A 57,671-nucleotide genomic window follows, 5' to 3' on the forward strand; every position below is an offset into this window, starting at 1 on the left:
GCGAGCCTGCGCCGAGCGCCTGCAAGCGCCGCGAGACCTCGGCCATCGTCGGCCGCTCGGCCGAGCTGCGCAGCGTGCAGTCGCCGACGATCGCCGCGAGCTCCTCGGGCACTTCGTAGGCCCACGCGTGCAGGCGCGGGACCTCGAGCTGGCCCTCGCGCTGCGCCACGATGAACGCGTCTCGATCGGCAAACTGCGCGAACGGGTTGCGCCGCGTGATCATCTCGAACAGCAGGACCCCAAATCCAAACACGTCCATGCTTGGCTCGGCGGGCGCCTTCGCGGCCTGCTCGGGGCCCATGTAGCCCAGCGTGCCGGGCGTGTCGTGGACGCCCGTGAGCCGACCCTGCGCCCCCGCGACCAGCTTGGGCCCGTCGAGCTCGCCCGCGTGGCTGAAGTCGAACAGCTTGACCGCGCCGCCCTCGAGCACGAACACGTTGCTGGGCGTGGCGTCGCGGTGCACGACGCCACGCTCGTGGCAGGCCGCCAGCCCGCTCGCGACCTGCGCGGCGATGTCGATGACACGGGCGGCCTCAATCTTTGTCCGGGCCAGCAACAAGTCCAGCGCCTCGCCCCGCAATAGCTCGGTCGACAGCCAGGGCCAGTCGTGCCCGTTGGGCCCAGTCGGCCCGGCCAGCCCGCGCAGTCGACCCCAGTCGCACAGCTCGACGATGTTCGGGTGGCCTTGCAACGTCGACAGGTACATCGCCTCGTTGATGAGCCGCTGCTCCCGCTCGGGCCGCCCGAGGTAGCGAGGTAACAGCAGCTTGAGCGCCAGCTCGCGGCCGAGCTGATGATCGCGAGCATGGAACACGCAGCTCATCCCGCCCTCGCCGAGCTTGCCCAGCAGCTCGAAGCGCCCGTCGCCGATCGCAGCGCCGATCTCGGGCAGCGCGGCGGACTGGGTGATCACTTGGCCGATCCCTTCTCGCGCAGGACGACGCGCACGCTGGTGGTCCCGACCTGGACCTCGTAATACGCGTCCACTTTTGGCTCCGCGAGCTTCATGACCCCGGCCTCGCGCCATGGCTTGTCGTCGGACTCGCGCCAGCGGACCGGGTAGGCGCCGGGGCGCAGCTCGGTCACCGCCACTCGATTGTAGGCGAGGGAGCGCGAGCCGATCTGGAGTGTCGCGGTTGCGACCCCGGTGATCACGAAGGTGACCGCGACCTTGCGAGCCTGCTTCTTGACCGGCTTGGGCTTGGGCTCGGGCTCGACATCGGCCTCCGGCTCCGGCTCCGGCTCCGGCTCCGGCGCGACATCTGGCTCTGGCTCTGGCTCCGGCGCGACATCTGGCTCCGGCGCTGGCTCTGGCTCTGGCGTGGCCGCCCGTTCGGGCGTGGGCGCGGGCTCGGACGCGGCGGCGGCTCCGGGCGTTGCTACGACCCGCTCCGGCGACCCGGTGTCGCCCGCCTGAGCGCGTGGCTCGACACCGGCGACCTGCACCGTCGCGGGGTTCTCAATGGCTTCGGCGCCCTCACGGGTCGACGCCGCGAGCACGCCCACCGCCGCGCCAAGGAACAGCAGCATGGCCGCGAACAGCCCACCGATCACCCACGGCATCGCCCGACCGCCAGCTTCAGTCGGCTGCTCCGCGGGCGCTCCGATGCTGGCGGCGCCCGGGATCGCCTCCGGCAGCGAGCTAGCGAGCACCTCGGTCGCGGTGATCGGCGCCTCGAACGAAGGCGACCCCGTGCGCGTGTCCGGGCGGCTATGCCCCGAGACCGGCGGCCTGTGACCGGGCGTGGGCGTGGGCGCCCGCTCCCCGCACAGCCGACGATAGGCAGCCGGCACGTCGTCGGTGTCGAGCAACTCGGTCAGCCCCGAGCGCCGCTCGCCGATCGCCCGCCGATACAGATCGCGCAGCTGCTGGCTAGCGAGGTGATAGTGCGCGGTCTTGTGCAAGATCAGCGAGAGCGCGTCGCAGGCCCGCGGTCGATCGCCAGGCTCGTTCGCCAACATCCGACGACGCAGCTGCTCGACCCACCCCGGCGTGTGCGGCCGGTCCAGCTCGGGCACGTATCCGTCCAACACCAGCGTCTGAAATTGCTGCCGATCGCAACCTTCGAGGTATCGCGCCCCCGCCAACAGCTCGTGCAGCACGACCCCGAGGCTGTAGATGTCTGTCTCTCTTCGGGCGCGCCCGCTCAGCTGCTCGGCCGACATGTAGCGCGGCGTGCCGACCGAGCGCGACAGCGTGCCCTCGGCCGTGGCGCTGAAGCGGGCGATGCCGAAGTCGGTCAGCTTCACCTCGCCGCTGGACGAGATCAGGATGTTGCCCGGCGTCACGTCGTAGTGGATCACGCCAGCGTCCGCGCCGGCCACGGTGCGCTCGTGGGCGTAGTCGAGGGCGGAGAGGATCTCGCCGACGATGTACAGGCACACGTCGAGCTCGAGCCGGACCCCGGCCTTGTCAATGAATTCACGGAGGTTGACCCCGTCGACCCACTCCATGACCAGACACGGGGAGCCTTGCACCTCACTGGTGTCGGTGACCTTGACGATGCGACCGTGATCCAGCTGCGCGGCGATGCGGGCTTCGTTGAAGAAGCGCTGCCGCTCGTCCTCGGTCTGCGCGAGCGCGGGGTGCAGAACCTTGATCGCGCAGGGCATGACCATGTCTTCGCGCCCGAGCCGAACCCCGCCCCAAACCTGCCCCATGCCGCCGCGGCCCAGCATGTACATCAAGCGATAGTTCCCGGTTCGGTCTCGCATCTCGCATCTCGCATCTCGCGTGTCGGTGTCTTTGGGTCAGGCTGTGCCCGACGCTATCATGTACGAGCACCCGCGCGTCGGATAGCGCTGATCTTCGCTGCGTCTTCCTAACATTTGTCGGCCCGGTTGGCAGCCGACCGATGATCGGTCAGTTCGGCTCACGACCTCCGAGCACCCGCGCAATCGCTGCCTGACGGACGCCTGCGCTCGACTCGACACCGCGCGACCGATCACCGGTCAGCTCAACTCATGGCGCCGCGCCGTCGACCTGCGTCATGTTGCGATTCGGATCGAAGCACTCGCGGCGCTGTTGCAACGTGGGGTCGAGGCGGGCGAATGGTTCGTGCGCACGCCTTCGGTCCGATTGCTCTACATCCAGACCAACGCCGTGCTGCGCCTCGCCGCGCTGCGGCACCTCACGGCGACCGAGCTGCTCGAGTTCAGCCTCTACCCATTCGTCGTGCTCGAGGATCCGACCGAGCGCTGGGCCTCGAGACCTGCACATTGTCTCGATGTTGCCTCACCGCGCTCGACACCCGCGCCCGCGAGGCGATGGCGGCTGACCTCGCGCGCGGGGAGGAGGGCGACGCGGTCGATTCATACGAGTCTCACCACATTGAAGCGCTCGGTGAGGCGCTCAACCAACACTCTGGCGTTAGCGCGCTCGCCAAGCTCGTCAACGCGGTCTTCATCTCGGCGACGCTGGTGTGCGACTACACCGTCGGCGCGGAGCTCACCCAGTATTCGATCGCGGTCAGCTTCAGCGGCGAGGTTGAGGTCGTGGCGATCTCGATGGAGAGCTGAAGCTCGCGGGCCGTCGGGACCGTGCCTGCGTCGGCGCGCGTTCGATCCAGGCCGCGCGCGGCCACGCGCGTCGCCACCCGCCGCGACCCTGCGTCCGCCCGCATGTCCGCTCTGCGGCGCGGCCGCGCTCTCGCACCCGCGCGCAGTCGTTTGGTTGCCCGCGCCCCTCCGCAGCGCTCTGCAGCCATCGAGCTCGGCTCACCGCGCCGCGATAGCCAGCCCGACTTCGTCGACGAAGACCCAGCGCGACGATCTTCCAGCGTCGCGCTCGATGCTCGAGTCTCGCGTGCCTCGAGACTGGGGCTCGTCGGCATCCCTCGATCTTCGCCCGCGTCACCACTGGTGCTCGTCGTCATTGGAACGAGCGCACGCGGGCGCATAAAACCGGCCGCCCGCGGCTACAAAACTTGCCAGCCCGCAGCAAACGCGCACCGTCGGCGAGCGTGTGTGGAGACGGGGCGCTGTCAAAGAGCGTGCCGGCAGGCGATGCGAGTCTGCTCGCGCGCTCGACAGGCTCGCCGGCAGCGATGCCTGGTCGGTGGGGTGAAAATTGCGAGGTGAAGCCATCCCCGAGAAGTCCGCCCGCATACAATCCACGCCTGGGCGCGGGCCCAGCTTCTGCTCGCGCCAACACTTCACTCGTGACGGCAACCTCTGGCCCGCGTCCACGTCACTGCGCGGCCTGGCCGTAGCCGCGAACCGCCGGGCGGCCCCACCTGCACTCCCGACGGGAGTCCAACTCGACACTATTGGCGATGTCGTGAGCGAGAATGTGGGGCAAATGGACCCAGTTGCACGAGGTGCCTCGGCTGCTACCCCGAGAACGTGAAAAACCTCCATCTCCTCAATCTCAACGCGATGCTCAATCTCACCGGCCAATGGCTCAACGACGAGGAGTTCATCAACGCGCTCGGGGTGTCCAATCTCGGCACCGCCATGCTCGAAGAGCTGAAGAAGGGCCACGAGCCGCTGGCCGAGCTCAAGAACAAGCGCGCCAAGGCCCACGCCAAGCTGCGCAACCTGATCGACGCCGCGGGTGAGCTCGATATCCTTCACGACCGCAAGGCCCGATCTGTCTACTACCACTTGCACGCGCTGGGTGAGGGGGCCAACGACGACGCCAAAGCCGACGAATACCGAGAGCTACAAGGCGTGTTGTTTCCCGATGGATTGAACGTGGTGAAGCTGCCCTTCCTCGAAGAGGGCGGGGCCGCGCTCGCGCTCGAGCGCACGGTGAGCCCAGACATGCGGGCCAAGCTCGCGGCGATCGTCGTTGGTGAGCACACCCTCGACGATCTATTTGGGGCTTGGATCGCGGCAGGCGTCGCGCTTGGCAAGGTCGTTGACCAGCGGGCGGAGCTCAAGGCGTCCCTGACTCGAACAGGCTCAGCGGTCGGCGAGATCGACCTGAGGGGCGGGCGCAGCCGGTGGGTCAAGGCGGTGAACGGGCTGCTGTGGGCGATCGAGATGGACGAGAAGCTCGGGCCCCTCGCCGAGCGGGTCCGCGCGGCCCTCGACGAGGCGATCGCTGCGAAGCTGCGTGCACGAGACTCGGGCGACGATGTGGGTGCGAGCGCGGACCCGCAGGAGGAGGTCAGCGTTGCCGAGGATCCGGAAGGCGATGACGGGGAGAGCGATGGCGAAGTCGATCAGGTCGATCAGATCGATCAGATCGATGGGGATGACGTCTCCGAGGTCGCCGAGTAGCGACCGAGGGACCTGTGCAGCTCGGGCGCGTGCGCGGCCAGGCTTCGGTCTGGGCGCATGCTTCGGATCAATCTGTCGCTGTGGGGCTCCTGCTTCCACGCGGGCTGGAGCGACTGAAGGTTGGTCAGAGGGATAGCGGGGCCATGTTCATGGGCGCGAGCCCGACCGCGAGCGGCGACTCGGGCAGCTCCGCCACGGGGCTCTGGCTCAGATCAAACACCCGCAAGCCCGACGCGCCGATCGTCGTGTCCGCGAACCACGCTTGATCCCCAACGATCTCGAGCGCCCCCGTCACGCTCTCGAGCCCCTCGACTTCGGTCACGAGCGCGGGCGCAGGCCCGCTCAGATCCACGCGCAGCAACGCAAAACTGGCGAAGTCCGGTGTCGCAGCGCTGATCCACGCGCGCCCCGTGCTGTCGAAGTCAAAGCCCGACAGCTGCAGCCGATCGTAGCCAAGCTCCGCGAAGACCTGCTCGGGCACGACCCACTCGCTGGTCCCGCCAGCGAGGTCGATCCGCTCGAGCCCCGAGTTGAGCAGCACGATCACGGTGCCGCTCGCGTCGCCAGGATCGAGCCGCCACGGTCCAACGCCTACGCCCAGCAACCGGATCCCATCGGGCCCTGGGCGCTCGGCGTCAAACTCGAACAGCGCCGGCGCGGCGCCTGGCCGGAACGGGATCAGCAGGGTCTGCGCCGCCGGGATCCACTGCTCACGATCAATGCGCTCGGCCGAGACGAACAGGTGCTCGCCGCAGCCGATCACGCGGCTGAGCTCGGGCACGCCGTCGTCGTCGGAGAAGCTCGACAGATCCGCGGCCAGCTCGGCGTGGACTCGCGCACCATGCAGCGTTGGGAATGCGAAGCGCTGCAGCTCGGGGGCGCCGTGCAGAGTGACCCACGCATGCCCCGCGAGATCGAGCGCGAGCGCATGTGGGTTGGCGGGCGCGTCTTGGTTCGCGGGGGTCGCCGCCTGGATCGGCCACTCGTGGATCAGCGCGAGCTGATCGTCAGGGTCGAGCTCGTCGATGTAGTCGAAGCCGAACCGGTTGATCACGAACACTCGCCCGGCATCGACGATCGGCACCGCGTCCGAGGACGCCAGCGCGAGATCGGGGCTCACGCTGTGCGCCTGCACATCCACGAGCCCGACCGCGCCCGTGTTGAAGTCGGTGCTGGTCACGACCAGGTGGCTCGGCTCGCTGATCGGCGCGCGGCAGGGCCCGTCGAGGATCGGGTAGCCGGCCTCGATCGTGGCGTCGACCAAGGGCGGCGGCGCGGGCTCGGGCTCGGGCTCGGGCGCGCACGCGAGCAGCAGCAGCAGCAACGGCGACGCACCTCGGTGCAGCAACTGTGTGGCGGTCTCAATCACGCGATCCGGATCCCGGCATCAGCTCGACGCGGACGCTACCCCACACGCTCAGCCCCGGCAGCGGAAACCCGATGAAATCGCTGATCGCGGCGGGGTAGGCGGTCGGCGGCCCAAACGCTGGATCGATCACGGCGCGCAGACGGTTGCTGAGGTTGCGACCCTCGATCGCAAGCTCGACGCGCTCGGCGATGCGCAGCGAGATCCCGGCGGCGTGCAGCGATCGCGCGGGCAGCTCCACGCGGCCCGAGAGATCCAGGAAGCTCCCCGCGATCCACTCGAGCTCGTAGAAGATCCGCGGCTCGAGGCCGATCCCGCGCCGGCCAAGGTCGAAGCGGTGACCGACGGCCGGCCGAACCAGCACGCTATGCCGGGGCCGACCGGGCAGCGGCTTGAACTGCTGCTCGGCCTCGGGCGTGTCGTTACGGCTGTCGAGCAGCGTGTAGGTCAGATCCAGGGCGAGATCGCGGCCGAACGCGCGCAGGCCCAAGCCCGACTCGAGCCCACGGACGCGCGCGCCCGCGACGTTGATCGGCTGCACGACCGGGCCGCTGCGGACCCACTGGATCAGATCTTCGCTCCACGTCGCAAAGCCAACGACCTGCGCGAAGATGCCGAGCTCGCGCCCGCCGATCTGCTCGAGATCCAGGACCAAGCCGCCGTCGACCTTGGTCCCGCGCTCGGGCAGCAAGCCCTCGTTGCCGACCACGTAGCCGCGATCGCCAAACAGCTCGCCGAGGTTTGGAAACCGTAGGTAGCGGCCCACGCTGCCGCGCAGATCGAGGCCGTCGGTCAGCACCAACTTGGTCCCCACCCGCGGCGAGACCCCAAACGCGACCTGATCCGCGCCCTGATCGTCGACCTCGCCCGCGCCAGCTGGGACCGCGAACCGGCTGTCGGCCAGGTCGATGCGCGCGCCCGCGGAGATCGACCAGCGCCGCTCGAACAGCCACTGCTCGAGCTCGGCCCCGGCCGCGGCCGAGAAGCGCGAGCGGGTCGCGTCGCCCGACGCGAGCGGATCGCCAGGGTTGTCGCTGTCGTCGCCGAAGCGCTCGTCGATGTCGATCCACTCGCCGCGCAGCTCGCCAACGAGCTCCAGCCAGGCCATTGGCCACAGCGGCACGCGCAGGCGCGGCGACAGCCACAGGTCGAAGCTGAGGGCGTGCTCGTCGTCGGCCGCGAGCCCGACTTGGCCGCCGAGATCCCGAAACACCCGGTCCTCCATGGCCACGCTGGCGATCCACTCGACGTGGCCCGGCACCCCCGCGCGCGAGCCCAGCTGCATGCGCGCGCGGGTGATGTTGCGCAGCGCGACCACCCGCTGCGAGGCGTCGGCGCTCGGGGCCGACGCGGTGCCGGGGATCCCCTGCAGCTTCCACCAGCCGATCAGCTGCGACGACACCCGCAGCGGTCCACGCCGGTGATCGAGCCGGACCTGGCCAAACAGCCGGTCGTACTCGTTGTTGACGCGCCGCCGGATCGCGTCGTCGGTGGCCAGCAGGGGCGTGCCGCCGTCGTCGAAGTAGCGAAAGTCACCGCGGCTGCCGGCGTAGCCGATCCGGGCGGCGAGCGAGAGCCGCTTGGTCAGCGCGCCCGCGTAGGCGAGCCGGGCCTCGCGGGCGAGGTAGCTGCCGAACCCGGCCGCGGCGCTCAGCTTGGGTGGCCCGCGGTGGACGGCGCCGACCAGATCCATGGCGCCACCGATCGCCGCCGCGCCGTAGCGGATCGGCACGTAGCCACGGTACAGCTCGATCCGGGCGAGCGCGTCGAGGGGCTGGGTCGAGAGGTCGACCAGGCCCGAGAGGCTGCCGGTCAGCGGCGCGCCGTCGAGGAACACTGGCACTTGCTGGCTGGTGCTGCCGCGGATCGTGATCGAGCTGAACTGGCCCAGGCCGCCGAGGGATCGAACGGTCACGCCGGGGGCCCGGCTGACGACGCCCGCGAGATCGTCGGCCGGGCGCTGGCCGGGCTCGGCGTCGAGATCGATCGCGGTCACGAACCCCACGTTGCGCCGGCTGATCGCCCGCTGGGCCGCGAGGCCGTCACCCTCGTCCCGCTCGCGGCCGACCACGACCTCGGTTCGGTAGGGCTCTGGCGGGGGCTCGGGCACTGGGTCGGGGGCCGGGCCCTCGGGCGGCCCAAGCGACAGCGCGAGCCAGATGGCGAGAGTCCCCCACACCGCGCCCGAGAGTCCGCTTTTGAGCCGCCGGAGTCACGCCGGCCCGGGATCGCGGTCTGAGGTCTGGAACGATCGGCCGAGCATGCAACGCGGCGTCCGCCTGAGCTCGCTCGAGGGGTGCGCGGCGCTGCCCATGACCACGGCCCGATGCCGATGGACTAACTAAATGGCGTCGGCGTCGGCGTCGGGCTCGTCGCTCTGATCGGGCTCGTCGGCCTGGCGGGCGGCCCGAGCTGCGATCGTGCCAAGCTCCCGCGTCACCTCGAAGTGCTCCCCGTCCCAGGTGATCGTGATCCGCTCGAAGCTGACGGCGCGCGCTGGCACCTCGCCGCGATGCCGGACGACAAGATCGCCAAGTCCGCCGGTCTGGATCGCCCACAGCCCAGTGTCGCCGGCCAGGCGACCGTCGCTGATCCGCAGCGCGGCCTTCTTCGCGGCTTCGATCGTTGCCTTGTCCGCGTTCGCGGGCAGCGGCTCGACGCCGAGGGTCAGATCATGCTCGAGGTCGCGCCAGCTGATCAGCGTCCAGGTCGTTGGCGTGTCGAACAGCTGCAGCCGGTCGAGCTCGCGCTCGAGCTTGGCCGTGGGCAGCTGATCGTCCGTCGCAAGCAGCTCGCCGATCAACAGCGCAGCGTGGAGCCGCGCGAAGCGGCGCGGATCATCGGCGCCCGGCCGACCCTCGCCGCCGATCACCTTGCGAAGCAGGCGCAGACCCTCGTCGACCCGCCCCGCCCCGGCCGCGGCCCGAGCCATGCGGATCACGTCGGTCGGCGCGGCGCTGAGCGAGACCAGATCTTGGTACTGGCGATACGCCTCTTGGTACCAGCCATGGCGAAGGAAGATGTCGCCGAGCAAGCGCCGGGTCGACTCGCCGCTTGGGTCGTACTCCACGATCTCCGAGAACACGCGCTTGGCCTCTTCGTCCTGCCCGGCCTCGACGAGCAGCTCGCCAAGACGCTGGGCCAGCAGCGGGGTGATCAGCCCGCGCTCACGCAGCTTGCGGGCGGCGAGGATCGCCTCGTTGACGCGATCGAGCTCGAACAGCAGATCGATGCGGAGCAGGTCCAAGGGCAGCCGCTCGTCTTCGCTGGCGTCGGCGTGCTTGGTCAGCGCCAGGCTGACGATCTCGAGCGCCGCGCCTGCGCTGGTTGCCCGCGCGGCCTCGTCGGCGACGGCGCGCCAGTCGAGGGTGCCGCCGTACATGCTGCGCTCGACCGCGCCGATCAGCCCAGGCTCGACCAGGCGCCGCAGCAGCGCGCGGGCGAGGAACGCCTGGGACTCTTGCTCGCCGTTGAAGTGGGCGAGCAGCAGCTCGATCTCGGCCTCGGTCGCGGCTTGGGCCTGCAGCAGCTGCAAGAACACGCGCTGCTGCTTCCAGTTCTCGAGCTCGCAGCTGGCGGCCGCGTTCTCGTAGGCGCGCAGCCGGGCGATCATGTCGGGGGTGCGCTCGAGCCGTTGCTCCCACAAGACCTTGCGCTGGGCCAGCGAGCGGGCCGAGGCGTCGCTGCACGGGCGCTTTTCATTGCGGGCGACCGGCGAGACCACCTGCGAGCGCCGGAGCTGTTGCCGCGGCAACTTGGACGCGGGCTTGGGCTTGGGCTCGCTCGAGCGCTCATCCTGGCCTTGGCCGAGGAAGTCGCTGTCGTCGAAGTCTTCGACCTCGCTGTCGCTCCCAAACGCGCCGTCCTTCTCGGCGACGAGGTCGTCCGCGAAGTTCGCGGACTTCTTCGCTTTTGCGGCGTAGCCATCGCTGGGCGGCTCGCGCCTCGCGGGGGCGCCACCCGGCGGGAACGGGCTGTCGCCCGCGCTGGGATCGTTGGCGGCACCGCCACCAGCCCGACCGGGGCCGCCCTTGCCTCCCTCTGCAGCCGTCCCCGTAGCAGCGGGCGCCGAGGCGGGCGGAGCCGAAGGCGCCTCCTCGTACATCGCGTCGCTCTCCTCTTCGGGCTTCTCGGCCGCCATCGCGGGCTCGGACGCGGGCGCGGGCTCGGCCGCGGCCACCTCGTCCTTGCTGTCCGCGTCCGGGCGCGCGCTGGAGTTGCCCATTCGCCCCTCGTCGCGCCTGGCCTTCTGGGCCGAGGCCACAGATGCGTCCTCGTGATTGGCTTTGTTGGGCGCCTCGGCCTTCGAGCAGCCGATCGGCGCCATCAGAGCCCCGAGCAGCAGCTCGCCGGGGTCGGGCGAGTCGCTGAAGTCCGGCCGATTCGGCTCGACCTCCCACTGGTTGGGCAGCACCGCGCCAAGCAGCTGAAAGTCCCACGGACGATCGCGGCGCTCGACACCTTGCCGGGCATAGGCCCGCTCGCTCTCGAGCGCCAAGAACGAAGTGAAGGGCGTCATCAGGCCGTACTCGAGCCCGAGCGAGAGCACCTTGCCGCGGACCGCCTCGGGCCCGCGACCGTCACCGAGCAGGCGCTCGATCCGAGCGGCCGCCCACAGCTTCGGGACCACGAACTCGAGCGCGTCCTTGCGGCGGACCAGCGGGTAGTCGCGCTCGAAGCTCTCGCCGCCAAGCCGACCGCGGATCGTGACCGAGGCCGGCAGCTCGTTGTGGGTCCGCGCGAGCACGACCAGCTCTTGCCCGCGGGCGAGCTTGCCGGTTGCGTTGTCAAAGCGATCGTCCAAGCCCTCGCCAAGCTCGAGCTCGAGATCGGTGATCGTGGGGGTCTTGAGCGCGGCCGACAGCTCGAGCGCGCGCACGACAGCCTGGTCCGAGGTCTCGACGCGAAGGCTGTCACCGCCGCCCACGCGGGCGAGCCGGGCGAGCAGACGCTCTTCGACCGAGGATCCCACGCCAACGGTGAACAGCCGCGCGCGCGAGCCCGCCAGGGCCCGGCGCAGGCGCTCGGTCAGCTGATCGGCGCCACGCTCACCGCTGGTCGCGAGGCCGTCGCCCACATACACAATCGCGGGCTGCTCGGCGTCGTGGACCCGGGTCAGCGCGCGCTCGAAGATCGCGCCCAGATCCGTGGCGCCGCCCTGGCGATGACTGGTCAGGACTTCCAGCGCTTCTTTGATTGCTTCGGGGGTTGCGGGGCTGAGGCCCTTGGCCGGGAACAGCACCTCGGCGGTCAGATCCGCGGCCATCAGCGCGAAGTGATCCTCGCTGGACAGGCTGCGCAGCAGCGCCTCGGCGACGGCCAGGCGGCTCTGGTGCTCGGCGTCGTCGCCAAACGCAGAGGTGTCCACGACCACGACCACGTCCGCGCGCGGGTTGACCTTGGCGAACTCGAGATCCGGCAGCCAGCGCAGCATCACGAAGCGGGCCTGATCGCGGCCCGACTCGTACTGGCTCAGGCGCAGGGGCGGGGCCGGCTCTTCGTCGGGCTTGCGGGTGAGCTCGAGCTCGAAGTCGGCGCGCGGCGTGAACCCGCTGCGGCGCATGGTGATCAGGCCGTCGTTGTTGGAGACCGTGGCCTCGTCGAGGGTCGAGATCGTGTACTGGTTGGCGAGCTCGCCCCGCAGCTCGACGGCGAGCGCGAACTCTTCGATCGTCGGCGCCTCGCGGCCAGCCCCGCCGCCCGCGAGCGGGTAGCTGTAGCGCAGCTTGCCGCGGTTCTCGCTGAGCAGCTGTTGGTAGCGCACGACCACCCGGCGCTCGCCCATGGACGGCACCGGGTACACGCGGGCGCGGACGGTCCGCTCGTCGATCCACTCGAGCAGCGCGGGGTTGTCGTTGCTGGCGACGGCGCGCTCGTAGGTGGCCGCGGCTTGCTTCTTCTCGACGATCTCCCCGTCGACGAGCTCGCCGTTGGTCTCGAGCGCGAACCCGACCAAGGTCGCGCCGTTGGGGATCGTGAACCAGTACCAGCCCTCGACGTCGCGGTCCGAGGGGTTGAAGAAGCGCTGATCCACGCGGGTCTCGGCCAGGCCCTGATCGATCGCAATGTCAACGCTCTGGCTGGAGATCTGCAGCGGCAGCGACGGGGTGCCCGGGGCGGCGTAGCGATCGACCGCGTAGAGCGAGCCCGAGCCGCCACCGATCGCACCGCCCGCGCGGCGATCGGCCATGCCCCCGGTCCAGTCGTCCCAGTAGGGGACAGAGGTGACCTGCGGCGCGTCGCCGCCGTCGATCGTTGCCTGTTCACCGGAGCGGACTTCTTTGCGGCCACCCGCGCTGGTGACGGTTGCGACGCCTTCGGCGACGTAGATGATCGCGCCCGAGTCGGTCACCGTCAGGCTCGCGCCGCCGTCGGACACCGCCAAGGTCGCCGACGCAACCCGGTGCACCAGCGGCTCGCGCTCTTGCTCGAGGGGCGGGGTCTCGAGCCACAGCTCACCGGCCAGCACGCTCACGCCCGTGTCTTCGCCGAGCTCGATCGAGGTCGCCTCGTTGAGGAAGATCCGGCTGCCGTCGGACAGGCGGATCAGCGCGCGCGCCCCGGTGCCCGTGCGCAGCTTGGCGCCGAGCGGCAGCGGGGTGCCCGAGAGCAGCCGATCTTCGGACGCGCTGCCGTCGTCGGACAGCAGCACGACCTCGCCCGCCGCGAGCTCGAGCTTGGCGCCGATGCTGGCCGCGGGCTCGAGCTGGGCCTGCTTGGTGTAGCTCTGATAGGCAAACACCGCGCCGATCGAGAGCAGCGCGACCGCCACGAAGCCAAGCACGCCAAGAAACTTGGAGGGGCGGTCGTCGCTCGCGCTGGCGTTGGCGTGGGGTGGCGCCGCCTCGGCCGCGACCTTGGCGGCCTGCTCTTTCTCGGCCGCGAGCATGGCAGTGCGCGCCTCGATCGCGTCGAGATCGATCTCGGTGTCGTCTTGGGTGGACCGAACTTGGTCGTCGCTCATGGGGAGTCCTGGGAGCGCGCGCCCGGCGGAGGCCGGCGCGTCGCGCACGCATGGTACCGCACCGACGCGGTCCCACGCAGCCCAGGTGAAAGACTATTCCACGCCGCTCTAGCGACTATTCGTCGTCGCGCCGGCGGCGGATCGTTCCGAGCAGCGCGAGCCCCAGCAGACCAAACAGCGCACCCGCCCCGCGGCTGTCCGTTGAGCAGTTGCAGCCCTCGTCGCCGACCTCGTCGCCGCCGCCGAAGGTGTTGACGCCCGTGCCCGTGCTGGTGCCCCCGCCGGTCTCGTCGTCGCCGCCTTCATTGCCGCCGGTCGTGTCGCCGTCGCCGTCGCCGTCGCCGTCGCCGGGATCGCCATCGCCGTCCCCGGTGTCGCCATCGCCGTCGCCGTCCCCGGTGTCGCCGTCGCCGTCGCCGTCGCCGTCCCCGTCGCCGTCGCCCGTATCGCCGTCCCCATCGCCGGGGTTGGGATCGGGGATGCACGAGTTCGAGCCGAGCAGGCAGACCTCACCGTCGGCGCAGTCTTCATCCGTGATGCAACAACCCATCTGCCAGTTGAACTCGCAGCCGATCATGGGATCGCACGCGGCGACCGTGCACAGGTTGTTGTCCATGCACACGATGTCGTCGCCGTTGCACGAGCCGCCACCGCAGGCGTCGTTCTCTGTGCAGGCGTCCATGTCGTCGCAGGGGTTGTTGTTGTTGGGGTGAGCGCACGCGCCGTCTTGGCACATGTCGTTGGTGCACTCGTTGCCGTCGTCGGGGCACTCGCCGTCGGGGTTGTTGGGGTGCACGCACAGGCCGTCTTGGCACTCGTCGAAGGTGCAGCTCTCACCGTCGTCGGGGCACACGCCGTTGTCGTCGGGGGTGTGGACGCACGCGCCCTGGACACACTGCGGCGGGGCCGTGCACGGGTTGTTGTCGTCCATGCAGTCGTTGGCGTTCACGCACGGGGTGCCGACCGCCCACTGCCACGAGTCCGAGATGATCGTCGAGCCGCCGATGTTGTAGGTGCCGCCGCCCCACAGATCGTCGTTGCCATAGGCGACCATGCCAACCGGCACGCCGTTGGTGTCGATCCCGATGAACGCCGCGTCGTTGGCCGGCACCCACTTGACCTGGCCGAGCATGTTGCCGTTCGTGTCCCACGCCGTGAGGTACTGGGTCCCGTTGCGGCTCGCGACCAGGCCGACCTGCGTGATCGCCTGGTCGAAGGTCACGACCCCGGCATGATAGGCGAACGTGCCGTTGGCCACGCCGCCGCCCGCGATTGGACCGGGAAAGTAGGCGCCGTTGGTCTGGTAGCTGGGGATCGTCCCCGAGCCGGGCGTTTCACAGCCCGGCAGGATCGCCGTCAGCTGGCCGCTGCGCCAGGTCATGCCCTGGCCCGCATAAACGTTGGCGGGCACGCCCCCGGCGTTGCCTTCGTTGAAGTCGCCGGTACCAACGACCCCCTGCATTTGGTTGGTGTTGTTGATCACCGACACGGCCCCCTGTGCGCTCAGCGTTCCAGCGTAGGCAAGGCCGACGCAGGCGAAGTAGGCGAGGCAGGAGGCAGAACCGAGGGTGAGGACGCGAAGCGGAAAGTTCATGGCAGATCTCGATGAGGAAGCGGGGATGCAGCAGAAGTACCAGGGTGGCCGAAGCCATGCACTGAGAAAGTGGGCAGCGGACTGTCGCCCGCTCGCGAGCGGCTCAGCGGACTGCAGCAGGGTCTGCAGCCAGCTTGACGCCGTGGTCGACGTGAATGGACTCGAGCGCGACCGGGTGACTGTCGCCGCGCCAGTCGACCCGTTGGATCGCCTGAATGCCAGCCAGCTCCGCCGCGGGGATCGTCAGGGGCGCGGTGAGCATGACGGTCTCGTTGTCGCTCAGGCGCGAGACCGCGGAGTAGAGAGCCGCGACGATCTCCCCGTCGCGCGCGAGGGCGATCCGCTGCTCGCTGCCCAGCTGGTCGCTACTGGGTGCCGGGCCCATCATGACCAACCAATCCTCGCTGCCGTCGGCGAACAAGGTGCCGACCAGCAGCGGGACCTTTGGGCTGGTGCCGGCACTGCTCCCACCTTGGGGCGCGCCCGCATAGTCCCACGAGGTCAGGGTCTGGATCCGCTTGTAGGTCTTGTTCCAGGTCCAGTCCGAGACCCACGCGTTGCCGCAGTAGGTCATGTAGTCGTGGGCGGCCGTCGGCGTGTAGAGCTTGAAGCTGCGGATCCCAAACCCGTACACGCCGATCGTGCCGCCGTCGTGCGGGTAGCTTGGATCGGGGCCGGCGGCCGTGGTCGCGGCGCCCGGGCAAAACACGTGCGACAGACCTTGGTTGTGGCCAACTTCGTGGACGATCGTGCCCGAGCTGCCCGCTGGCGGCACGTCTGGGTTTTGCTTGAACCACACCGTGGCGGCCACCCGCGACGAGGCCGAGTCCTTCGAGTCACCGGTCAGCTGCGCGATGCCAGCGACCATGTTGACCGCGGGCCCGCGGACGTCGACCAGCGCGTGATAGTAGACGTTGGGATCTTCGGTCTCGTTGTTGCGCAGGGCCGACATCGGGCCCAGCAGCGAGCCCAGGTTGGTCAGGTGGTTGGTGTACTCGTAGGGCTCGTGGAGCAGCAGCGTGACCGTTTGCAGCGGGTTGGTCTGCAGCAGATCGTCGTGGACCAGCTGCAGGTCGGCCTCGGTTGGCTCGACCAGCGTGGGCGGATCAACCCACGTGTAGTGGATTGGCACGACCATGACCTTCATCTCGAGCGGGGTCTGCTCGTAGCCAACCAGCCGGTAGTCGTCGGGCGTGACGTTGACGCCCTCGCTCAGCGCCTGTACGGCCGGGTCGAGCGCGCCGTCGACCTCGAGCAGCTCGACCCAGTACGACAGCCCGGGCTGGGCCTCGTCGGCGAGGATGCTGAAGTAAAATTCCGAGTCGAGCTTCTTGGGATCTGACGGACCCTGGACCACCAGCGAACGCTTGCGGGTCGCCAGCTCTTCGCCGCTGACCTCGTCGCGGATGTGGAGGACGCCAACGATCTCGCGGGGGATCCAGCCCTCGTCCACGGTGTGCTGCAGCCGCACCAGCGTGTCGCGGTCGCGGATCATGAACGCGTTGCGGTCACCCGGCCCGACCCACTCGCCGTCCTTGCCGATCAGGATCGCCGTGCCCTGGTTGGCCTCGACCTCCGTGATGTGGATGCCACGGGCGGGCGCGCCCTCCCTGGTCTCGCCAGTGTCGCCGTCGCCGTCGCCAGTGTCGCTTGCCGCTGTCTCGTCGCCGACGTCGTCGAGCTCGTCCGTGGCACATCCGACACTGAGTGCCGCGCAGATCGCCAGCGCGAAGGTTGTTAGTCCAAGCGAAGCGTTCTTGGGGGGGCAAATATCACGCATCACAAGTCCCACATTTCCACGGTTGGCCGCGAGACTCAAGCTAGAAGTGGGATTTGGCTTGGGTTCTGGGCCGCCGCTGGAGCCGGGACATGTTCAGAGTCAATTGTAAGCGTCGAGAATGGAAAGCTGCATCACTGCCTAAATGGCACATGAACCACGCAAGTTCGGCGCCGGGATCTGGAATCGGGACCGAGTAAGGTACACGCATGAGTGAAGCTCTCGAAGGTCGGGTGGTCGTCGTGACGGGTGGAACCGGTGCGCTGGGAGCCGCCGTGACCGCGGCGCTGGTCGAGCGCGGGGCGAAGGTCCAGATTCCGGTGCTCGAGACCGAGGGCGACGGCGCGTTCGACCTTGGCACGCACGAGCACGTCGAGCTGCGCTACGGGGTCGATCTCACCGACGAGCGCGCCGCGTGCAACTACTTCAATGAGATCCCCCGACCCTGGGCGACGCTCAATGTCGCTGGCGGGTTCTCGATGGCGCCGCTGGTCGAGACCTCGTTCACCGAGTTCGAGCACATGTGGCGAATGAACGTGGTCTCGTGCTTCTTGGCGTGCCGCGAGTCGGTTCGGCGCATGCGTGAGTCCGACGCGGGCGGGCGCATCGTCAACGTCAGCGCGCGCCCGGCCCTGGTCCCAACCGCTGGGATGATCGCCTACGCGGCGGCCAAGAGCGCCGTCGCGGCGATGACCCAGGCCCTCGCCGAAGAGCTCGCCAGCGAGAAGATTTGGGTCAACGCGGTCGCCCCGTCGATCATCGACACCCCAGCCAACCGCGCCGCGATGCCCAACGCCCCCCACGATCGCTGGCCCAGCCCGGCAGCGATCGCCGCGACGATCCTGACCCTGGCGAGCCCCGAGAACCACTGTGCACGAGGTGCTGTCGTCCCCGTGTTTGGTCAGTCTTGAGGCCACTGTGGCCACGGCCTTCGCGCACGATCACTGCCGCGGTGCGTTGTTTAGGTTGGCCGCTCGCGATTCCCGTATACTCGGGGCCACGCGCATGAAGGACGGACGCAAGGAGGTGCTGGTGGTGGATGACGATCCGGACGTGCTCCGCTCGTTCATGCGTCTGCTCGAGGATCACGCCGACGTGAAGGTCGCGCTTGGGGCCGAGACGGCGCTCGAGGTACTGCAGTCGAAGCACTTCGACACGGTGGTGTGCGACTTCAACATGAAGGGGCCGAACGGGAGCTGGCTGCTGCGGCAGGTGCGGGACAAGTACCCGCACATGGAGCGGGTGCTGTTGTCGGGTAGCTCTTACTCGGAGTTGTCTCGGTACTTGGATCCGGGGTTGGTGGATCGGTTCTTGGAGAAGCCGCTCGAGGGGGATGAGTTGATCGAGGCTGTTAGCGACGAGTGAGTTGGTTGCGGAGGTTGGTGAGGTCGTTTGCGGAGGTTGGTGTGCCGATGGGGCACCGCGCACGGGCTGCAGATGGTCCCAACCCGGCTACGGTCTACTCCAGTCTCGTGGCCCCGCTTCCTTTGGATTCTTCTGATTGGCCCGACGGGGCTTCTCTTCGTTAATCTCCACGTGCGTAGATACGCCGGGTTGGGACCATCTGCGGCCTTGTGTGCGCTCCACGTTGTTGGACGATTGCTCCGATCCGGGCGGCGGGGGGGAGCGTGGCTCCGGTTGTTCTGGCGGAGGTTGGTGAGGGTGTTTGCGGAGGTTGGTGTGCCGATGGGGCACCGCGCACGGGCTGCAGACGGTCCCAACCCGGCTACGGTCTACTCCAGTCTCGGGGCCCCGCTTCCTTTCGTTTCTTGTCATTGGCCCGACGGGGCTTCTCTTCGTTAATCTCCACGTGCGTAGATACGCCGGGTTGGGACCGTCTGCGGCCTTGTGTGCGCTCCACGTTGTTGGACGATTGCTCCGATTCAGGCGACGGAGGGGTGGTGGTTGTGCGTGGCTCCGGATATTGGTGTGGGGTGGTGGTTGTGCGTGGCTCCGGCTTTTGGCGGGGGGTGGTGGTTGTGCGTGGCTCCGGGTTTTGGTGGGGGGTGGTGGTTGTGCGTGGCTCCGGCTTTTGGCGGGGGGGTGGTGGTTGTGCGTGGCTCCGGATTTTGGCGGGGGGTGGTGGTTGTGCGTGGATCCGGTTTTGGTGGGGGGTGGTGGTTGTGCGTGGCTCCGGCTTTTATTTGGCGGAGGTTGGATGAGTTGATCGAGGCTGTTTGGGACGGGGGAGCGGTCGCTGGCCACTTGCAGTCATTGCCGGGTGACGTCGTGGGGCCTGGTGCTAGGGTCGTGGTCATGACCGTCGGTCCGATCCGTTCGAGTCTCAGGTGCGTTTGGTGCAAGTACGCTCGCTCATCCCTCGCCGTGCCAGAGTCGCTAAATGGAGGTAGATTCTGGGGCCGAGGCCGGGGGCCTTGGGGGTGGTCTGGGTTAGGGATCGTTGGGCTGCTCTTGGTGGGGTGTGGTGACGCTGAGCCAGAGCTGACTTTGCGCAAGGCGCCTGTGGTGCTGCCCGATACGACCCTGCCGGATGACGACGACTCGTGGAAGCAAAGCCCGAAGTCGAAGCCCGGCACAGGCAAGGCGTTTCGCGATGGGGTCGTCACGACCACAGAGCCGCTCGCTGCCGAGGTTGGGGCGTTGGTGTTGGCCGGTGGCGGCAACGCGATCGATGCCGCCGCCGCGGTCATGTTCATGCTCAACGTGGTTGAACCCCAATCGTCAGGGCTTGGCGGGGGTGGATTCATGATGGTGCATCTGGCCGAGACCAACGAGACCCGGGTCATCAACTGTCGTGAAACGGCGCCGCAGTCCGCGTTCCCAAACATGTTCCAGAGTCAGCCGGACTTCGCGCTGCGCTCGTCGAGCGGGTACGCCGTCGGCGTGCCTGGAGCGCTGCTGTGCGCGAGCACTGGACTGGACGCGTGGGGCACGATTTCGCTGTCCGAGGCGCTGCAGCCTGCGAACGCGGCGGCGACGAACGGGGTGGTGGTCAGTCCTCGGCTCGCGGCGGACATCTTGCTGCCCAGACTCGACAACGAGCTTGGCCCCCCAGACAACCCCGTCAAACCGGCTTATGACGTCGCGCGCGCGGTGTTTCGACCAAATGGCGTCCCGCTCGAAGCCGGTGACTTGCTGGTCCAGCCCGATCTCGCGCACACCTTCGACCTCATCGCTGAAGCGGGGCCAGACGCGTTCTATCAATGTGGGCACGAGGCAGGAATCGCGCAGGCGATCGTGGCCACTCAGCAGATCACGCGAGTCGCCAACCCCGCTGGCGTGGGGGGCATGGACTGCGAGGACATTGGATCATACGAGGTCGACGACCTCGCGCCGATCTCACGATCGTATCGCGGGTATGAAGTGGTGACGATGCCGCCGCCGTCCTCGGGAGGCGTCGCGCTGCTGCAGATCCTCGCCATGCTCGAGCGATTTCCGATCGGCGACGCTCTAGCGGACTTTGGGTTCGGCCAGCTCAGCACCGCCAACGTCATGCTCGAGGCGATGCGCTTGGCGTTCGCCGATCGGGCGGTGTGGGTTGGCGACCGGGACTGCGCCGGCTGTCCTAACTTGCCGATCACAGGCCTGCTGTCCAACGCCTACCTCACTGGACGCGCAGACCTGATCGAAGTTGGGCAGCGGCAGCTGGGCGTCACCGCTGGCGACCCGCGGCCCTTTGACCTCAATTTCGCAGATCCAAGCGTCATGAGCACGACGCTCCCGTTGCTCTTGGATGAAGATGGCGACACCACGCACTTCGTCATCATCGACAAGTGGGGCAACATCGTCACGTTCACGACCAGCATCGAGGCCACATGGGGCACCGGCCTGATGGTCCCAAACTACGGCTTCTTGCTCAACAATCAGCTCACCGACTTCAACGCCGTCCCGACCGCCAACAACGATCCCGGCGCGTTCAACCCCGGCGCCAACGATGCAGCCGCGGGCAAGCGTCCGCGCAGCAGCATGGCCCCCACCATGCTGTTTCTCGACGGCGACCCCATCGCCGCCTACGGTTCCCCGGGCGGGGCCACCATCATCAACACCGTGCTGGCCGTCACCCTAAACTTGGTCGACCACCGCCAATCACTAAAACAATCGGTCATCGCACCGAGATTCTCACTGACAAGCCCCGCCAACGACGCAGCGATCCAGCTAGAACCCAACCTCCCACCCAACGTCCTCGTCGGCTTGCAAGCCCTCGGCTACCAGTTCACTGCAACCGCAGCGATCGGCGCCATCCAAGCCATCATCACGATCCCAACCAGCCACAAACAGTACGGAGCCGCCGACGCTCGCAGAATAGGCGGCGTGTCCGCAGCCGACAAAATCAAGCCATAGCCCAGCCCGGTCAGTTGAGGTCCATGGTTGCCCCACCCGAATCGGCACCCCCAACCCAAGCAACTCTGGGGTTCCGTTCCTCACCCAAAGAGACCTCTCCAATTCCCCGGATCGGAGCAATCCCCCGAGCAGGGTAGAGCGCACACAAGGCCGCAGACGGCACAAACAGTACGGAGCCGCCGACGCCCGCAGAATAGGCGGCGTGTCCGCAGCCGACAAAATCAAGCCATAGCCCAGCCCGGTCAGTTGAGGTCCATGGTTGCCCCACCCGAATCGGCACCCCCAACCCAAGCAACTCTGGGGTTCCGTTCCTCACCCAAAGAGACCTCTCCAATTCCCCGGATCGGAGCAATCCCCCGAGCAGGGTAGAGCGCACACAAGGCCGCAGACGGCCCGAACCCGGCGTATCTACGCACGTGGAGATTAACGAAGAGAAGCCCGGTCGGGCCAATCAGAAGAATCGAGAGGAAGCGGGGTCACGAGACTGGAGTAGACCGTAGCCGGGTTCGGGTCGTCTGCAGCCCGTGCGCGGTGCCCCATCGGCACAGCACCCCGCAAACACAACCAAAAAACAGGTCTCCCCCCTACCAGGAGTCGATGTCCATTCGCTCGACAGGGTTCGGCAACAGCGTCTCCCCAACCGAGTCAAACTGCATCAACTTCGGCGGGATCCCAGGCGCCGGCTGCGGCTGCGGATCACAGCTCCCCGAGTCATCCAAGAAGCCCAGCGCCGCCGCGAGCATCCCTTCCTTGGGATCGCCAAGCTGATGAAACAGATCATCTTCCGCGTAGCAATCTGCCGCGAGCCCATCAAAGTAATCAGTGTCGCCGACGGCGTTGGTCAGCCGAAAGGTGATCGGAAACAGCAGCTTCTCGCAGAACTCGAAGCTCTTCGACCCCACCGGCTTCCCGCCAGTTGGCCCGCCGACGAGGGTGACGTTGGCGTAGGGGAACATCGCGTTGATGACCAGCTCCGAGGCCGACAGCGTGCGGGAGGAGGTCAGCACGACGATGTTGTCGGCGCCGATCGAATTGCTGCGCTTGCCGATCTTGGTCGACTGATTCTCTTCGGTATAGTTATTGTTGTACTTGAAGGTATACGCGACGTCGCCGTTGTGGTCGGCGCCGAGCGTGAGGTTGAGCTGGCGCTCGGCCACGCTGATCAGGCCGCCGCCGTTGTAGCGCATGTCAATGACGACGGTGCTGATGCCGTTGTCCTTGAACATTGAATAGGCGCTCTCGAGCTCGTCTTTGGTGGTCTCGACGAACTTGTCCATGATGTAGTAGCCGACCTTCGCGCCGTCGGGGCTGGTGACGATCGACGCGACCGGGATGCTGACGATGTCGATCCAGGCCTTGGTGATCGTGACGGTCTCGATCTCGCCGGTTGCGAGGTGCTCGACGTCCAGGGTCACGTCGATCCCGGGGTCGTTGGGGCCGTAGACGGACGACCAGCTGTTGTCGGCGTCGAGCTCTTCGGCGGTGTAGCCGTTGACCCCGCGGATTACGTCACCGCGCATGATGTTGACCGCCGAGGCCGGCGAGTTGTCGCTGACGAACGAGATCCGGACTTCGTCGTCTTCGCCGCGCTGGGTCTTGTAGCCAAGCCCCACGAACTTGCCCTGCATGAACAGCGCGTCCGAGGTTGACTTGTCGCTGACCCGCGTCCAGCGATCGACGCCCTGACGCAGATCGCTGACCATTGACTCTGGCGACTCGTAGGCGCTGATGTCGATGTCAGCGGGCAGGTCCTCGTTCCACAGGTAGAACTCGTGCATGACGTCGAGCACGAACTGGTTTTGGCTGGCGACGTCGCACTCTGCCGGCGGGTCGATCTTGAACGGGTCGTTGAGGTTGCAGGCGGTGAGCCCGAGGGCTGCGGTCACCAGAGTCGTTGCCAGGGTCAGTTGTCGCTGCATGGGTCGCCTTGCGAGGATGATTGAAGCACGTACGGGTGGCGGCGGGCGACAGTTGGAGCACGCTGGCCTGCAAGGGCCCGTAGTTGCCGCTGTGTGGGGATTGATCGGGCGGACAGGGGGACCGGCGCTGGGCGTGCCGAACGAGAACATGGTCACAATCACAGCGCGACGCCGGTGGGGCAGGTGACCCCGGCCCCCCCGAGGCCGCAGTAGCCGTTGGGGTTCTTGGCCAGGTACTGCTGGTGGTAGTCCTCGGCGTAGTAGAAGGGCGGCGCGTCGCGTTGCTCGGTGGTGATCTCGCCGTAGCCGGCCTCGAGCAGCGCGGCTTGAAACCCGGCGCGCGAGGCCGCGGCGATCTTGGCTTGCTCGGGCGTGTGGGTGTAGAGCGCCGAGCGGTACTGGGTTCCGGCGTCGTTGCCCTGGCGCATGCCCTGGGTGGGATCGTGGCTCTCCCAGAACACCTGCAGCAGCTGGGCAAACTCGACCTGCGCGGGATCGTAGATGACCCGCACGACCTCGGTGTGGCCGGTCTGGCCGCTGCAGACCTCGCGGTAGGTTGGGTTGGGGGTGTGGCCGCCCGCGTAGCCGACCGCGGTCGAGTAGACCCCGGGCACGACCCAGAACTTGCGCTCGGCGCCCCAAAAGCAGCCCATCGCGACGTCGACGATCCGCAGGTGGTCTGGGAACGGCGGCACGATCCGGTTGCCGTTGACGAAGTGGACAGTGGGGACCTGGATCGGCGTGTCCCGACCAGGGAGCGCCTGGTCGGGGCCGACGATCTCGAATTTGCGCGAGTCGGCGAAGCGGAACATCGCCCCAGGATACCCCCGTCACGGGCGCGGGCCAGGCCAACGTGGCGCTAAAACCGATACAGCAGCAGCACGCGCAGGCTCGACCGGCGATCCGTCCCATCGGGGATCGAGGTGCTCGGCGGCCGCTCGACCCAGCGGTCGGCCCAGACGATCTGAGCCATGAACACGTTGCGCCACAAGTAAATGTGCGCCGCGAACCGGTACTGCAGCTCCTTGAGCTGGCGCCGCAGATCCGAGCCCAGCTCGTCCGGCGGGTTCTCGAACGGCGACGCCAAGTACTGGCCAAAGTCGCCCGTCAACAGCAGCCGCCGCTTGATCGCCAGCACACCAACCTGCACGTTGAACGCCAGCTGCCAGTTCTTGAAGTTGAGCTCGCGCTTGCCGTAGACCTCGCCGAGCATGATCAGCCGCTTGTAGCGGAACGTGGCCTGAACGTTGGCGGCCGGGTAGCGCTCTTGGGCGCGCTGGTCGTACTTGGCGCCGACCACGAACGCGAACGCGGTCGAGGCGGGCGTGTACAAGAACGGCGAGTCGAAGCGGTTGTAGTAGCCGACCAGGTTCATGTGAACCTGGGCGCCGGCCGACCAGGTGTAGTTGCGGTTGCCGTCGGGGAAGAAGGTCCCGCCAACGTTGCCGGCGAAGCGCCCGCTGCCGCCCGCGACGAAGGTTCGGTAGAGAAACTTGCCGCGCTTGTCGAGCGGACCACCAAACTCGAGCGCGGCGCCGTTGCCCTGCTCGAACGCGTTGTAGACGTAGTAGGCCGGGTCAACCATCATCCGCTTGTGGACCGAGCGGACCAGCTCGAGGCTGAGCCCGCCGCCGCCGCTGTTGACGTTGACGTAGTGGCCGTTCTTGATCGGGATCTGGAAGGTGGCGAAGGTCAGCCGCGGGGTCTTCTCGGCCCGGATCGAGAGCAGGAAGAAGCTGTTTTGGATGAAGGGCATCTGGCCCAACACCCGCATCTGCAAGCTCTCGAATTCGGTGTTGAAGGGGCTGCGGTTCTCTTCGGCGCGGGGGTCGATGTCGGCGGAGCCGTCGGCGTTGCCGGGCTGCCTGATCAGCGCCTTGTCGCCGAATTCGGGGCCGGCAAAGTTGAAGTCTTGACCGATCCGCGCCACGACCGAGAACCGAATGTCGCCAGCGGCCTGGCAGACGGTGACCTCGGTGCCCAGCTTGCAGCCGATGTCGTCGCAGTCGGTGAAGCCGTCGCCGTCGTTGTCGAACCCGTCCGAGCAAGAGTAGTTGCTGCGCTCGCCGTCCTTGTCGCCGCCGCGGCCCTGCAGATCTTCTTCGACCTCGCCCGCGGCCAGCTCGGGGGCGATGCCTGCACCGTGCTTGCCATCGGCCATCTTGACCCCGGAGCCGGTGTCTTCGACCACCGACTGCCCGCTGACCTCGCGGTCCCACGAGCCCATGCACACCTCGGTGCCGTTGCAGTCGATGTCCTCGCAGTCGAGGTAGCCGTCGTTGTCGTTGTCGACCCAGTCGCTGCAGCGCGCGTCGCTGCTCTCGGCCCGGCCGTCGGGCTGACAGACCTTGGCGTCGTGACAGTCGTGATCGCCACAATCGAACACCGTGTCGCCGTCGTCGTCGATGCCGTTGGAGCAGTCGGTCTCGGTGGTTGGCGGCGCGGCCAAGGCCGGTCGGGGGAGCGAGAACGCGAGCAGCGCGAGCGCGGCGGCGCGCAGAAATTTGAGGCCGTTCATGAGGTGGTCGTGGGGCGCGGGAGAGGAGTCGGGGAAGTCGGGAGAGAGGGGGCTCAGAGGTCGCACAGCCCAGGGCCGTCGCAGATCGTCACGAGCGGGTCGTAGCTGCAATCCCAGTCGTCACAGTCGACGAAGCCGTCTTTGTCGTTGTCTTTGCCGTCCGAGCAGCGCTCGTTGGGGGTGTCGTCCAACCCCGAGAGGCTCTCTTGGCAGACCTGGCGGGTCGCGAGGTCGTCAGACTGGGCGCACGAGAAGTCCGCGCAGTCGATGTGGCCGTTGCCGTCGTCGTCGATGCCGTTGCTGCACTTTTCGGGGCTGTTCTCGAGCTGATCAGCGCAGACCTCGATCACGGCGGGGTCCTCGGACTGGCTGCACGAGAAGTCCTGGCAGTCGATGTGGCCGTTGCCGTCGTTGTCGACGCCGTCGGAGCAGTCGGCCGCGGTGTCCTCGGACAGACACACGATCTCGGGGTCTTCGGACTGACTGCACGAGAAGTCCTCGCAGTCTGTGAAGCCGTTGTTGTCGTTGTCGAGCCCGTCGGAGCAGGTCTCGGGCGTGTCTTCTGCGGGCGGCGGCGGCAGGTTGGCGCAGTACTCGATCGCCTCTGGCGAGCCGAACATCGAGCACGCGAAGTCTTCACAGTCTGTGAAGCCGTTTTGGTCGTTGTCGATCCCGTCCATGCACGCGGCCAGCGTGTCTTCGGGCTCGCTGGGCTCCACGCACGCGTTGGTGCCGTCGCAGTCGTCGTCGTCGCAGTCGACCAGGCCGTCGCCGTCGTTGTCGAACTCGTCGTCACAGCTTTGGTTGGTGTTCTCGCTGCACACCGTCACGAATTTGCCGCCGCGGCAGCCAAAGTCCGCACAGTCCGCGAAGCCGTTGGCGTCGTTGTCGATCCCGTCGGAGCAGGTCGCGTTGGAGGTCTCGCGCAGGCAGCAGGTCTCGGGGATGTCGCGGCACTCTGGATCGCCGCAGTCAAACTGCCCGTCGTTGTCGTTGTCGATCTTGTCCGTGCACTTGAGCAGCGTGTTCTCCGGCTCGTCGACCGGGTGGTCGGGCACGTCCTCGCCGCACAGGTGCGAGAGGACCAAGCAGTCGGGATCGTAGCAATCGACCAGGCCGTCGCCGTCATTGTCAACGTAGTCGCGGCAGCTGATGTCGTCTTGCTCGTAGCCGTAGATGGGGTGCAGCGGCATCTCGTAGCAGGCCGCGCCAGCCACACCACAGATCACAGCCAGGGCGCCAGCGCCAAGCAGCAGGCCACGGGCCTTCACTTGAGGCACTCCGCCTTGCCGCCGCCAAACCGGCGATCGAAGGGCACATGCAGCATGCACGCGCCCTCTGTCCGCTTCTGGGCGCCGAACTTGCCCGCGTCGGCCCACGCGGTCAGCAGATCGTCGAGCGAGTCGCGCTGGTCTTCGGCGATCTTGCGGTTGATGTGGCGGAATTTGGCGAAGTCGTAGAGGACCGTGCGCGCGTCGGCGTTGGACAGCGCCGCCAAGAACGGGCTGATCGTGGGGTCGGCCTTGGCGGCGATCAGCAGCTCGTCGACGACCGCGGCGTCGACCGAGTACTCGTAGTGGCAGACCCGATCGCACTCCGCGTAGCGGGTGCTGTGTCGCCACTTGACCGAGTGCCCGTCCACGCTCGAGACCAGGCGGTTGTAGGTGCCGTGGCCGTCGACGTCCTCTTCTTTGGAGTGCAGCGAGGTCAGCACGAACTCGGGCGCGCCGTGGGCCCAGATCCCGCGGCGCTTGGTGATGGCTTCGCGCTGGGCCTCGACGAGCTCGGGCCGCGCGGGGTTGTCGTCAATGCTCATCGCGTGGGCGTAACCCATGCGGATCTGTTGTTCGGCCAGCTTGGGGCACCACACGAGCATGCGCCCGTAGGTGTCGGTCGCGCCGTCGGTCTCGCACTCCCAGATCCCGTCGCGGCCGTTGTAGGTGCCCATCTTCGCAAGCACGTAGAGCTCGTGAAGATCCCAGCTGCCCCACTGGTGGACGGCGCCGTAGGACTCGAGCGTGTTGTAGCCAGACAGCCGCGCCTTCGAGCCGTTGAAGTCGCCCCCGAGCACGCGGAACGAGTCGCCGTCGTTGAAGTGCACGGGCACGGGCTTGCCGTTTAGGATCACCTTGGTCTGGGACTCGGCGGCGACGCTCGGGGTGGGCGAGCTCAGCGAGGTCGCAACCGCGACGGTGAGCGTGAGCGCGCCGACGACCACGGCGGCGCGGCGAGCAACACGAAAGGAGCGGGGTTTGATGCGCGGCATGTCGAACCTTCGGGCGGGCCTGCGGCATCATGGACGGCGCGTAGGTGTCGATCAACGCGTTTTTGGGTGGTGGTCCGTTGCGAGCGGGTGACGCCCGGGGTACACGAGGGTGTGCTCATCGCGGACCGATGCCGGGCCTAAACGGCCGTCTGCAGCTGTTCTTGCTGGGTTCGGGCCTGTGCTCGGGCCTGTGCTCGGGCTGCGGCGTGCAGCAGCGTCCGGCGGAAAAGCTGATCGATCCGCAGCTACACAGCGAAGGCGTGCTCGTCGAGCGGCAGCGCGGCATGCGAGATCTCGAGCTGGGGCGCTACCGCGTCGAGGGTCTGCAGATCGAAGATCAGCCCTTTGACGGCACCGGTCCGCTGGCGCCGGACGCGAGCGGGCGGACGCGCCCCACCACCCAGCTGCACATGACGTTCACGCTGGTCGGCGGCGCGCGGCCGTGGAGCGCCGCGTGCATCGGGCAGCGTCGGCAGCCGGCGGATCACGATCTGGCCGCGGTCGCCGACGAGCAGCGCGACGAGGTCGCCGTCCACTGTCGGATCACGCGGCACGTCCAAGACTCGCGTCGGCTGATGCCGGACCCGGTGACGGACGCCTGGTGGAGTGAATGGGAGCTGCAGATCGAGGGGCCGCTGACCCAAAACCTGCTGGGCCGGCTGGATCCCGTTGGCGGTCCGCAGGCCGAGGGCAAGGTCGTCGAGGTCGTGATGTGGTACCAGCTGTGGAGCTTCACGCGGCGCCCGTTGCCGGCCGCGCTCGCGGTGATCCGCGGCAACGGTGGCAGCGAGGCGGCGCTGATCCTCGACGCGCCCGAGCGCGCGTGGCTCGGCGCACAGCTCGACGACGCGCAGCGCGAGCTGGCGTTGACGGCCATGCTCGCGCTGCGGTTGCTGCCGCTCGGTTTTGACTAGTCCCGAGGGGGCTTTCAAAGAGCCCCCTCGCTGCGGAGGCGGAAGCCCCCTCCGCTCACCCCCAAACCCTCGCCTGTTGGCTCGTACCGAGAACGAGGCGTCCAGACGGCGGTCAGGCCTTGCGCTTCTTGTACTTGGGCGCGGGCGCGGGGTCGTCGCGAACCGTGTCCTTGCGCTCTTCGATCACCTTCTCGTGGCCCTGGGCGTCAACCTCGACCTTGCGGGCGATCGTGGTCTGCGACACGACGCGGAACTCCACGCGGCGGTTGGTCTCGCGGCCGAGCTCGTCGCTGTTGGGGACCAGCGGCGTGGTCAGCCCGTAGCCGCGGGCGGCGAGGCGGGAGCTGGCGACGCCCTCGCGGATCAGGCGCTTGCGGACCGCGGCGGCGCGGCGCTCGGACAGGTCCAGGTTGTACTCGGGCGACCCGAGGTTGCAGGTGTGGCCCTCGATCGAGACCTGCTCGACCTGTGGGTTGGCCTGAATCAGGGCGGCCAGCTCGCGCAGCAGGCTGTCGGAGCCCGGCTTGATCGTCGCGCGGTTGAGGTCGAACTGGATCTTCTCGTGGATGACGATCCGATCGTCGCGGAGCTCGACCCGGGGCGGAGCGGCCTCGGCTTCGAGCGAGTCGGTGATCGCGGCGGTGATCGGCTCGGGCGCGACCGCGTCGTGCTTGGGCTTGCAGCCGGCCAGCAGCACCACGCTCAGGGTCACGAGGGTGAGCCCGCGCAAGGGTCGAAGAGAGGAGGAGGTGATGGGGGAGTACGCGATGGTGCGCATGTTGGTAGCGATACGGGAACGGTGAGGGGGCGGCCCAAGCTCAGTGCTTCTGGGTTGGCCGCGAACCCAGGGCGACGCGTCATCGGGTGACCCGGTCGCGTGCGTCCTCTTTGAGCCGCGTCCGACCGCATAGGGTGCACGGATGTCGACAAAATTTGTCGACGTGGCCGGTCGGATTGATCTCCTCACAATCGGCTTCGCAGCTCACGTGTCGACGCCACGCGAGCGTGTAGTTGTGCGCGCTCGGGCAAGTTCGTTAGCTTTCGCGGTGGCCGGGATCGGGGGTGGATGCTGCGGTAGCCAGGCTCAGCGGCCGATGGTTCGAGTCACGGCTGGGTCCGCTGGCATTGCGCGCCGTCGTGAGCTACCCAGGCGACCCATGTCCACGCCCAGCAACCCCCGCCCGCTTCTGGGCGACGAGCACACGTCTGATCACGTTCGCGCCCAGATCGCGAACTTCCACGCGGATGTCGTCGCAGAGGTCCGCACCGCCGTCGAGCGCGACGCCGTGGTCGTCGTCGGCATGGCCACCAACCCCTTCGTCAAGAAAGCCCGCAAGGCGCTGGCCGCCGCCAACATCGAATTCACCTACTTGGAGTACGGCAGCTACACCAAGAAATGGAAGCAGCGCCTGGCGATCAAGCTGTGGAGTGGGCATCCAACCTACCCCCAGGTGTTCGTGCGTGGGACCCTGATCGGCGGCTTCCAAGAGCTCGAGGCCGGACTCGCCGACGGCTCGGTCGCCTCGCGTCTGGCGGCGTGAACCAGGCTGGTCCCGCTGGGCCCGCCTTCGCATGGTTTGGCTGGCTGGGCATCGCGCTGCTGGTGCTTGGCCAGCTGCTGACGCTCGTGCACCTGCGGCCAGTCTCGGACTGGTGGTACGCGATCTGCTGGTCCGGGTTCACCCTGGCCGGCGACGCGTGGGTGCTGCGTCGCAGCGGTCGTAGCTTGCTGCGCGAGCGGCCGCGCGACCTCGTGTTGATGGCCGTGGTCTCGGCGGCGACGTGGTGGGCGCTGGAGATCGTCAACCACTGGATGCAGGTGTGGTCCTACAGCCCAAGCCCGGATATCCCGGTGTGGCGTCAGCAGCTGCGCTCGACGGTGTTCTTTGCAACCTTGATCCCGGCGACCTGGGTGTGCGGGATGTTGGCGCTCGCGCTGTGGCCAAGGCGGGGCGGAATGCCGCCGGCTCGGGCCCAACCGCAGGTGAACGCGGTCGCGCGCGGGCTGTGCATGCTCGCGGGTGTCGGGGCCTTGATCGTGGCGGCGCTGCGGCCCGAGCTGGCCCTGGCCGCGAGCTTGCTGGGTGTGTTGTTGGTGCTCGATCCGCTCAACTTCACGCTTGGCCGCCCAAGTCTGCTGGCCTGCGTCGCGCGGCGTGACCTGCGGGTGCCGCTCGCGTTCGCGCTGGGGACCATGCTGATGGGGGTCGTGGGCGAGATGTGGAACTACCCCGCGGATCCCAAGTGGACCTACGACGTGCCGTGGATCGGCTTCGCCTACGTGTTCGAGATGCCCGCGCTGGGCTTCCTTGGCTACGGCATGCTCGCGCTGACGATCTTCGCGGCCTACCAGTTCGTGCGCGGCTTCGTGCTGCCGCCAGCCGCGGCGCCGGGCGACGAAGCGGATCCGCTCACGCTCACGGGGTTGTGACCGCCAGCTGGTCCGCCAGCCACCGCTGAAACGCCCACACGCGCTCCTCTTTGGCCCCGAGCACGCCGCTGCGCTCGCTGCCCTGCACGCCGGTCTGCACGGCCGGGTAGATCGCCGCGTCCTCGCGCAGCACCCCGTTCAAGAACCAACTCGCGGCCGCGCCGATCGTGGATCGCAGCGGCGCCGTCCATGCTCGCGGCGGCGCGCCGCGGTGCAGGTACAGCCTGATCATGCTGCGCGAGCTCTGGGGCCCGGTCGGCGTGACCACCTGCAAGAAGCTGAGCACGGGGGTGTGGGCCACGACCAGGTTGGGGAAGGCGTGGTGGTGTTGGTAGTGACAAGCGGTGTCGCCCACCAGGGCCCGAACCAGGGCGCGGTAGGGCGCAAACCCGGCCCCCATGCTGTCGCGGTACTCGCTGAAGCCGTCGCCAAGCTCGTGCTCGTGCTGCTCGGCGGACGGCTCGCCAAACACCGGCACCAGCCGCGGGTGGCGGGCCAGCCAGCTGCTGTGCAGCTCGGCCACGTGGTAGGTCTCGAGCACGTTCTCGATCGGGATCTTCCAGTTGCACGGGTGCTCGATCGATCGGGCCAGCACCCGCTGGTAGTCGGTCGAGAACAACCGAGTCGCCAGCGCGTGGGTCCGCGCGCCAAGCCACTGCGCGAGCGGGGGCGGTTGCTTGGCCAGCGACACGAACACCAGCTGGCCCGCGCACGCGACCTCGACCGCCGTCAGCTTCACGCGGCCGATGAGCGCGGGTTTGCCCGGCGGCGACGCGAACGAGCCTGGATCCGGGATGTGGGTCAGCGCGCCGTCGTCGGCGTAGGTCCAGCCGTGGTAGGGGCAGCGCAAGCTCGCCGCGCGACCCTTTGGGGCCGAGCACAGCGCGGCAAACCGGTGCGCGCACACGTTGCGAAACGCTCGCACCTGCCCACCCGCGCGGCGCAACAACAACGGCACTCCCAACAGCTCGCGGGTCACGTAGTCGCCCTCGCGCGGGAGCTCGTCGAGGGTCGCCACGCACTGCCAGCCAGGCCGAAACACCGCCGCGAGCTCGCGCTCGTGCCAGCTGGGTTCGTGGTAGCACGCTGGCTCGAGCACGTGCGGGAGCCGGGTGTCGTGCACGAACACGCGGCGATGGGACCACCCCCGCGCGTCGATGTCCACTCGGTGAGGCTCGAATTGAGCGCGACTGGGCCAACCGGCCGTCGGCCGAGGGGGGGGGCAGCAGACGTCGCCGTGGAACATCGCGCTACTCGTTCAAGCGCGCCAGGAAGCCGTCGAGATCATCGGCGATCAGCTCGGGGTCACCCGAGGGCTCCATCAGGTAGATCTTGGTCGTCGCGGGGTCGATCGCGAGGTGTGCGTAGCAATCGTCGGGCGCGCCGTCCGGGGCCTCGAGCAAGTTGGCGAACTCGAGGTAGTGGTCACCGATCGTCTGGCCGGTGAAGTCTGGGTTGCCCAAGGTCGCGATCGCGTCGAAGTCGACGTACAGCGGATAGCCCGCGTACGCGGTGTCGCTGAGGTGGCGGTGCTGGTAGGTCGCGTGCTCGCCTGTGGCGTAGAAGCGCAGCAGCCGCTCGCAAAGCTCGATCTCGTCGTGCTTGCGCACGAACTTGTGGCGGGGATCTGCGGCGGTGATCCGCTGCTCGAGCTCGGCGATCGCGTCTTCGAGCTTGGCCCGGTCATCGTCGTCGAGCCCCATCGCGTCGATCTCGTAGCCCTCCGTCATGTCGACCACCGCCTCGAGCTGCTCGTCAGTCGAACCGTCGCCGACGAGCTGGTCGACGAGCTCGATGACGTCGACGGCGAGGTTCTCATACCAATCGCGGACGATGCTCATGGCTCGATGTATCACGAGCGCGCGGCGTCCACTAAGCTGGGGCCGCATGGCGCAGGCCAACCCCAGCGCGGATCCCCAGCTGATCCGCGAGCTGTCGCAGCTCGAGCCGCGACGCTGGCTCGGGGCCGCGAGCGCCGACTGGGCTGTCATTGCGCTGACCTTCCTCGTCGTCGACGCGATCGACCACCCGCTCGCCTACGTCCTCGCGATCATCCCGCTCGGCTCGCGGCAGCAGGCGCTCGGCGCCCTGTTTCACGACGCCGCGCACAAGCTGGCGTGTCGGCCCAGTTGGCTCAACGACGCGCTGGGCAGCGCGCTCGCGGCCTGGCCCCTGGGGCTCACGCTGGGCGGCTACCGGCGCTACCACTTCGCCCATCACAAGCAGCTTGGCAGCGCCGACGATCCAGAGAACCACCACAAGGGCCTGCTGCGCCAGTGGAGCTTGCCCGCTCGCGCGCCGCGGGTGCTGCTGGGTTTCGTTGGCGACCTCGTGGGCGGCGGGATCCCGCATCTGCTCGCAGCCGGCAAGCTCACCCGCCCGGTCAGCGTGGTCGAGGCCATCGGGATGTTGGTCTACTGGGGCGTGATCTTCGGGGTGTTCGTGGTCCTGGGCCTCGCGTGGGTCCCGATCTTGTGGGTCGTGAGCATCGCCACCGTGTTCTGGTCGGGGGTGCGGCTGCGGATCTGGACCGAGCACCTGGGCACCTCGAGCACGCATCGCGTGCACGTGCCCGAGTGGTTCGAGCAGCTCATCATGCCCCACGAGATCGGCTTGCACTGGGAGCACCACCGCCACCCGAGCGTGCCGTTCTACAAGCTCCGCGCGCTGCGGGCCGCCCTGCCGGGGCCGCCGATCGTCAGCTTGCCTGCGCTCGCGCGCGGGTTCATGACCAGCGCCGCGCTGCGATCGGGCGAGGTCGCCGATCTGGTCACCGATCTGGTCACCGCGCCGTCCATGCAGTCGCGCGCGCGGATCCGTTCACCGCTGCGGCGCGTGCTCGGCCACGTGCTCGGGCCGCTCGGGCTGGGCGCGCTCATCTACGCGCTGCTACGTCCGCGCGCGCTGTTGGGGGATCAGTGGTTGGCCAAGCTCGGAGTCGAGCTTCCACCCAGCCCGATCTCCGCAGGCGCCCTCGCGCCGGTCGTTGGGTGGCTACCCAGCGCGCTGTGGACCTACGCGCTGACGGCCTTCGTTGCGAGCGTGTGGTCCGGGCCGGCGTCCAACGATCGTGCTCGGCGCGCGTGGTTGGGCGTCGCGTTCACCATTGCGATCGGCTGGGAGCTGGGCCAGGCCGCGCAGCTGTGGCCGGGCGTGTTCGCGGTCCAGGATCTGCTCGCGTCCGTCGTGGCCTTTTTTGCCGCGCTGCGATACACATCAAAGCTCAGCTGCGAGGACGCATGACCCCCACGACACGCCACCTACTCACGCTCGCCGGTCTCGTTGCTTTTGCCTTGTTTGCGCTGGCCAGCGCCGCGCCAGGCTGAGCAAGTCTCGCCCCCAAACTCGTCGTGCGGCCCTTCACTCGCCGCGAGCTGGCGGTCAACACGGTTCAGATCGCCGCTGCGTTTCCGGGCTTCTGGCGCCGGCCGTTCGCCTCGCGTGGGCAGATCCGTGGCTACCAGCTGCGGCGCCTGCAGGCCCTGGTCGCCCACGCCTACGCCAACGTGCCGCTCTACGCGGAGCTGTATCGCGGCGCCCACGTCAGCCCGCGCGACCTGCAGACCCTCGAGGATCTGCGCTGGTTTCCCACGGTCAACAAAGACGACGTGCTCGCGGCCTACCCGGAAGCCGCGCTCAGTCGCGGCTTGGATCCGCGTCGCTGCTTGGTGTCGAAGAGCTCCGGCTCGAGCGGGCAGGTGCTCGAGGTCGTGCACCAGGCCGATCGGGTCGCGGTTCAGGGCTTGGCCATGCACCGCCTGTTGGCCCAGTACGCGCCCTACCGCCCGTGGCATCGCTTCGTCTATGTGTACACCTCGGCGTATCCGGCCAGCTCGCTGTTCGGGACCTACCCGATGATCTTGGTGCCCACGCTGACGCCGATCGATCGCCTGGTCGAGCGTCTCCACCTCCTGCGCCCGCACTTGCTGGCCTGTTACCCCAGCCACCTGCGCGAGCTCGCCAACGCGCTTGGCCCCGCGGGCTGCAAGGCGCTCGGTCTGCGCGCGATCTCGGTCTCGTCGGAGCCCTCGAGTCAGCGCGAGCGCGACCAGCTCGCCGCGCAATTCGGCTGTGGTGTCTACGACGAGTACTCCAGCGAAGAGCTCACGCGGATCGCCGCGCAGTGCAAGCAGGGCAGCTATCACGTGTTCGAGGATGTGGTCCATCTCGAGGTGCTCGCGCCCGACAGTGATCAGGTGCTCGCGCCGGGCGAGGCTGGCGAGGTCGTTGGCACCTACTTGCACAATTTCGCGATGCCCTTCATTCGCTACCGGCAGGGGGACACCGCGCGGCTCGAGCCCTCGCGCTGCGGGTGCGGACGCACCTTCACGCAGCTGACCGAGCTTCGGGGCCGGCGGTTGGATGCCTTCGTGTTACCCAGCGGTCGGGTGCTGACCAGTGGGTGGTTGCTGGACGCCACCTACAGCTTCCTGCTCGACGTTGGGGCCCAGATCGCGGCGTTTCGGTTGATCCAGCACAGCGTGGGGCACGTCGAGATCTTGCTGGTCCCGGGTCGCAGCTGGCGGGCCGACATGGCCACCGCCGTGCAGGCCCGCTTCGCCGAGCTCGTGGGTGAGCCACTGCGCGTCGAGGTTCGGCTCGTCGACGCGCTCGCCCGCAGCGCCGCTGGCAAGCACCAGCCCATCATCTCGCACGTGCACCCCTGATCTCGCGGGTCTGATACCGTCGGGCCGTCATGCACCAGACCTTCGAGACCGCGCGGATGTGGCTGCGGCCCGTCGCCGAGGCCGACATCGACGCGCTCGTCTCGCTCGACGCCGACCCAGAGGTCATGCGCTACATCAGCGGCGGCGCGCCGAACCTGCGCAGCGACTACGAGCAGGGCTTGCTCGCGCGCATGCTTGTCCACGCCGACCAGGCGTTTGGCTACTTCAGCGCGTTCACGGACGCGGGCGAGGGCACCTACTTGGGGTGGTTTCACCTGCGCCCGAGCGTGTTTGACAGCTCGATGCTCGAGCTCGGCTACCGGCTGCGGCGCGAGACCTGGGGCCGCGGGCTTGCGACCGAAGGCTCGCTCGCGCTGCTCGACCACGCGTTTGAAGCCCTGGGCCAGACCGTGGTCGATGCGTGCGCGATGCCGGACAACGCCGCGTCGATCGCTGTCATGCGCAAGTGCGGGATGACCTACGCGGGGATGTTCAACCATCCGCGGCTCGAGACCCTGCAGGTCGTCCGCTACTGGGTGCGCTCGACCGAATACGCCGCCAAGTAGTCGCCCGCGCGCGGGCTAGTGCCGCACACCCTAAGTTCGTTCCGGGTTAGGTGCGGAGCTGAGGCCCAAGGGCGAGGAGCGGCGACGACGCTGTACCGGGCGTACTGCTAGGAGCTGCGACACTGCCATTGGGCCTCAGTGCCGTGCATAACCCGGAACGAACTTAGGGTGTGCGGCACTACTTGTACTCGCAGACCGTGTTGCCGTGCTCGCAAGACATCGTGGAGGCGCAGTCGTCGTCGCTGGCGCACGCATAAAAGCACAGGTCGTGCTCACACAACATGTCACCCGGGCAGTCATGGTCGTTGTCACATGAAAACGTGCACATGCCGTCCCCGCAATTGTCATTGTCGGTGCAGCACTCGAGCCCACCGTCGCAGTCCCGATCGTCGTTGCACAAGGTCCCGGCCGCGCCGTGGCAGTCTTCCGGGTGCAGCCGGCAGCGATCTGACGAGGGCCCCGAGCAGCCCGTGGGGCCCAGCATCCCAAGGACCATGGCGACGGTGAAGGTCGCGGCGAATCGAGTGCAGAGCTGACGAGTATGAACGTGTCTCGACGCGAACATCATGCACGACGGTAGCATCGAAGCCAGGCATGTCGCCCGAATTGATGTGCGCCGTGGGTTCGGATCATGTCGCACAAATTGCGTTGCCGTGCCGGGTCAGTCGGGCGGCGCGTCACTGCCCGCGGGGTCCGGGGGAGCCTGCGGTGACGCGCGACGAGGTTTGTTGAAGCCGGCGAAGTACAAGATCAGCGCGGCCGCGATCCAGGCCGCGCCGATCGCCGCCGCCCCGCGAACCTCGGGATCGAGCCAGGCCCCAACGACCACCGCGATCTCGCTCAGCCCGAACAACAAGGGTACGAGCGGGAAGCCGGGCATGCGGACGGGCCGGTCCGCGTGGGGCATGCGGCGCGCGAGCGCCAGCGAGGCCAGCCCGGTCAGCGCAAAAAAGACGCCGTCGACCAACACCACGCCTGTCAGCAGCCGGTCGACCCCATCCTCTCCGGCGATCGAGAGCAGCAGGATCGCCATGATCGCGAGCAGGGCGATCGCGGGGATCGGCGTGCCTCGTGTCGCGTGGACCCGGCCAAGCAGCGGCCACAGGCGCCCGTCGCGAGCCAGCGCAAACAGCAGGCGCGGGCCGGTGAGCAGCTGGGCGTTGAGCACCCCAAGCGCGGAGATCGACACCGCGATGGCGATCGCTCGCCGGCCGGGATCGCCAAACACCACGGCCACGGCGTCGGCCGCCAAGGTCTCGCTGGTCGCGACGCCGGCGTGACCAAGCAGCGCGAGGTAGGCCCAATTGACCAGCAGGTACACGGCGACCACGACCGCGACCCCAGCAAGGATCGAGATCGGTAAATTGCGCTCGGGGTTCTTCACCTCGCCGCCCATCCACAGGACTTGCTGCCAGCCGCCAAACGTGAACAGCGTGGGAACCAACGCCGCCGCGATCGCGGCGATCGGGTTGAGGGCTTGGCCTGCCTGCGCCACCGCGCTCGCGCTCACCGGGTCGGTGCTCTGGGGGGCGGCGAACAGCGCCACCATCGCGACCGCGAGCAAGGTCGCGAGCTTGGCGACGACCGTGAGGTTCTGGATCCTCGCGCCCCAGCGCACGCCGGCTGCGTTGGCCAGCGCGACGCCGGTTGTCATTGCGATCGCGCAGCCCAGCGTGGGCCAGGGATCCAGCACGCCGCCGGTCACGGCCACGGCGAGGTTGTCGACACAGACCAGAGCGATCACCCCGATCGCCCCGGCCTGCGTCGCGGTCGCGTTGCAGATCACGTAGACGAAGCCCGTCGCCGAGCCGTACGCGTCGCGCAGCAGCTCGTATTGGCCGCCAGCGCGGGGCACGAGCGCGCCGAGCTCGGCGAAGGTCAGCGCGCCAAGCACAGCGATCAGACCGCCGATCCCCCACGTCAGCAGCGCGAGCTGGCTGTCGCCGGCCAGCAGCGCCACCCGACTCGGCGTGAAGAAGATTCCGACCCCCACGATCGCCCCGATCACGACCGCGGTCGCGTCGACGCCCGACAGCTCGCGGCGCAGGGGCTCGTCCTGTCTCACTCGCGCCAGGCTACTACGGGTGGCGCGAGCAAAGAGCCTCGTTCGTCTGGCCCAGGTCCCGGCGTGGGGGATTGCCCCGTGGATTCTGGGCGACCTATGATACCGTCCGCCGGCGACGACGCGTATGACCTCTCTCCACGTCTTCAGCGGTTCCATCGTTTGCCTGGCGCTCGCGCTCGCCCCCTTGCCCGTCTTCGCGGGTCCGGGGTCAGGCGCGCTCACGCCCGCGCTCGCGCCCGGCGTCGGGGCAGGGCTTCCCGCGCCAGCGGCCGCCTTGCTCGCGCCCGCTCCCGACACCACCGCCGAGGCCCGCGCGGCCTACGAGAGTGGTGAGACCGCCTATCGGCTCGGCCGCTTCGAGGACGCCGCCGGCTCGTTCGAGCGGGCCTACGAGCTGTCGGGGCTGTCGGACATTCTCTACAACATCGGGCTCGCGCACTTGCGTTGGTACGACGTGGACGTCGACATCAAGCACCTGCGTCGGGCCAAGGTCGTGTTTCAGAACTACGTCATCGAGATCCAAAAGAACCCGGATCTCGGCGACCTCGACGAGGCCGAGTCGCTGATCTCGCAGATCGACGAAAAGATCGCCGCCGCCAACCAGCCCGTCACCGCGCCCTCCGAAGCAGGGGAGAAGGCGTCCCCGTCCGATCCCGATCCCGGCCCCGATCCCGGCAAGTCGCTGCGGCTTGGCGGCGGGATCACCATGGGTGTCGGCGGGGCGCTGATCGTGGGTGGGGTCGTCAGCGGCGTGGTGTTTGGCCTCCAAGGGCAGGGCTTTGAAGACGACCTCAACGCGGAGTACGAGATTCGCAGTGGCATCGGCTGCTTCGAAGCTGACACGCGGCCGGAGTGCGAGCAGAGCACCACGCGAATCGAAGACCTGCGATCCAAAGGCCAAGCCGCGAACAACCTGGCGATCGGACTTGGCGCCTCGCTGGGCGCGATCGGGCTGGTCGGTGTCGTCGTTGGGGCCGTGCTGTTCGTCAAGGGCTCCAAGAAGACCAAGGCCTGGGAGCAGGGGCAGATCAGCGTGACGCCAGTGTGGTCACCCGGTGGCGGCGGGCTCAGCGTCTCAGGGCGCTTCTAGTACCCTGCCGCAGTGAATTTGATGGTTTGAGGCGCCGGGCCTGGCGTCCCTGGCGCGAAGCGAGGAAGGAGTGTGTCGGGCACACTCGACTGACGAGCGACAAAGCCAGGGGCGTCAGGAACTAGCCTCAAACCATCAAATTCACTGCGGCAGGGTACTAGCCCTGAACGCTGGGCGGAGTTCGGCGTGCTCGCGTGTCAGCCCGCAGGCTTTTCGAGCTTGCGGCGATGCCGACGAACTCGCCCAGACCTAAGCTCCCGCCAATGGGCAAGAGCGTCGCCGTAAAATTGATCGAGACTCACCTGCTCGAAGGCGTGCTCGAGCCGGGTACCGAGATCGGTCTGCGCATCGACCAAACCCTGACGCAGGATGCCACGGGGACCTTGGTCATGCTGGAGCTCGAGGCCATGAGGCTCGAGCGCGTGCGCACCGAAGTCTCGGTGCAATACGTTGATCACAACCTGATCCAGGCCGACTTCAAGAACCCCGACGATCACCTGTTTCTGCACAGCGCGTGTCAGCGATTTGGTGTGTGGTACAGCCCGCCCGGAAATGGCGTGAGCCACCCGGTCCATCAAGCCCGGTTTGGCAAGCCTGGCAAGACCCTGCTGGGCTCCGACAGCCACACCTGCGCCGCGGGGGCGATTGGGATGTTGGCGATCGGAACGGGCGGACTCGAGGTCGCAATGGCGATGGCCGGCGAGCCGTATTACGTGGACATGCCGGAGATCTGGGCGGTCGAGCTGACGGGGCGCCTGCCCGCGTGGGTCAGCGCGAAGGACATCATCCTCGAGCTGCTGCGACGCCACGGCGTGACGGGTGGGATGGGTCGCATCATTGAGTATCGAGGCTCGGGGCTGGCGTCGCTGTCGGCGATGGATCGCCACGTGCTCGCCAACATGGGCGCCGAGCTCGGCGCGACGACGTCGGTGTTTCCTTCGGATCAACGGACGCTCGAGTATCTGACGGGGCAGGGGCGGGCGGATGATTGGACCGAGTGGGTCGCCGACTCCAACGCGCACTACGACCACCGCGAACACATCGATCTTGGCGGGCTCGAGCCGCTCATTGCGATGCCCTCGAGTCCTGGCAATGTTCGACCCGTGCGCGAGGTCGCCGGCGAGGAGATCTATCAGGCATACATTGGGTCGTCGGCCAATCCTGGATATCGGGACTTTGCGATCGCGGCATGATGCTGACGGGCAAGCACGTGGATGATCGTGTCTCGCTCGACGTCAACCCGGCCTCGCGGCAGCTGCTGATGGAGCTGATCCGCGACGGGCACCTCGCGACCTTGGTCGCGGCGGGCGGGCGGGTGCACCAAGCGGGGTGCAACGGGTGCATTGGCATGGGCCAGGCGCCCGCGACCGGCAAGCTCAGCCTGCGCACGGTCCCCCGCAACTTTCCGGGGCGCTCGGGCACCCCGGAGGATCGGGTGTGCCTGGTCAGCCCCGAGACCGCGGCTGCCTCGGCGCTCACTGGCGTGATCACGGATCCACGCACGCTCGGCATCGCCTATCCAACCGTCAGCGAGCCGACTCGGGCGTGGGTCCGGGCTGCGCAATTGGACTTCGTGGCGCCGATCCCCGTCGCGGACGCGCGCGCCGTGAAGCTGCACAAGGGGCCCAACATCAAGTCATTGCCGGAGCTGGGGCCGCTGCCCGACCACCTGCAGCTCCCTGTGTTGCTCGAGGTTGGCGCGGACATCTCCACTGATGAGATATTGCCAGCCGGCCTGAATGTGCTCCCGCTTCGCAGCAACATCCCTGCGATCAGCGAATTCACGTTTGCGGCGGTCGACCCAACCTATCCAGCGCGCGCGCGCGCCACCGGTGACCACGCGATCCTCACCGGACGGAACTACGGCCAGGGCTCGAGCCGCGAGCACGCCGCCTTGGCGCCGCGGACCCTTGGACTTCGCGTGGTGCTGAGCGTCAGCTTCGCGCGGATCCATCGCCAGAACTTGATCAACTTTGGCGTGTTGCCGCTCGAGTTCGTGCATCTGGGGGACTTTGGGCGGCTGTCCAGCGGCGTGACCCTGGAGATCGACAACGTGCGCGAGCAGCTCGTGAAGTCCGACGTCGTCGAGGTCCGCGAGGTGACCGAGCAGGGGATCGTTCGCACGGTTCGCACGATCCGCGCCCGGCATCGGCTGTCGAGCCGCCAGGTTCAGATCGTGCTGGCCGGCGGGCTGATCCAGTGGATGCGCGCGCGGCTCGTGGCTACGTGAATTGTTCGTAGGCGCTGATCTTCGCCTGCAGCCGGGGCCCGAGCACCGAGCAGGCCCCGCCGAGCTGGGCGTGGATCTTCTGGGCCTCGTCGCGATAGCTGCGGATCTTGGCGGGCTCCCAGTGCGACGGGGGCGCCTGCAGGTTGGTGATCCGATCACCAAGCTTGACCATCCAGATCTCCGGGCCCTGCAGGCGGATCCGCGCCAGGCTGTCTCGCATCTGCGCAGGCTTGTCGCCGACCGAGGGATCCTTGCTCAGCGCGCTGACGCCAGCGGCGACGTCATCGCCGAACTGCACGGCGAGCTCACTCGCGGTGATCGAGGTGTCCTCGACCACGTCGTGAAGCAGCGCGCACTGGATCGCCAAGTCCGGCCGCGCGACGGGGTCGCCAAGCTGGGCGCGCACGCTGATCGCGTGGGCGACCTCCATTGCGACGGCGGCCACGTGCACGATGTACGGGTGCTCGGAGCCGGGCACGCGCTGGCCGTGGTGAGCGTCGGCGGCGAAGCGCCACGCCTCGAGCCAGGCATCGGGTGACCACAGTGACATGCCCCATCATGCCTTGGGGTTGCGCGGGGGGATACCCTGACTGCTCGCCAAGGTTCCCGGGCGAGACCCACCCTTTTTGCGGTTCGCCGAACAACGCCGGGCGGACCACGTCTTTGTTGCATGGCCCGCCATCTGTTGTTGTCGTCGTTGGTGCTCACCTGTGGACTGAGCCTTGGATGCTCGGTGACGATGACAACCTCCTCCGCGGGCCACCCAACCCGTTCGCTTCACAGCAGCAGCCGCTCGAGTCTCAGCTCGGGCGGCTGTTGCTGTTCTAGCCAGCCGTCGAGCACCCGCCCCAACACCTCGACGCCGCGTCCGCAGGGCGATCGCGGCGGGCCGCGACCCAGCAGCAGCCCCAAGCCAACCCCAAAGCCGAAGCCGAAGCCACCGAGCGCGCGCCCGGTCCCGAAGCCGCCCCAGATTCAGTAGTCTACGAAGGCGTCGGCAAGCGGGCGAGAAGCCCTCGCCCGAGCTGAAAACAGCTCGCTGCCCTCGGTGAACCAGTCTACGAAGGTGCCTGCAAGCGGGCGAGAAGCCCTCGCCCGAGCTGAAAACAGCTCGCTGCCCTCGGTGAACCAGTCCAAAGAGCTCGCCCGAGCTGAATACAGGCTCGCGCTGGGGTTGGCCGTGCTGGTTGGGGTGGCGGTGTCGGGTTGCGGACGCGCCGAGGTGCTCGATGCCGTCGCGGACACCCAGCAGCAGCCCGCACGCGAGGTGTTTCCGCAGCCGATCGAGCTGATCCCCAATGACGCCGAGCTGCTGTTGGGTCTGCACCCTTCGCTGCTCGCGGGATCGCAGCTCGGCGCCCAGCTCAGCCGCGAGCTGGCTGGCGAGCCCCAGTTTCAGCAGGCCAAGCAGGCGCTGGACGGCTGTGGTCTGCAGCCAAGTCGCTTCGAGAGCGTGTTGATCGGCTGGCGGACGGACCAGTTCGTGATCGCGCTGGTCGGCTCGGGCTTCGGCGAGGACGCCCAGGCGATCTGCATGATCGAGGCAGCGCAGCGCCTGGTTGGGGCCGCGCCCGACGCCACGATCAGCGTGCAAGACGGCAAGAAGATCATCGACTTCCCCGATGGGCGGGTCTTCTTGGTCAACGCAAACTTGCTCGTGCTCAGCACGGCCGGGTGGCAGCGGCAGGTCGGTGAGCTGATCGACAGCGCGGACGCAAGCGGCGCCAAGTCGGCCGCCAAGCACGACAAGCGCGAGCTGCTCGCCACGATCGACACGAGCGCTCCCGCGTGGCTCGCCGCCGGTCTGCCTCCGCAGCTGGCGATGGCCGCCAACTTCATGGGTGTCCCCGAGGTCGCAGCGGCCACCACCATCAGCGGCGCGCTCGGGCTGGGTGAGCGTGCGCAGGTCGAGCTGACGGCAGGGTTCGAGACGGCAACCCAAGCCCAGACCGCGGCCGTTGAGCTGCAGGGCTTGCTCGCGAACGACACCGCCAGCACGGACATCCCTGCTGCGCTGCACGCCGCGCTTGGGCGCGTGCACGTGGGCAACGTTGGCAGTCGCGTGCGCCTGGACTTCGAGGTTCAGGCGGGGGACTTCGCCGCGCTCGTTGCCGCAGAGCACGCCTTGCCGCCCGCGCGCTAGAGCTAGGCCGCCAACGCGCAAGGTCACCCCGCGACCGCCCCTTTGGCCTGGACGCGTCGGTGTTCCTGAGTTTCAATGCCGGCCCCCTCCTCCCGCCAGCTGCTGTTGGCGGTGCCCAACGGGAAGAGAAACTCATGGCCAAGCAAACACCTCTTCAGATCCTCAATGACAAGTTCGGCTCCAAGAAGGAGCTCGCCAAGCGGTTGTCCGAAGTCCTCGAGCCCCTCGCGGACGAGTCCAAGGACGAGCTGGCCGAGCGCCTGACGCTGGTCTCCAACGCCAAGTTGCTGCACCTGCAGGCGCTCGCGGACAAGGTCGCGGCCCACGGTGGGCGCGACGGGCTGGTCCAGAAGGTCGCCTCTGCCGAGAACAAGACGGCGGACAAGGACTACGTCCAGGCCCTGACCAGCAAGCGCACGCTTGGCTGGCTGGTCGACCGCGTGGAGTCACAAGAGCGACGCGCCCGGAAAGCTGCCCGCGCCGCGAAATCCGCGTAACGAGCGCGCTTCGGCGCGAGCGAGGCCGGTTCTTTGATCACTTCGGTGGTCGAGGGATCGGCCTTTGTCGTGGGTGCAATCGAGCACACCAAGTTCTCAAATTCCAGTGGTACTGGAATCTCTGGGTGTCCAAAAATTCTACGCTAGCTGGAAATTCCAGATCTACACCAACCCGTGATGCTCGAAAACACGCTCACGCGACGCGTTTTATGTAGGCTGAAATACGTCAGAATGGCTATATTTTGAGCAAAATTCAGGGCTGAACGCTGTATTTTGATACCAGAGCGTCCAATGCGGCCCATTCTCGACTCATGTGGAGCAGCGTCCAGGAAATCCAGTGTCATGAAATTTTTCCATCAAATTTGTTGACGCCAAGATTCAGTATCTGTAAAACAGAAGCACGTCAGGCAACACCTCCACCCACAAGCAGTGAGGGAGGCCAAGCCCGCCAAGAAAGGCAAGATCATGCGCTTCATCACTCATATTTTTCGACTCGCCACCAGTCCCCGCCCTCGCCGGCACTCCGTTCAACCTGCGGTCCGCGTTCAGGGCAAGTCGCCCCGTGCACGTCTGCGGGCCGAGGCGCTGAGTATCCTGGCCTGACCAGAATCGCATCGAGCTCACGGACGAGCTCTCAGCCACCGCGATCGCGACAAAGCCCGAGCACGATGCTCGGGTTTTGTGTTTTCAGAGCTCAGGTTCCGAACTCAGGCGAGCTCGCGCCGCAGGTGCTTGTGGGCCAGCTCGACCTTCTCTGCGGCGTTGATCAACGCCCGTTGAGCCCGCTCCCACGCCTCGGCGTTGATCTTGCGGAGCAGCTCGTCGCCGCTGACTTCTTCGGTCTCGGGCTGCAGGCCGGCGATGAATTCGACCCGAGCTTGGCCGCTGTCGCCGGGCTTGGTCGCCGACATCGGTAGCAGCTCGGCGAGTCGAGTCCTCGCAGCGCGCAGCTCCGCATGGGCCTCGTCGAGTGTGCTGAGGATGCCTTCGATCTCTGCTTGTGCCGTCATGAACCGCCCCTCCGTGGGTGGGCCCAGAGTGCCACGATGCGCGGGCGGGCGCATGTCTTGGATGCAGTCTGCCGAGGGCGGCCGCAGACGCCTCACCCGGGCTGCCCCGGCCTGTCCCAGCCCGCCCCGGCCTGTCCCAGCCTCGAGCTGGTTGGGGCCCCGGTCCGCCGCCGTGGGTGCGCGCGGGCTCAGCCGCCAACTTCGAGGGCGACGGTGGTCAGGTTCCCCCGCGCGTCCCGAGCCCGCACCACCACCCGGTGGACCCCTGGCCCGAGCTCGCTCGGCAACATCAGCTCGAACTTCTCGGTGCTCGAGTCATACAGCCCATCGCTGGCGGTGGCAGACCGGAACGCCCCGCCGTCGATCGAGAACGCCACATCGCGCACGTAGCTGCCGCGATCCTTGGCGACGCCGGTCACCCGCCCGCCGCTGGCGCTCACGTTGTCCAGCGTGGGCCGGGTCCGGTCGATCACGAAGGGCTCCGAGATCAGCTGATCGCGCGCGGCCGCCCCGGCGCCGTTGCTGGGCTCGTCGCTGGCGATCACGCGGACCTCGTAGATCCCATCGGCGAGGGTCTCGAGGTCGAGCTTGATCTCCTTTTTGGTGATCGGCTCGTCCTTGTTGAGCTTCACCCACCCGGCGTCGCCCGAGCCGCTGCGCCGGATCGCAACCTCATACATCAGGTCGTCCTCGTCACGGGGCTCGGCGTCCCACTCGATCGTGATCGTCGCGTCGGGCTCTTCGTCGCTGCTGCTGATCACGCTGGGCGTCTTGACGTCGATCTCTTCGAGCAGCGGCGCGAGGTTCTCGGGCGCGTAAAAAGCGGTGACCGAGGTCAGCTCCGCGCTGTCGTCAGCGAGCACGACCTCGACCTGCAGGTAGCGTCGCTGGGGCAGATCCGTGGAGCCGCGCAGCTCGTTGTTCTCGCTGTTGAGCTTGACCGACTTCCAGGCGCTCCAGCGATCATCGACCTCGTCGGTTGGCCCGCTGCGGACGCGCAGCTCGAGCTTGCCCTTGCCCTCGAGCGCGAAGCTGCCGTAGCGCGCGGGGTGACTGGCGTCGAGCACATCGGACACCCAGCGGGGCTTGGTCTTCGTGTTGGCGGCCTTGGGCGACAGCAAGTACACGGCCGCGCCGTCGCTGGCGGTCGCGAGCACGTCGCCAGTGTCGGTCATGCACATGCTGGTCGTCTGGCGCTCCTCGAGATCCGCGACGATCGCGACATCCCGCGGCCCCCGAGCCCGGTAGATCCGGCCGCCCTCGGAGCTGGCCGCGAGCACGGTGCCGCTGTCGTCGAGCGCGATCAGATCGATGAAGTACTGCGACTTCTTGGTGAACCACTTGTCCCAGGCCGCGTCCTGGGCCCGCAGCACGTCGCGCTTGCTGCCCGGACTGACAGCCAGGTCCACCGCCCAGAGCTCGGCGTCGGCGTTGGCGCGGGCCCGCGCCGTGTTGTTGTCCTCTGGCTTCTCGCCGGTCAGGCTCGAGCGGTTGAGCTGCTTGGTCAGCGCGACCCGGCTCGACACGCTGCGATCCTCGAACTTGTTGACGGCGGCGATCACCATCGAGCCCGAGAGCGCGAGCGCGCGGATCTCATCGCCCTTGAACTCGTGCAGCAGCACGCCCTCGAGCGCGCTGTCGAGCTTGTAGAGCCGCGACTTGGGCGAGGTCCCAACGAGGACCTCATCGCCGACGGCGAGCACCGACAAGATGTCCTTCTCGGGCACGTCGAGCACGACCTTGGGATCCTTGCCGTCGGTGCCGACCGACCACAGCTCGCCCTTGGGCCCGGTCGCGACCAGCAGCTTGCCCTTGTGCGGGACGATCGCCCAGATCTGCTCGACATCTTTGAGCTCGGCGAAGTCGCTGACCTTGCCGTTCTTGTCGACGCGCAGCAGCTTGGAGCCGGGGAGCACGGCGACGACCAGATCCTGGCTGGGCAGCCGGGCGATCGCGCTGACGACCACGCCCTCGAGCTCGACGAGCTGCTTGACCGCCGGCGCGCCGCCACGCAGATCAACCTGCTGGATCGTGGCCTTGTCCGCCGTGCCGACCCAGGCCTGCTTGCCGTCGGTCAGGCAGGTGAACACCGAGCTGAGCTCGAGCTCGGCGCGCTCGCTGGCGTAGCCCCGCGTGACCCGGCCGCTGGTCTCGATCGCGGCGCCAACGACCTCGCCGTCGTCGAAGTCGTCAAAGTCGTCGAGGGTGTGGGTCTTGGTGCCGCCGGCCTGCGCCGCACCAGAACCCAAGCCAGAGCCCAAGCCAGCAGCGACCACCAGCGACGCGCACAACAAACTACGAGGGAACCACTTGGAATTGGTCATCGGGAGCTCAGTCGATCGCTTTGGCGGGCCGCACTTCGATCTCGAGGCTCGCTTCGCCGCGGATGATCGAGTTGGTTCGGATCACCCGCCGCGCGGCTTGCTTGAAGTGGACGGCCTTGCGGTTGCTGCCGCCGGGGCTGAGGGTCTGCAGCACGCTCTCGGGCAGCTGCTCGACCAAGCCGTACTCGGTCGCAAGGCCTTCTCCGGGGCGGTAGATCGTGCCGACGATGCTGCGCGCGGGGTAGCTCGCGGCCAGGTTGTCGAGCAGGGTGTCGAGGTTGCCGGGCAGCGGGGCGTAGGGGGTGATCCACTCGCCGCCGCCAAGCTCGAGCACGACCCGCTCGCCGCCCGCGTCGGCGGGGATCCGCACGCTGATTGTCTCGGTCCGGACCGGGCCGCGCGGCGGCTTTAGATCCACGAGGATCTCGAGCAGGTCTCCGGCGCGGATGACCTCGTTGGAGATGCGGATCCGCTCGATGGTCTCGACCTTCGCGCCGTAGTGCACGACCGCGCTCTGCTTGATTGACTTGATGCTGGCGAGCTCGAACGGGTTGTCGAGCGCGGCCATCATGATCAGCAGCGCGCGGCTGCGGGCGGCGAGGCCCCGAATGATCCCGCGCGGGTAGTAGGTCTCTTCGTCGAGCACGATCGTGCGCGGACCTTGCGAGGTCTCGAGCAGGATCTCGTGGTGGGTCTCGAGCACGACCTCGACGGCGTCGCTGCCCGCCTCTTCGATCGCGTCGAGCATCAAGGTGGTGACCAGCGGCGGCGTGAGCACCTCGGAGTCGGCGACGGCGCTGTGGTAGCTGCGGGGCTTGAAGTCGGGATCCGGGCCGGTCACCGTGGTGGTGACGGGGATCATGGGCGTGTGGATGTCCGTGCGCAGCGAGATCGCCGGCTGGCGATCTTGGATCATCGTGCCCTGGATGTCGCGCGGGCTGGACAGCTTGACCGAGCGCTCGACGCTGGCGAGGATCGTGTGCACGTGGCCGTTGGCGATTGGGTACTTGGACGGCCCCTCGCCGTACATCGGGTGGCCAAACGCGAGCAGCTTTTCTTGCTTGGCGCCGCCGACCCAGGTGACCGTGCCGTTGGGCGCCGCGCCGTTGTCCCCGGCGATCAGCACGACCGAGACCGAGTCGCCCGGGGTCCAGCTGTGGCGGGTGCCCGCGCTGGCAGCTTGGCCCGAAGACGGGGCCGAGCGCATGGAGCCGCCGCCCAGCACGGGCAGCAGGCCGGTCGCGTCGGCCAAGAATTGCGCGGCGTGAGGGCTGAGCCCGGCGACCGACATGGGCGCGCCGATTGGCTGGAGCCCGCCCGAGGGCATGCCGTTGGGGCCGGGCATCTGCTCGGGGACCTGGCGCGCGGGCAGCTGATCCGTGCCGAGCGCGAGCATTTGATCCGCCCACGCCGCGGTCCCGCTGCGACCGGACGCGCGCGCGGTCTTGGGGAACACCTCGGGCCGATAGGGCAGATCCGCGACCTCGAGCATGTTCTCGATCGGCGTCATGCCGCCGAGCGGATCCTTGCCGAACCGATAGCCGTAGGCCAGCGCCCCCGCGAGCTTGTCTTGGATGTAGATCGGGCTGCCCGACATGCCGCCCACGATGCCCGTGTGGATCAAGCGGGGATCCGGCGAGCGAAACAGCACCGCGTCCTGACCCGTGACGTAGTCGCGGACCACGTCGACGACCTCGATCTCGAACTTGTCGGGGACCTCGCCCTCGAACACGGTCAGCGCGTAGCCCTTCATGCCGGGCTTGATGTCGTCGACCGGGATGATGTTCGCGTCTTTGCTGCGCTTGCCGGGCCGGGCGCTTGGCTCACCGTCGCCCGCGCCCTGCCCCGCGATCGCATCGCCGGCCAGCCAGAAGCCCCCGTAGAGGGTGGCGAGGGCCGCGACAGGCGCGATGACCGGTCCCAGCAGGCGACGCAGACGACGACTCGGGGTGCGATCAGGACTTGTTGCCATGCTGGTCCAGGGCCCGTCGCATGGTTGCGACCAGGTCTTCCTGCGGCGTGTAGAAGTAGCGGAACCGGTTGGTCCGGTTGGGGTTTTGCAGGCCCTGATCCACGTTGCCGTGCTCGTCGAGGAACATGACGCGCGGGATGTACTGCCCGTCGGGGCCGTAGAGCGCGGCTTCGGGGTTCGCGTCTTGGTCGACGTGGACCATGACGAAGCGCTCCGACAGCTGCTCGAGCTTGGCGTTGGCGTTGAACGTGCGCTTGAGCTTTTGACAGTTCCCACACCACTGGGTGTGGACGACCATCATGATCGGCATGCCCGTGCTCTCGGCCTCTTTGAGGCCCTCGTCGAACCCGCGCCAGGCGATGTCGTCGTTCCAGCCATCGGCGGGGATCGTCGCTTGGCGCTTGGCGCCGGTCGGCGCCTCGGCCTTGCTGGCGTGCTCGTGCTCGTGCTCGTGGTCGTGGGAGCCCTCGCGCTCGGGAGGCTCGATGCAGCCGCTGACGAGCAAGGGCACCGCGCTCAGCAAGCTCATGGCCACCACGAACAGGGGCCTGCGTCGCGGCTGTGTCCTGGTTCGCAAGGTGCGGGAGCGTACCACGGACGGCCCTACGTGCCGTCGACGGGAAAGATACGGGGGCTGGCGGGCTGTCTTTGGCGTCCTGGCCGGTTCGGCGTCGCCCGCCCAGGTTACCCAGTCGTGAATCCCGCGATCCTGTTGCGGTCGAGGGGGGCTACGGCAGCTCGAACAACAGCGACAGATCCACGCTTGGCGCGGAGTGGGTCAGCGCGCCGACGCTGACCAGATCCAGGCCGATCGTGGCCAGGCTGGGCAGCCGCGCGAGGGTGATCCCGCCGCTGACCTCGAGCAGCACGCGCTCGTTTTGGTTGCGGGCGATCTCCACGGCCTCGCGCAGGGTCTCGTCGTCCATGTTGTCGAGCAGCAGCACGTCGGCGCCGGCGCTGATCGCCTCGCGGACCTCGATGAGGGTCTCGACCTCGCACTCGACCCGCACCGCGTGGGAGGCGTGCTGGCGCGCGGCCCGAACGGCGGCGTCGACCGAGCCGGCGCAGCGGATGTGGTTTTCCTTGATCAACACGCCCGCGCCCAGGTCGTTGCGGTGGTTGTGGCCGCCGCCCATCCGCACGGCGTAGCGATCGAGCGCGCGCAGCCCCGGCATGGTCTTGCGGGTGTCGACCACGCGCAGCTTGGGCCCGGCGGCTTCTACGTGGGCGTGGGTCGAGGTTGCGACGGCGCAGGCCCGGCCCAGCAGGTTCAGGGCGGTGCGCTCGCCGGCCAACAGCGCGCGCGCGGGCCCAGCGAGGCGGATGACCTCGGTGCCAGGGGCCACGCGAGCGCCCTCGTCCACACACAGCTCGACCGTGACCGCGGGATCGACCTGCTCGAAGGTGCGCACGACGACGGGGCCGGCGCAGAACGTGAGGGCTTGCTTGGCGATGATCCGGCCGCGCGCCACCGCCGTAGCGGGGACCGTGAGCCGCGAGGTCATGTCGCCGGAGCCAAGGTCCTCGCCCAGCGCGGTCGCGATGATCCGATCGATGTCGCCAAGCTCGGCGACCCCACCCCGAGCGCTCACGCCCGCCCCCGCGCCGTGCTGGCGGCGGCGTCACTTGGTGGCTGGTCGTGCGCCGGGATCACGCCTTGTGGATGCCACTGCTCCCACGCCATGCCGCGCCGCTGTGCCCACGCCTTGAGCCGCGGGTCGGGGTTGATGACCTTGGGGTGCCCCACGCGCTCGAGCATCGGTCGGTCCGAGTAGCTGTCGGTGTAGAAGTACGATCGCTCGAGATCGATGCCGTGTTGCTCGGCGAACGCGAGCCCGGCGCGGAGCTTGCCGGGTCCAAAGCAGCTGGGCCGGTGGTAGTTGCCGGTCAGCATGCCATCAATGATCTCGAGCTGGGTGCACACGAGGTTTGGCACGTTCAGGATCTTCTGCAGCGGCTCGACCGAGACGAAGGTGCCCGAGGTCAGCAACACCAACACGTGCCCCTGGGCCCGGTGCCACTCGATGCGCTCGCGGCCTTCGACGCAGATCGACGGCTCGACGTCGCTGTGAAACCAAGCTTCGATCTCGGCGCAGAGCTCGGCGACGGACTGCCCGGCGTAGTCCGCGACGACCTTTTGGGTCACGTCTTCGTAGTCGAGCACGCTCAGGCGGTACTTGACCAGCCACCAGACCGAGCGCAGCGTGGCGGCGATCGAGATCCTGCCGTTGCGCCACAGGTACTCGACCCACTTGCGCGCCGAGTTGCAGGCGAGCAGCGTGTGATCCACGTCGAAGAAGGCCGCGACCTGACCGGAGCTCGGGTCTGTGTCCACGCTCGCGTTCTCGACCGCACTCACCGTGGTGCGAAGGTACTCGCGAGCAGCACATCCATCAACAGGTTGGACGCCACGTGGAACAAAGCGGGCGCCCACAGACTGTCGCTTCGGCGCCACAGCCACGCAAAAACCAAGGACGGAAAAAAAGTAGCGAGCCGGGCGGTGTTGGGCGTGGCGACCAAGTGGCCAAGGGCAAACAACACGCTGGAGATGATCGCCGCCCAGCCGAACGGGACCCCGAACAGCTTGCGCGTGGGCGGCCAGCGTTGCTCTAGCGCGCTCATCAAGTAGCCGCGATGAAACACTTCTTCGGGCAGCGCGATTGCGAACAGGCCCACCGCCACGGCCTGCACGAAGCCGAGCCCGTAGTACTCGACCCACGCGATCGGCACGTAGAACCCACGCGGCCAGAACCCGCCGGTGTGGGCGCGGCACTGCCGGCCCAAGAATCGCGCCAGGCTGCCGTCGGCTGGGGTCCAGCTCTCGATCGCGAGCACTGGCGAGAGCAGCGACAGATCGCCCTGGCAGACCTGCCAATAAAACCCCCAAGTCAGCAGCGCGAAGGCGGGGAAGATCGCCAGCGCAGCGTAGAGGGCCCACTTCCAGCCGCTGCGCTTCCACTTTGGGATCGGGACGTCTGGGCCCACCTGCCAGCGCTTGGCCAGCTCGGGTTGCTTGCGCAGCATGAAGCCCGGCAGGAAGTAAAACCCTGCGATCAGCACGACGCCCAGCGACTCGGCGATCAGCGGCGGCGCCGGGATCTGTCGCAGCAGCGCGTAGCCACCGTAGAGGGCGACGGTCGTGAGCAGCGCCTTGCGAGCGAGGGTGCGGGCCTGCTCGGGAGACAGCTCCGGCGCTGACGCGGGGGAGGGACCGGACGCCCCTGGCGGGGCTGGCTGGGCGGGCTCGCTCACCTGCTTGCGGTCTACGTGAAGCGGGCGCCCAGGGAAAGTGCTGAGTGGCATCGCGCGGGCGCGGGCCCGGGCGCGCGCGAGCCAACCCAAACAGCTGGCCCTGCTGCCCTCGTTTCATGGCACAGTCGCGGGCACAGCGTGGTTGCGGGCAACATCATTGGCGAGCGCTACCGCATCATCGAGGAGCTCGGACGCGGCAGCTTTGGGACCACCTACGCCGCCGAGGATCTTGGCCAGGATCTTGGCCAGAACCTCGACTCGGGCGCGGGCCCACGTCGCGTCGCGATCAAGCAGCTCGACCTGCGTCGCGTCGACGACTGGAAGGCCGTCGAGTTGTTCGAGCGCGAGGCCCGCGTGCTCGCGTCGTTGGATCACCCGCGGATCCCCGACTACATCGAGTTCGTGCCGGTCGCCGCGGACCACACCGGCTACCTCGTGCAGGAGCTCGCGCCGGGCACCTCGCTCGCGGCCCGGCTGGCCGCGGGCGAGCGGTTCTCCGAGTCGCAGGTGCGCGACATCGCCGAGCAGCTGCTCGAGGTGCTGGTCTACCTCGCGCAGCTGGTGCCACCGGTGGTCCACCGCGACATCAAGCCTGGCAACGTGATCAGTTCGCTGCCCACGGTGAACCAGTCTACGAAAGCGTCCGCAAGCGGGCGAGAAGCCCTCGCCCGAGCTGAAAACAGCTCGCTGCCCACGGTGAACCAGTCTACGAAAGCGTCGGCAAGCGGGCGAGAAGCCCTCGCCCGAGCTGAAAACAGCTCGCTGCCCACGGTGAACCAGTCTACGAAAGCGTCGGCAAGCGGGCGAGAAGCCCTCGCCCGAGCTGAAAACACTGGTGACCGCTGCTACCTCGTCGACTTTGGCTCGGTCCGCGACGCCGTCGAAGCCAAGAGCACGGGCGGCAGCACGGTCGCCGGGACCTTCGGCTACATGGCACCCGAGCAGCTGCACGGGGAGGCCAGCCCGCGATCGGATCTATTTGGGCTCGGCATGACCTTGGTCCATCTGCTGACGGGCACGTGTCCCGCCGAGCTCGACCGCAAGCGGCTCAAGGTTGATTTTCGCCCGCACGTGCAGCTGAGCCGCGAGCTCGCTGACTTTGTGGATCGCTTGATCGAGCCGATCGCCGATGATCGCTTCGCGGATCCCCAGGCGGCGCTCGATCACCTGCGCGGAGTCTCGCTGGAAGTCGCGTCGAGCAAGCCGAGCGCGCTCGCGGCCGGGATGACGGGGGCGTCGATCGCCGCGAGCGTGGCCCACAGCCAGCGCGCGGCCGAGCAGGCCGCTCGGCGCAAGCAGGAGCTGGACCAACAGCGCACCCGAGACGTCGCCGCGCGTGCCCGGCCCCGCGTGCGACTCGTTCGCGATCCCGAGGGCCTGGCCCTGACGATCGACCCGACCCCGCTGGGGTTTCGCTTCGCCGTTCAGATCTGGCTGCCGCTGTTCTTGACCGCCAACCCCGGCTTCGTGGTCGCGGGCGGCGTGCCCTTCTTTGGCCAGTACTGGCCCGTGTTCGCCGACAACGGCGTCGCGCGATTCGTGGTCTGGGGGCTGTTCTTGATGAGCCTGAGCTTGCTGGTCGCGCATCTGCGTGGCCAACGGTTCCACCTTCGCGTCGCGGGCGAGCACTACGCCGCGTGGACCCGCGACCCGGCCAAGCCCGTCGCGCTCGGTCCGATCTCCGACCTCTCGGTTCTCGTCCACGAGCCAACGGGCAATGGCTATGGCAGCGCCGTGCTCGAGCTGGGCGAGACCACCAAGGTGTTCACGCGGATGTCCAGCAAAGACCTCGAGCAGCTCGAGCAGCTAGAGCTGCTCGGCTAGCGTCAGTTCAGAGCACGTGAGCGAGTCGGGCGACCCGCCGACGCAGGCTCTCGAGGTTCTCGTTGAGCAGGTCGATCTGATCGAGCACGTCGAGATCCGTCGCCAACGCGTGCACGTCTGCCCGGACCAAGTGGTCCGCCTCCAACATCTCGAGCGTCGAGATCAAGTAGCGCTCGATTCGCTCCATCGACAGCGCCGTCTCGCGCAGGTCGTCATCGATGAACATCATGAGGTTCTCGACGTGGCGGATCTTCGCCAACTCGGGGTTGGGCGCGTAGGGCTGGCTAGCCCGATCCATCAGGCGATCGCGCGAGCGCGCGCGCCGACCGCTACCGCGTCGGTTCGCCTCGGTGTCCTCGGTGGGCGGAGCGTGGGCGGCAGAGCTGGTGACGTGGACCATGCCCAGACCCGTTGCATGGGTCGCCCGCCCCCAGCAAATTTTCGACTTACTTTCATACCCCCAGCCCCCCCGACTCGACCCGTGCTCGGCTTCGCCTCCGCGCGCGTCGACACCCTCGCTTCGCTCGGGCCCAAGGTCGGCCCGCCTGCTCATACCCCCAGCCGCCCCGACTCGACCCGTGCTCGGCTTCGCCTCCGCGCGCGTCGACAGCCCCGAGGTGACAACAGTTCGTTGCGTGGGCTCTGGCCCCCATGTGTCCGCCGATGTCGCGCATGGTGCTTGCAGGCACCGACCGGCGAGTCGTTGGGTGTCCAGCAACGGCGTGATCGCGGCGCTGGCTGGCGTCGACTTGCGATTTTCGAGATTGTGGGGATCCTTGGCCTGGGCGTCACGTCGGCGCTCGTCCACCAATGGCGGCGATCCCAGAGCAGATCATCGAGCGGATTCGCGAGCAGACCGACATCGCGGATGTGGTGGGTGGACACGTCGGGCTCAAGCGCTCCGGCAAGCAATTCAAGGGTCTGTGCCCGTTCCACGACGAGAAGAGCCCAAGCTTCTACGTCGACCCGGTCCGCCGCAGCTTCAAGTGCTTTGGCTGCGGTGCCTGGGGAGACGTGTTCGACTTCATCCAAAAGGTCGAGGGGATCGGGTTCCTCGCCGCGGTGCGGACCCTGGGCGCGCGGGTCGGCGTTGCGATGCCGGATCAGAGCACGGGCGACGTACGCAGGGCCGAGCAGCGCGAGCGAGACCGCGAGGACGCGTATCAGGTCAATGCTTGCGCGGCGGAGCTGTTTCGGCGCGTCCTCACCACCGAGCCAACCGGCGAGGCCGGCCGCGCCTACGAGCGCGAGCGAGGGATCGACGCCGCGACCAGCGAGAGCTTTCGCGTTGGCTACGCCCCGGCGCCCGAGGAGGGCGGCTGGGACACGCTGGTTCGCGAACTCCAATCCAAGCAGTTGTCCCTCGATGTCGCAGAGCAGCTCGGCCTGGTCGCGCGCAGCCAGCGGAGCGGCAGCTACTACGATCGGTTTCGGGGTCGCCTGATGTTCCCCATCCTCGCGCCGGGGGGCCGGGTGCTGGGCTTCTCTGGTCGGGTGCTGCCCGCCTTCGCCGAGACCGACGACGGACAAAAGGCACCCAAGTACATCAACTCGCCCGAGTCGCTGCTCTACAAGAAGTCGAAAACGCTGTTCGGGCTGCATGCGGCAGGGTCCAACATGCGTGAGCGCGAGCGGGGGATCCTCGTGGAGGGGCAGATCGACGTGGTCGCCATGCACCAGCGCGGCTACGTCGAGACCGTGGCGGCGTTGGGGACCGCGCTGACCAAGCAGCAGTGCGAGCTGCTGGCCCGCTTCACCGACACGATCGTGCTGTGCTTCGATGGCGACCGGGCTGGTGCCAAGGCCGCCTACGCAGCGCTGCCGCTGCTGCTGGAGATCGGCATGGATGTCCGGATCGCGGCTCTCGAGCCCGGTGAAGACCCCGACAGCACCTCCGCCGAGACGCTCGCCAACTTGTTGTCTCGCCCGCGCCCGGCGATCTTGTGGTTTGTCGACCGCATGATCGCCAAAGGGGCGCTGCGGTCCGTTGAAGCCAAAGAAAAGGCGCTGGATGCGCTGTTGCCGCTGCTCCGACATGTGCGCCGGCCATCGGCTCGGGAGACCTACGCCGACCTCGCGGCCGACATGCTCAACGTCCCCGTCGCCAAAATCAGGGCGTCGATCGAGGGCGGCAGGGTTTCGAGTCACCCCCCTCCCGGGCCCGAGCAGAGGTCGCATTTTTCGGGGGATATGCAACACTCCGCGGCCATGCGCCCGGTCAAGCCTTTGCCGAGCGGACAGGCGAGCGTCACCGCGTTGCTGGTCGATCGCCCGGAACTCGCGCGCGTGGCCGAGCGCGAGGGCGTCTTGAATCACGTCACCGATGATCGGCTCGGCCCGATCGTTCGCCGCACGATCGAGGCCGCCAAGAACGGCGAGCCTCGCCCAAGCGCGGGCGAGCTGCTCGAGCTCATCGACCCGAGTCAGCGCCAAGCGCTGCACTCGTTGTTCACCCCGGATCGTCGCAGCCCCAGCTTCTCCGACGAAGAAGATCCCAAGGCCGCGCTGCAGGCCGCGCTCGTGCTGTGTGAGCGCGAGGTGTTGTTTAGTGAGCGCCACCGCCTCGAACAACAGATCTCCCAAACCATGGCCCGCGGCGATCAAGACCGCGCCCGTGAGCTCCTCGCCGAACTCTACGAGATCAAGGGCAAGCTCGAGCCCCCGTCTCGTTCCCGCCCCAACTGACTTGAGCCGCAAGAGGTCCAACATCGCATGTCTGGCAAGAACCGCCCCGTAGACGTCGAGAAGATCAAG

44 protein-coding genes and 1 pseudogene (1 of these 45 running past the window's edge) are annotated in these 57,671 nt (G+C 67.9%); 18 read left to right on the forward strand and 27 right to left on the reverse strand.

Annotated features, from left to right (window positions below):
* The 3 genes from DB30_RS12115 to DB30_RS12125 form a co-directional block, all read right to left on the reverse strand.
* A partial coding sequence (locus DB30_RS12115; protein WP_165703730.1) for a serine/threonine-protein kinase occupies positions 1-913 on the reverse strand: 913 nt, incomplete at its 3' end.
* Positions 910-2,715 carry a serine/threonine-protein kinase gene (locus tag DB30_RS12120; RefSeq protein WP_052548572.1) on the reverse strand — a complete coding sequence of 602 codons (1,806 nt, stop codon included), beginning with the start codon at positions 2,713-2,715 and terminating at the stop codon, positions 910-912. The genes DB30_RS12115 and DB30_RS12120, both read right to left, overlap by 4 nt.
* Positions 2,716-2,962: 247 nt before the next feature.
* A complete protein-coding gene (locus DB30_RS12125; protein WP_052548573.1) occupies positions 2,963-3,220 on the reverse strand; it encodes a hypothetical protein in 258 nt (85 codons plus the stop codon).
* Between DB30_RS12125 and DB30_RS12130 the strand changes: the two genes are divergently transcribed.
* Together DB30_RS12130 and DB30_RS12135 are read left to right on the forward strand one after the other, a co-directional pair.
* A complete protein-coding gene (locus DB30_RS12130) occupies positions 3,220-3,519 on the forward strand; it encodes a DUF2004 domain-containing protein (protein ID WP_052548574.1) in 300 nt (99 codons plus the stop codon). The genes DB30_RS12125 and DB30_RS12130 overlap by 1 nt on opposite strands.
* Before the next feature lie 825 nt (positions 3,520-4,344).
* A complete protein-coding gene (locus DB30_RS12135) occupies positions 4,345-5,226 on the forward strand; it encodes a hypothetical protein (protein ID WP_052548575.1) in 882 nt (293 codons plus the stop codon).
* Positions 5,227-5,350: 124 nt separating this feature from the next.
* Here the strand turns inward: DB30_RS12135 and DB30_RS12140 are convergent, their stop codons facing one another.
* From DB30_RS12140 to DB30_RS12160, 5 genes are all read right to left on the reverse strand, one after another.
* Positions 5,351-6,595: a hypothetical protein gene (locus tag DB30_RS12140; RefSeq protein WP_052548576.1), complete on the reverse strand. Its 1,245-nt coding sequence runs from the start codon at positions 6,593-6,595 to the stop codon at positions 5,351-5,353.
* Entirely contained in the window at positions 6,588-8,771 is a 2,184-nt protein-coding gene (locus DB30_RS12145; RefSeq protein ID WP_052548577.1) for a TonB-dependent receptor plug domain-containing protein, read from the reverse strand. Before DB30_RS12145 ends, DB30_RS12140 begins: the two co-directional genes overlap by 8 nt.
* Positions 8,772-8,933: 162 nt before the next feature.
* Entirely contained in the window at positions 8,934-13,556 is a 4,623-nt protein-coding gene (locus tag DB30_RS12150) for a VIT domain-containing protein (protein ID WP_052548578.1), read from the reverse strand.
* A gap of 115 nt (positions 13,557-13,671) precedes the next feature.
* On the reverse strand, positions 13,672-15,150 hold the full coding sequence (locus DB30_RS41365) for an MYXO-CTERM sorting domain-containing protein (protein ID WP_052548579.1): 1,479 nt from the start codon (positions 15,148-15,150) through the stop codon (positions 13,672-13,674).
* A 103-nt stretch (positions 15,151-15,253) separates the two neighbouring features.
* Positions 15,254-16,930: a zinc-dependent metalloprotease family protein gene (locus tag DB30_RS12160; RefSeq protein ID WP_052548580.1), complete on the reverse strand. Its 1,677-nt coding sequence runs from the start codon at positions 16,928-16,930 to the stop codon at positions 15,254-15,256.
* 206 nt (positions 16,931-17,136) lie between these two features.
* Here DB30_RS12160 and DB30_RS12165 point away from each other — a divergent pair, with 206 nt between their 5' ends.
* The 3 genes from DB30_RS12165 (at position 17,137) to ggt (ending at position 21,229) form a co-directional block, all read left to right on the forward strand.
* Positions 17,137-17,838: an SDR family NAD(P)-dependent oxidoreductase gene (locus tag DB30_RS12165; RefSeq protein ID WP_052548581.1), complete on the forward strand. Its 702-nt coding sequence runs from the start codon at positions 17,137-17,139 to the stop codon at positions 17,836-17,838.
* A gap of 94 nt (positions 17,839-17,932) precedes the next feature.
* Positions 17,933-18,292: a response regulator gene (locus DB30_RS12170; protein WP_240480219.1), complete on the forward strand. Its 360-nt coding sequence runs from the start codon at positions 17,933-17,935 to the stop codon at positions 18,290-18,292.
* Between the two features lie 1,083 nt (positions 18,293-19,375).
* Positions 19,376-21,229, forward strand: coding sequence for a gamma-glutamyltransferase (gene ggt / locus DB30_RS12175; RefSeq protein WP_205632964.1), 1,854 nt, complete (start codon positions 19,376-19,378; stop codon positions 21,227-21,229).
* 584 nt (positions 21,230-21,813) lie between these two features.
* On the opposite strand, the gene DB30_RS12180 is transcribed toward ggt, so the two are convergent.
* From DB30_RS12180 to DB30_RS12200, 5 genes are all read right to left on the reverse strand, one after another.
* Positions 21,814-23,148 carry a S41 family peptidase gene (locus DB30_RS12180; RefSeq protein ID WP_052548584.1) on the reverse strand — a complete coding sequence of 445 codons (1,335 nt, stop codon included), beginning with the start codon at positions 23,146-23,148 and terminating at the stop codon, positions 21,814-21,816.
* 158 nt (positions 23,149-23,306) lie between these two features.
* A complete protein-coding gene (gene msrA / locus DB30_RS12185; protein ID WP_052548585.1) occupies positions 23,307-23,960 on the reverse strand; it encodes a peptide-methionine (S)-S-oxide reductase MsrA in 654 nt (217 codons plus the stop codon).
* A 47-nt stretch (positions 23,961-24,007) separates the two neighbouring features.
* Positions 24,008-25,666, reverse strand: coding sequence for a hypothetical protein (locus DB30_RS12190; protein WP_052548586.1), 1,659 nt, complete (start codon positions 25,664-25,666; stop codon positions 24,008-24,010).
* Positions 25,667-25,719: 53 nt separating this feature from the next.
* On the reverse strand, positions 25,720-26,937 hold the full coding sequence (locus DB30_RS12195) for a hypothetical protein (RefSeq protein ID WP_052548587.1): 1,218 nt from the start codon (positions 26,935-26,937) through the stop codon (positions 25,720-25,722).
* A complete protein-coding gene (locus tag DB30_RS12200) occupies positions 26,934-27,932 on the reverse strand; it encodes a thermonuclease family protein (RefSeq protein ID WP_146658593.1) in 999 nt (332 codons plus the stop codon). The genes DB30_RS12195 and DB30_RS12200 overlap by 4 nt, the downstream gene beginning before the upstream one ends.
* A gap of 128 nt (positions 27,933-28,060) precedes the next feature.
* Here DB30_RS12200 and DB30_RS12205 point away from each other — a divergent pair, with 128 nt between their 5' ends.
* A complete protein-coding gene (locus DB30_RS12205) occupies positions 28,061-28,846 on the forward strand; it encodes a hypothetical protein (protein WP_052548589.1) in 786 nt (261 codons plus the stop codon).
* Positions 28,847-28,958: 112 nt separating this feature from the next.
* Here the strand turns inward: DB30_RS12205 and DB30_RS12210 are convergent, their stop codons facing one another.
* A complete protein-coding gene (locus tag DB30_RS12210) occupies positions 28,959-29,624 on the reverse strand; it encodes an OmpA family protein (RefSeq protein WP_146658594.1) in 666 nt (221 codons plus the stop codon).
* 379 nt (positions 29,625-30,003) lie between these two features.
* On the opposite strand from DB30_RS12210, the gene DB30_RS12215 reads away from it, so the two are divergent.
* Complete coding sequence (locus DB30_RS12215; RefSeq protein ID WP_052548591.1) at positions 30,004-30,387, forward strand: glutaredoxin domain-containing protein; 384 nt, start codon at positions 30,004-30,006, stop codon at positions 30,385-30,387.
* Positions 30,384-31,277 carry a hypothetical protein gene (locus DB30_RS12220; protein ID WP_052548592.1) on the forward strand — a complete coding sequence of 298 codons (894 nt, stop codon included), beginning with the start codon at positions 30,384-30,386 and terminating at the stop codon, positions 31,275-31,277. The genes DB30_RS12215 and DB30_RS12220 overlap by 4 nt, the downstream gene beginning before the upstream one ends.
* Here the strand turns inward: DB30_RS12220 and DB30_RS12225 are convergent.
* Both DB30_RS12225 and DB30_RS12230 read right to left on the reverse strand, forming a co-directional pair.
* Positions 31,264-32,442 (reverse strand): aromatic ring-hydroxylating oxygenase subunit alpha, encoded by a 1,179-nt coding sequence (locus DB30_RS12225; protein WP_052548593.1) that lies wholly within the window; start codon positions 32,440-32,442, stop codon positions 31,264-31,266. The genes DB30_RS12220 and DB30_RS12225 overlap by 14 nt on opposite strands.
* A gap of 85 nt (positions 32,443-32,527) precedes the next feature.
* A complete protein-coding gene (locus DB30_RS12230) occupies positions 32,528-33,118 on the reverse strand; it encodes a hypothetical protein (protein WP_052548594.1) in 591 nt (196 codons plus the stop codon).
* A gap of 46 nt (positions 33,119-33,164) precedes the next feature.
* On the opposite strand from DB30_RS12230, the gene DB30_RS12235 reads away from it, so the two are divergent.
* The 3 genes from DB30_RS12235 to DB30_RS12245 all read left to right on the forward strand — a co-directional run bounded on the left by DB30_RS12235 (position 33,165) and on the right by DB30_RS12245 (position 36,510).
* Positions 33,165-34,520 carry a fatty acid desaturase gene (locus DB30_RS12235; protein ID WP_052548595.1) on the forward strand — a complete coding sequence of 452 codons (1,356 nt, stop codon included), beginning with the start codon at positions 33,165-33,167 and terminating at the stop codon, positions 34,518-34,520.
* Between the two features lie 107 nt (positions 34,521-34,627).
* Positions 34,628-35,944 carry a phenylacetate--CoA ligase family protein gene (locus DB30_RS12240; RefSeq protein WP_052548596.1) on the forward strand — a complete coding sequence of 439 codons (1,317 nt, stop codon included), beginning with the start codon at positions 34,628-34,630 and terminating at the stop codon, positions 35,942-35,944.
* Positions 35,945-35,973: 29 nt separating this feature from the next.
* A complete protein-coding gene (locus tag DB30_RS12245; RefSeq protein WP_052548597.1) occupies positions 35,974-36,510 on the forward strand; it encodes a GNAT family N-acetyltransferase in 537 nt (178 codons plus the stop codon).
* A gap of 178 nt (positions 36,511-36,688) precedes the next feature.
* Here DB30_RS12245 and DB30_RS12250 read toward each other — a convergent pair whose 3' ends face one another.
* Positions 36,689-36,994, reverse strand: coding sequence for a hypothetical protein (locus DB30_RS12250; RefSeq protein ID WP_146658598.1), 306 nt, complete (start codon positions 36,992-36,994; stop codon positions 36,689-36,691).
* A 177-nt stretch (positions 36,995-37,171) separates the two neighbouring features.
* Positions 37,172-38,575 carry an APC family permease gene (locus tag DB30_RS12255; RefSeq protein ID WP_052548599.1) on the reverse strand — a complete coding sequence of 468 codons (1,404 nt, stop codon included), beginning with the start codon at positions 38,573-38,575 and terminating at the stop codon, positions 37,172-37,174.
* 184 nt (positions 38,576-38,759) lie between these two features.
* Between DB30_RS12255 and DB30_RS12260 the strand changes: the two genes are divergently transcribed.
* The gene (locus DB30_RS12260) at positions 38,760-39,665 is read left to right on the forward strand and encodes a hypothetical protein (RefSeq protein ID WP_146658600.1); all 906 of its coding nucleotides are present in this window, start codon (positions 38,760-38,762) and stop codon (positions 39,663-39,665) included.
* A gap of 263 nt (positions 39,666-39,928) precedes the next feature.
* Positions 39,929-41,895 (forward strand): annotated as a pseudogene (locus tag DB30_RS43080) (aconitate hydratase).
* On the opposite strand, the gene DB30_RS12270 reads toward DB30_RS43080, so the two are convergent.
* Positions 41,888-42,445: an HD domain-containing protein gene (locus tag DB30_RS12270; protein WP_052548601.1), complete on the reverse strand. Its 558-nt coding sequence runs from the start codon at positions 42,443-42,445 to the stop codon at positions 41,888-41,890. The pseudogene DB30_RS43080 and the gene DB30_RS12270 overlap by 8 nt on opposite strands.
* 573 nt (positions 42,446-43,018) lie before the next feature.
* Between DB30_RS12270 and DB30_RS12275 the strand changes: the two genes are divergently transcribed.
* Together DB30_RS12275 and DB30_RS12280 are read left to right on the forward strand one after the other, a co-directional pair.
* Positions 43,019-44,038, forward strand: coding sequence for a hypothetical protein (locus tag DB30_RS12275; RefSeq protein ID WP_052548602.1), 1,020 nt, complete (start codon positions 43,019-43,021; stop codon positions 44,036-44,038).
* A gap of 134 nt (positions 44,039-44,172) precedes the next feature.
* Entirely contained in the window at positions 44,173-44,535 is a 363-nt protein-coding gene (locus DB30_RS12280) for a hypothetical protein (RefSeq protein WP_052548603.1), read from the forward strand.
* Between the two features lie 707 nt (positions 44,536-45,242).
* Here DB30_RS12280 and DB30_RS12285 read toward each other — a convergent pair.
* The 7 genes from DB30_RS12285 to mrtZ form a co-directional block, all read right to left on the reverse strand.
* A complete protein-coding gene (locus tag DB30_RS12285; protein ID WP_052548605.1) occupies positions 45,243-45,545 on the reverse strand; it encodes a hypothetical protein in 303 nt (100 codons plus the stop codon).
* A gap of 188 nt (positions 45,546-45,733) precedes the next feature.
* Positions 45,734-47,869: a molybdopterin-binding protein gene (locus tag DB30_RS12290; protein ID WP_146658601.1), complete on the reverse strand. Its 2,136-nt coding sequence runs from the start codon at positions 47,867-47,869 to the stop codon at positions 45,734-45,736.
* A 7-nt stretch (positions 47,870-47,876) separates the two neighbouring features.
* Entirely contained in the window at positions 47,877-49,841 is a 1,965-nt protein-coding gene (locus DB30_RS12295; RefSeq protein ID WP_052548607.1) for a SpoIVB peptidase S55 domain-containing protein, read from the reverse strand.
* The gene (locus DB30_RS12300) at positions 49,825-50,370 is read right to left on the reverse strand and encodes a thioredoxin family protein (protein ID WP_052548608.1); all 546 of its coding nucleotides are present in this window, start codon (positions 50,368-50,370) and stop codon (positions 49,825-49,827) included. The genes DB30_RS12295 and DB30_RS12300 overlap by 17 nt, the downstream gene beginning before the upstream one ends.
* Before the next feature lie 199 nt (positions 50,371-50,569).
* Positions 50,570-51,433, reverse strand: a complete 864-nt coding sequence (gene nadC / locus DB30_RS12305; protein WP_240480220.1) for a carboxylating nicotinate-nucleotide diphosphorylase — start codon at positions 51,431-51,433, stop codon at positions 50,570-50,572.
* Complete coding sequence (locus tag DB30_RS12310; protein ID WP_052548609.1) at positions 51,430-52,200, reverse strand: HAD family hydrolase; 771 nt, start codon at positions 52,198-52,200, stop codon at positions 51,430-51,432. The genes nadC and DB30_RS12310 overlap by 4 nt, the downstream gene beginning before the upstream one ends.
* Positions 52,197-53,093 carry a myxosortase MrtZ gene (mrtZ, locus tag DB30_RS12315; RefSeq protein ID WP_165703732.1) on the reverse strand — a complete coding sequence of 299 codons (897 nt, stop codon included), beginning with the start codon at positions 53,091-53,093 and terminating at the stop codon, positions 52,197-52,199. The genes DB30_RS12310 and mrtZ overlap by 4 nt, the downstream gene beginning before the upstream one ends.
* A 138-nt stretch (positions 53,094-53,231) precedes the next feature.
* Between mrtZ and DB30_RS12320 the strand changes: the two genes are divergently transcribed.
* A complete protein-coding gene (locus DB30_RS12320) occupies positions 53,232-54,917 on the forward strand; it encodes a serine/threonine protein kinase (RefSeq protein ID WP_052548611.1) in 1,686 nt (561 codons plus the stop codon).
* 7 nt (positions 54,918-54,924) lie between these two features.
* Here the strand turns inward: DB30_RS12320 and DB30_RS12325 are convergent, their stop codons facing one another.
* Positions 54,925-55,317 carry a hypothetical protein gene (locus DB30_RS12325; RefSeq protein ID WP_052548612.1) on the reverse strand — a complete coding sequence of 131 codons (393 nt, stop codon included), beginning with the start codon at positions 55,315-55,317 and terminating at the stop codon, positions 54,925-54,927.
* Between the two features lie 410 nt (positions 55,318-55,727).
* On the opposite strand from DB30_RS12325, the gene dnaG reads away from it, so the two are divergent.
* Both dnaG and rpoD read left to right on the forward strand, forming a co-directional pair.
* Entirely contained in the window at positions 55,728-57,602 is a 1,875-nt protein-coding gene (gene dnaG / locus DB30_RS12330) for a DNA primase (protein WP_146658603.1), read from the forward strand.
* Between the two features lie 27 nt (positions 57,603-57,629).
* On the forward strand, positions 57,630-57,671 hold the 5' portion of the coding sequence (gene rpoD, locus DB30_RS12335) for an RNA polymerase sigma factor RpoD (RefSeq protein WP_146658604.1). 1,728 nt of this gene lie beyond the right edge of the window; 42 of the gene's 1,770 nt are visible here — the first part of the coding sequence; its start codon is at positions 57,630-57,632; its stop codon lies off the right edge, out of view.

The sequence above is a fragment of the Enhygromyxa salina genome, from assembly GCF_000737335.2.
GTDB classification, from domain to species: domain Bacteria; phylum Myxococcota_A; class Polyangia; order Nannocystales; family Nannocystaceae; genus Plesiocystis; species Plesiocystis salina_C.

Excerpts from the sequence above, each read along its gene's own strand:
- DB30_RS12290 (WP_146658601.1), bottom strand. The coding sequence starts at position 47,869 with ATGACCAATTCCAAGTGGTTCCCTCGTAGTTTGTTGTGCGCGTCGCTG.
- DB30_RS12325 (WP_052548612.1), bottom strand. The coding sequence starts at position 55,317 with ATGGTCCACGTCACCAGCTCTGCCGCCCACGCTCCGCCCACCGAGGAC.
- DB30_RS12300 (WP_052548608.1), bottom strand. The coding sequence starts at position 50,370 with ATGAGCTTGCTGAGCGCGGTGCCCTTGCTCGTCAGCGGCTGCATCGAG.
- DB30_RS41365 (WP_052548579.1), bottom strand. The coding sequence starts at position 15,150 with ATGAACTTTCCGCTTCGCGTCCTCACCCTCGGTTCTGCCTCCTGCCTC.
- DB30_RS12270 (WP_052548601.1), bottom strand. The coding sequence starts at position 42,445 with ATGTCACTGTGGTCACCCGATGCCTGGCTCGAGGCGTGGCGCTTCGCC.
- DB30_RS12215 (WP_052548591.1), top strand. The coding sequence starts at position 30,004 with ATGTCCACGCCCAGCAACCCCCGCCCGCTTCTGGGCGACGAGCACACG.
- dnaG (WP_146658603.1), top strand. The coding sequence starts at position 55,728 with ATGGCGGCGATCCCAGAGCAGATCATCGAGCGGATTCGCGAGCAGACC.
- DB30_RS12235 (WP_052548595.1), top strand. The coding sequence starts at position 33,165 with ATGGCGCAGGCCAACCCCAGCGCGGATCCCCAGCTGATCCGCGAGCTG.
- DB30_RS12170 (WP_240480219.1), top strand. The coding sequence starts at position 17,933 with ATGAAGGACGGACGCAAGGAGGTGCTGGTGGTGGATGACGATCCGGAC.
- DB30_RS12250 (WP_146658598.1), bottom strand. The coding sequence starts at position 36,994 with ATGCTGGGCCCCACGGGCTGCTCGGGGCCCTCGTCAGATCGCTGCCGG.
- DB30_RS12205 (WP_052548589.1), top strand. The coding sequence starts at position 28,061 with ATGCCGGGCCTAAACGGCCGTCTGCAGCTGTTCTTGCTGGGTTCGGGC.
- DB30_RS12125 (WP_052548573.1), bottom strand. The coding sequence starts at position 3,220 with ATGTGCAGGTCTCGAGGCCCAGCGCTCGGTCGGATCCTCGAGCACGAC.
- DB30_RS12245 (WP_052548597.1), top strand. The coding sequence starts at position 35,974 with ATGCACCAGACCTTCGAGACCGCGCGGATGTGGCTGCGGCCCGTCGCC.
- DB30_RS12190 (WP_052548586.1), bottom strand. The coding sequence starts at position 25,666 with ATGAACGGCCTCAAATTTCTGCGCGCCGCCGCGCTCGCGCTGCTCGCG.
- DB30_RS12295 (WP_052548607.1), bottom strand. The coding sequence starts at position 49,841 with ATGGCAACAAGTCCTGATCGCACCCCGAGTCGTCGTCTGCGTCGCCTG.
- DB30_RS12200 (WP_146658593.1), bottom strand. The coding sequence starts at position 27,932 with ATGCCGCGCATCAAACCCCGCTCCTTTCGTGTTGCTCGCCGCGCCGCC.
- DB30_RS12230 (WP_052548594.1), bottom strand. The coding sequence starts at position 33,118 with ATGAGCATCGTCCGCGATTGGTATGAGAACCTCGCCGTCGACGTCATC.
- DB30_RS12150 (WP_052548578.1), bottom strand. The coding sequence starts at position 13,556 with ATGAGCGACGACCAAGTTCGGTCCACCCAAGACGACACCGAGATCGAT.
- DB30_RS12285 (WP_052548605.1), bottom strand. The coding sequence starts at position 45,545 with ATGACGGCACAAGCAGAGATCGAAGGCATCCTCAGCACACTCGACGAG.
- DB30_RS12160 (WP_052548580.1), bottom strand. The coding sequence starts at position 16,930 with ATGCGTGATATTTGCCCCCCCAAGAACGCTTCGCTTGGACTAACAACC.
- msrA (WP_052548585.1), bottom strand. The coding sequence starts at position 23,960 with ATGTTCCGCTTCGCCGACTCGCGCAAATTCGAGATCGTCGGCCCCGAC.
- DB30_RS12120 (WP_052548572.1), bottom strand. The coding sequence starts at position 2,715 with ATGCGAGACCGAACCGGGAACTATCGCTTGATGTACATGCTGGGCCGC.
- DB30_RS12280 (WP_052548603.1), top strand. The coding sequence starts at position 44,173 with ATGGCCAAGCAAACACCTCTTCAGATCCTCAATGACAAGTTCGGCTCC.
- DB30_RS12180 (WP_052548584.1), bottom strand. The coding sequence starts at position 23,148 with ATGCAGCGACAACTGACCCTGGCAACGACTCTGGTGACCGCAGCCCTC.
- DB30_RS12165 (WP_052548581.1), top strand. The coding sequence starts at position 17,137 with ATGAGTGAAGCTCTCGAAGGTCGGGTGGTCGTCGTGACGGGTGGAACC.
- DB30_RS12210 (WP_146658594.1), bottom strand. The coding sequence starts at position 29,624 with ATGCGCACCATCGCGTACTCCCCCATCACCTCCTCCTCTCTTCGACCC.